The sequence below is a fragment of the Streptomyces sp. NPDC111507 genome, assembly GCF_055638955.1.
In genome coordinates, this window is the sequence record NZ_JBVKBU010000019.1 from 1 (window position 1) to 57,671 (window position 57,671).

The following is a 57,671-nucleotide window of genomic DNA, read 5'->3' on the forward strand; positions in this document are numbered from 1 at the left end:
TCATTCACCTCCGCATACGACAACGACAACCCACCCGCCACCACCGCCACCGACCCCGGCGCCTCCACCACCCACGCCTCGAACAACTCATGAGCGAGGGACGTGACCGGCTCGGTGGTGCGGTGGCCGTCCAGAGCGCCGGTGACGATGGCGCGCTCGGCCTCGCTGAGGATGTCGATGGCCGCGAGGGGGGTTTCCGGGGCGCCCAGGACCTGGTCGAGCAGGCGCACGAAGTTGCCGGCGAGGCGGCGGACCGTGCTCTGGTCGAAGAGGGCGGTGGCGTACTGGAAGCGGGCCCTGAAAGAGCCGTCGGGCAGTTCCTGCACCTGGAGGCCGAGGTCGCACTTGGCGATGCCGTCGCTGTCACCGAACGGCTCCACCGTGAGGCCGGGCAGCTCGAAGGAGTCCAGGCGCCACTCGTGCAGGGTGAAGGCGACCTGGTAGAGGGGGGTGCGGGACTGGTCGCGCTCCGGCTGGAGCTCGTCGACCAGCTGCGCGAACGGCACCTGCTGGTGGTCGAAGGCGTCCAGGATGTGCCGGCGACCGGATGCGACGAGGCCGCCGAACGTGGCCTGATCGTCCCACCCGGCGCGCAGGACGAGGGTGTTGATGCCGTAGCCGATGAGCTGCTGGAGCTCGGGGCGGCCGCGCCCGGAGACGACGGTTCCGACGGTCACGTCCCGCTTTCCGGTGTAGCGGGCGATCAGCGTCTGGTAGGCGGTGAGCAGCACGGTGAACGGCGTGGTGTCGTGGTTCAGCGCGGCTTCTCGAACCCGGTCGGCGAGCCCGTCGGGCAGCTCGAAGTCCAGGTCGGCGCCCGCGTGGTCGCGGACGGCCGGGCGCGGCCGGTCGGTCGGCAGGTCGGTCGCCTCGACGCCGGCCAGGCGCTCGCGCCAGTAGTCGAGGTGGGTCTCGGCGTCCGGGCCGGCGAGCTGCTGCCGCTGCCAGGCCGCGTAGTCGGCGTACTGGAGGGTGAGCGGCGGCAGCTGAGCCTCGCGGCCGGAGACGAACGCGGCGTACAGGGAGCTGAGTTCGCTGCCGAAGACGCGGGTGGACCAGGCGTCGCAGGCGATGTGGTGGAAGACGAAGGCCAGGATGTGGTCGTCGTCGGCGAGGCGCAGCAGCGTGCCGCGCACCGGCCACTCGGTGGCCAGGTCGAAGCCGGTGGCGAGCTGCTCGCGCAGCACCTCGGCGGCCTTCCGCTCGCGCTCGGCGGCCGGTTCCTCGGTGAGCGGGACGACCGGCAGCGGCAGCGCGCGGGCGCCGGGCGCGTCCACGACCTGGACCGGGCCGCCGTTCTCGAAGGCGTACCGGGTGCGCAGGATCTCGTGGCGGGCGGCGATCGCCTCGAAGGCGCGGCCGAGGGCGGCGGCGTCGAGGGTGCCGCGAAGCCGCAGCACCAGCGGCACCAGATACTCGGTGCTGTCCGGCTCCAGGCGGTTGAGGAACCACATCTGCTGCTGGCCGGCGCTGAGCGCCAGGGGGGCGCTGCGGTCGGCACGGGTGATCTCGTCGCGGCGGGCGCCGCGGCGGCCGGCCAGGCGGCGGCGCAGCAGTTCGTCGCGGAGCGAGGCGCCCGACGGGGCGGGCACGGCGGTGGTTGCTTCCTCGGTGCTCATGCGTTCTGCTCCTTCAGCAGCATCGAGTCCGCCATCACTTCGGAGTCGGACATCTCGGCGATCTCCGCGCGGATCCGGTCCTCGATCGTCTGCGCCAGTTCGGCGACGGTCGGGCCCTCGAACACGGCGCGTACGGGCAGGGTGATCTCGAAGTCGGTCTGGATCGCGGCGATCAGCCGGATCGCGAGGATCGAATTTCCACCGGCGTGGAAGAAGTTGTCGTCAAGGCCGGCCTCGATCCCGCATGCGTCGCGCCAGATGTCGAGGAGGCGCTCCTCGACGGGGTCGGCGGGGCGCACGCGCCGCGGCGGTTCGGCCGTCGCCGGGTCGGGCAGGGCGCGCCGGTCGACCTTGCCGTTCGGGTTGAGCGGGATGCGTTCCAGCTCGGTGAAGCTGCCGGGGACCATGTACGGGGGCAGCAGCAGGGCGCTGTGGGCGGCGAGGGACGCGGCGTCCGCGTCGCCGCCGGGGACGGCAGTGAAGTAGGCGGCGAGCCGGACCCGGGCGCCACTGCCGACCGGCACGACGACCGCGTCGGCGACGCCGGGGTGGTCGAGCAGCACCGCGCGGATCTCGCCGGTCTCCACCCGGTAGCCGCGGATCTTGACCTGGTCGTCGGTGCGGCCGAGGAACTCCACGGCGCCGCTGTCGAGCCAGCGCGCCAGGTCGCCGGTGCGGTAGAGGCGGGTTCCGGCGGGCCCGTACGGGTCGGGCAGGAACTTCTCGGCGGTCAGGCCGGGGCGGCCGACATAACCGCGGGCGACTCCGGTGCCGCCGACGTACAGTTCGCCGACCGCGCCGACGGGGACGGGCCGCATCCGCTCGTCCAGGACGCGCATGACCATGCCGGGCAGCGGGCCGCCGATGGGCACGACGCCGGGGCCGGTGCCGGTCGCCACCGGGTGGACGCTGGTGCCTACGGAGGCCTCGGTCGGGCCGTACTCGTTGATGAGCCGGCCGCTCTCACCGAGCAGCGAAGCCCAGGTGGCGGCGAGCGAGCCGTCCAGGGCCTCGCCCGCGACCACCACGATCGGGGCCAGCGAGGCTGCCTGGCGTTCGGTCAACTGCTGGGTCAGGACGTCGAGATGGCCCGGCGTCAGCTTGAGGAAGCTGTACGGGGCGTGCGCGGCCAGACGCTCGCCGAGTTCGGACAGGTCGAGGTCCTGCGGAAGGAGCAGTACCCGCCGGCCGGTGAGCAGCGGCGCCCACAGGTTGGGGACGACCAGGTCGAAGGCGACCGAGGAGAAGACCGCGCCGCCGCCGGTGCCCGCTCCCGCGAGCTCGGCCGCCGCCCAGTTCAGGTGGTTGGCGAGGCCGCGGTGGGTGACCGCGACGCCCTTGGGGCGGCCGGTCGAGCCGGAGGTGTAGATGATGTACGCCAGGTCGTCGAAGTGGGCCTCCAGCGGCGGCGTCCAGGCGTCCTGGGCGGCGATCGCGTCGGCGTCGGACCCGTCGATCCGTACGACCGTGCCGTTGAACTCCCCTGTCTCACAGGCGTTCTGGGTGACCAGGACGCGGGCGTCGGCGTCGGCGAGCATCCCGGTGACGCGCTCGACGGGGAAGGCCGGGTCGATCGGCACGTACGCCGCGCCGGCCTGCCAGACGGCGAGCAGTGTGGCGTGGAGCTCCGGGCTCCGGTCGAGCAGGACACCGACGGTGCTGCCCTGACGGACTCCGATCGAGCGCAGATGGCGGGCGATCCGCGCGGCGCGGGCCGCCAGCTCCCGGTAGGTCAGGGCGAACCCGTCGCCCTCGACGGCGGTGGCATGCGGGGTTCGCACGGCCTGCGCGGCGAACATCTGCGGCGTCGACATGACGGGCTGGGGCGTCTCGGCGGTGCCCCAGCGGGTCAGCTCGGCGTGCTCACCGGGGGTGAGCAGGTCGAGGGCGCCGAGCGCGCGGTCGGGATCGGCGGTCGCGGACGCGAGCAGGGTGGTCAGGCCGGCGGCGAGGCGGGCTGCGGTGGCCTCCTCGTACAGGCTGGTCGCGTACTCCAGGCCGCCCACCAGCGTGCCGTCGGCGGCCGGGCGCAGCAGCAGGGTGAGGTCGGTGTGGGTGATCCGCCACATCCTGCGGACCGTGTCGGTGTCGCCGTCGACGGTGCCGTTGAAGTCCTCGCCGTGCAGGTCGAAGGCGGCCTGGTAGAGCGGGGTGCGCGACAGGTCGCGGTCGGGCACCAGCTCGTCGACGAGGAGGTCGAACGGCAGGTCCTGGTGGCTGAAGGCGTCCCGGGTGATGGCGGCGACCCTGGCGACCGCGTCGTTGAAGCCGAGTTCGCCGTCGAGCACACAGCGCAGCACCACGTTGTTGAGGAAGAAGCCGACGACGCCGTCGAGTTCGGGCCGCTCGCGCCCGGCGACCGGGGTGCCGACCGGCAGGTCCCACTGGCCGCTGTGCCGGGCGAGGACGGTGGCGTACGCGGTGAGCAGGACGGTGAACCGGGTGGTGCCGTGCTCGCGGGCGATCGTGTCGACGGCCGCGAGGGTGCCGGCGTCGATGGTGACCGGGGTGATGCCGCCGCGGCCGTCGCGGACGGCGGGACGCGGGTGGTCGGTGGGCAGGGCGAGTGGCTGGTGTCCGTCGAGGACGGCGCGCCAGTGCGTGAGCTCGCGCCCGACGGCCTCGCCCGTGAGCCGCTCCCGCTGCCAGGCCGCGAAGTCGGCGTACTGGACGGCGAGTTGCGGCAGGGCCGGCTGCTCGCCGGCCGTCAGCGCGGCGAGGACCTGGTGGAACTCGCGCTCCAGGACGGCGGTGGACCAGCCGTCGGTGGTGATGTGGTGCATGGCGACGGCGAGTAGCTCGCTGTCGTCGTCGAGCGTGATGTGCGCGGCCCGCAGCAGCCCACCGCCGTCGAGGCGGAAGCCGGTGCCGAGCAGCTCGGCGAGGACGGCGGGCAGCTCCTCGCGGCCGGTGGTGATCGCGCGGACCGGGACGCCGGTCGGCGCCTCGATGAACTGGCGCGGCTCGCGGTCCACTTCGGCGTACCGGGTGCGCAGCGCCTCGTGCCGGGCGACCAGGGTGTCCAGGGCCCGCCCGACGAGTTCGGGAGCGGTGCCGGCGGGCACCTTGAGCAGCAGACCGGCGACCCACTCGGGACTGGCCGGGTGCATCTTGTCCATGAACCACAGGCGGCGCTGCCCGTACGAGAGCGGAAGGCCGCCCTCGCGCGAAACGGGCCGGACGGGCGCGGAATCCTCCCCGGCGACCGCCGTCAGCAGGGCCGCGTGGTCGGCGAGGGTGGGAGCGCCGAGCAGGGCGCGCAAGGAGATGTCGCGGCCGGTGCCGGCGCGCAGCCGGGCGGCGACCCGGGTGAGCTGGAGCGAGGTGCCACCGCCGCGGAAGAAGTCGCTGGAGGTGGTGAGCGGGCCGAAGTCGAGGACGCTCTGCCAGGCCTCGGCGACCAGGAGCTCGGCCTCGGTGGCGGGGGCGGTGCCCGCCGGTTCGGCGACCGCGTCGGGCGAGGGCAGCGCCCGCCGGTCGACCTTGCCGGTCGGGCCCAGCGGGAAGGACTCCAGTTCGATCAGGGCGGCCGGCACATGGGTGCTGGGCAGCCGCTCCAGCAGGTGGCCGCGCAGCTCGGTCTCGGCGACCGGCTCGCGGATCACGTAATAGGCGGCGAGCCGCTTGGCGCCGTCGGCCGCGGCGTAGGGGCGGACCACGGCACCGGCGATCGCCGGGTGCGCGGCCAGCTGGGCCTCGACCTCGGCGGGTTCGATGCGTACGCCGTTGACCTTGACCTGGTCGTCCATGCGGCCCAGGTATTCGAGTACGCCGTCGGCGCGCCAGCTGACCCGGTCGCCGGTGCGGTACAGGCGGCTGCCGTCCCTGGCGAACGGGTCGGGCACGAAGCGCTCGGCGGTCTGGCCGGGGCGGCCGAGATAGCCGCGCGCCACACCGGCACCGCCCGCGAGCAGCTCGCCGGGAACACCGACGCCGACCGGGCTGCCGGACGCGTCCACGACCAGGACGCGCGTCTTCTCGATGGGGCGGCCGATCGGCACCGGGCCGGTCAGCTGGGCGGGGTCGAACCGGTGCGCGGTGACGTCGATGGAGCACTCGGTCGGACCATAGGTGTTCCACAGCTCGGCGCCGCTCAACGCCCGCAGCTCTTGGGCGAGTTCGGCGTGCAGCGGCTCACCGGCACAGCACACCAGGCGCAGCGCGCCGCACTTCTGCCAGCCGTCCTCGGCGACGAGCAGGCGCAGCACGGACGGCACGACCTGCAGCACGGTGATCCGGTGCTCGCCGACCGCGCGGACGAGGGCGGCCGGATCGCGTTCGGCACCGGCCGGGGCGAGCACCACGGTGCCGCCGCTGACCAGCGGGGCGAAGACCTCCCAGACATGGGCGTCGAAAACCAGGGCGGTCTTCTGCAGCACCCGGTCGGCGGTCGAGAGTCCGTGCTGTCGCACCGCCCAGCCGATGCGGTTGGCGATGCCGGCGTGGCTGACCACGACGCCCTTGGGGGTGCCGGTGGAGCCGGAGGTGTGCAGGACGTAGGCGGCGTTGGTGCTGTGCACGCCGGTGACCGGGGCGCCGGCGGGCTGCTCCCGGAGTTCGGCGGCGAGGTCCTCGGGGACGACGGGCCGGGCCCCGGCGTCGGTGACGGCGGCGCTGCCCCGGGCGTCGGTGAGGACGAGTGCGGTGCCGGACGCGGCGATCAGCGCGGAGGTGCGGGACCGCGGCGCCTCGATGTCCAGCGGCAGGTAGGCGGCACCGGCCCGCCAGATGGCGAGCAGCCCGACGACCAGGTCGAGGCCGCGGGCGAGCCGGACGCCGACCGGCAGGTCGGGTCCGGCGCCCTGGGCCCTCAGCAGGTGGGCGAGCCGGTTGCTGCGGGCGTCGAGCTCCGCGTACGTCATCCGCTGCCGACCGTGCTCCACGGCGATCGCTTCCGGAGTCAGCGAAGCCTGACGGCCGACGAGCACGGGGGTGAGCTGGGCTGCATCGGCCGATGCGTCCGTCCGTGACTCGGGAAACATGGAGGGTGTGCTCCTCGTGTGGTGAGTGACTGATCGAGAGCGGGGTGCCGGGCGGGAGTCCGGTCGTACGCGTGGTGCGCCGTCGGCCGGAGCCGGGCCGGTTACGCGGCGTCCATCCGACGGCGGAGGCTGGCCGGGCGCAGGTCGGTCCAGATCCGCTCGATGTGGGCCAGGCACTCCTCGCGGGTGCCCTCGGTGCCCTCGGCGTGCCAGCCGGCCGGCAGGTCGCGGTCGGCCCACCAGATCGAGTACTGCTCCTCGTCGTTGAGCACGACGCGGTGGGTGATGGCGGATTCGTGCTGCTCGGACACGGTGATCTCCTGTGTTTTCGGTGGAGCGGTGGTGTGCCGGTCGTAATGCGTTGGCCAGTTTTCGATCCGGGCCCATATCCGGCCTATATGAGGCCTGAAACAGACCGGCGGGGCCCGGCCGACGGCGAGGGATCCACCGGCTGGGCCCCGCTGGGGGGTGCCTACGGAGGTTGGCCAACCGGGGTTGGCCTACGGAGGTTGGCCAACCGGGGGCGGCCAACGGAAGTTGACCTACGAAGGTCGGCCGGTCGGACCGGTCGTCAGTCGGACATCGCGACGAGGATCCGGCGCGGTCCGGTGAACGGGCGGCGGCCATGGCCGACCAGCAGGTTGTCGATGAGCAGCAGGTCGCCCTCGCACCAGTCGACGTTCACCGCGTTCTCCAGGCCACGGTCGCGCACCTGCAGGACGTACTCGTCCGGGATCGGGCTGCCGTCCGCGAAGGTCACGGACTGCGGCAGCTCGTCGGCCGGCATGATCTGGGCGAGCGCCTTCGCGGTGTCGTCGCCGAGCGAGGCCGGGTGCCACTGGTCGGACTGGTTGAACCAGACCTCGGCGCCGGTGACCGGGTGGCGCATCGTGGAGTGGCGCAGCTGGCTGACCTTCAGGCTGTTGCCCGGCCCCCAGCTCCACTCGGCCTCCGCCTCCTTGAGGAAGACGTCGACCTCGTCCCGGTCCCCGGTTTCGAAGGTGTCCTGCCAGCTCTTGCCGAGGCCCTTGCCGCCATGCAGGTTCTGCGTGTAGCGCACCCCGGCCTCGAAGGCCTCGCGGACCTCCGGGGCGAGGGCCTCCAGCCACAGCGCGGCGTCGACGACCGGGGTGGCACCGCCGGTCTCCGGCGCGACGGCGCAGTAGAAGGCGAGCCGAGTCGGCCAGGCGTGGGCGTACGACATCTCGTTGTGCATCGAGATGGTGTACTCCTGCGGGTACTCCGTCGAGGTGTACACGTTGGAGCCGACCTTGGTGCGCGGCGAGTTGCCGTGCACGTAGGCGAGGCGGCGGGGCAGCAGCCGGTCGAGGACCGGGTCCAGCCCCTCGCCGGGCACCTTGAACCCGCGGAAGACCAGGGCCTTCTCGCGGACAAGCAGCCCGGCCAGGTCGATGCTGTCGAGGTGCTCGACGAGCGCCTCCGGGGTCACCGCTGCGCCCACGTCGCCCGGAGTGATCTCCAGCGGCGACCAGCCGTTGCGGTCGGTCATGGCAGTTCCTCTCGTGTCGTCGTTCAGGTGATGCCGGTACGCCGCCGAGCGGCCCGGGGCTACGGCAGGAAGCCCTCCACCTCCACGCCCAGCCCCTTCTGCCGGGCCGTGGTCAGCACGTCGTCGGCCAGCGCGATGTCGAGGACACCGAGCCCGAAGGGCGCGTAGACGATCGTGCGGCCCGGCTGCGGAGTGAACGCGCCCTCGTCCAGGAGGAGTTCGCCGATCGTCGGGTCGATGAAGTCGTGGTGACCGGCGAGCTGCTCGGCCAGGTGCAGCGAGGTGCGCTCGCGCAGCGCGTGGTCGACGTCGTCGACGATGTTGTGCGCGTCGAGCAGCGACTCGGGCAGCAGGTCGCGCAGCGAGATGTGCAGGACGACCGTGCCGGGCACGGCGGCCCTCAGGTCCAGGTGCGGTTCGATGGCGGACGTCGCGATGGAGACCAGGCCGTGGGCGGCGAGCGCCTCCTCGGCGGTGGTGACGGTGACCACCCGCGCCTCCGGGGCGGCCTCGGCCGCCTGGGCGGCGAACGAAGCGGCCCGCTCGGCCGAACTGTCGTACAGCGTCACGGTCTTGAGGCCGGGGACGGCCGCCCGGGTGTGACGCAGGATCTCCAGGTTGATGACGCCGCAGCCGATCAGCGCGAGGCCGTCCGGGCGGCGGTCGCGGGTGAGTAGTTCGGCGGCGAGCGCCGCGCTGGCGGCGGTGCGCTTGGCGGAGATCAGCGAGCCCTCGACGAGCGCCTCGGGGCGGCCGGTCTCCAGGGAGTTGAGGATGATCGCCGCGTTGGCGCGCTGAATGCCCCGGTCGATGTTGGCCGGGAAGGACGAGATCCACTTCATACCCGCGGCCGGCTTCTCTCCGCCCCGGTAGGCGGGCAGGCCGATGATGCGATTGCGCGGCTGTCCGGGAAAGCGGAGGAATATGGAGTGCGGCACCGCGGTGTCGCCCTGTGCGTGAATGCGGTAAGCGTCCGCGACGGCCTCGATGTTCTCGAGTTCACGGCCGTTCAGAATCTGCCCGACCTCGGAGTGCCGGATGATGAGCATGACGGGTTTCAGTCCTTCCAGAGGTGCGCGACTTCACCGAAATTTCGACGCACCCACGTGTCGGAATAAATCGTGTCGAGATAACGGTCGCCGCCGTCGGGGAAGACGAGCGCGACGGTCGAGTCGGCCGGGATCTCGTCCCTCAGCCGGGCCAGCGCGGCGACGGTCGCCCCGGACGAACCGCCGGCCAGGATGGCCTCGCGGTGGATGAGCCTGCGGCAGGCCACCACGCAGTCCAGGTCGGAGACGTGGACGACCCGGTCGGCGGCGGTCGGGTCCATCAGGGCCGGCACGACCGACGCCCCGTGCCCGGGAATGAGACGGCGGGTGGACTCCAGGCCGAAGATGGCGCTGCCCTCCGCGTCCACCGCGACGATGGTGGTGTCCATCCCCTGCTCGCGGATGTGGTCGGCGCAGCCCCGCAACGTGCCGAAGGTGCTGACCGAGCAGAACAGGTAGTCCACCCGGCCGTCGAGGGCGCGCGCTATCTCCCTCATGGTCTTCTCGTGGGCCCGCGGGTTGAGCAGGTTGGCGTACTGGTTGGGCCAGAACGCGTACGGCGTCCGCGCGACGAGTTCCCGCACACGGCGCAGCCGCATCGGCAGGTACTCGCCGGTCAGCTCGTCCCGCTCGGTCACCACCTCGATCTCGGCGCCGTAGGCGCGCAGGATCGCCAGGTTCTGCTCCGTGGTCTTTCCGTCCACCACACAGATGAAGCGGAACCCGAAGTAGCGGCATATCTGGGCGAGTCCGACCGCCAGGTTCCCCGAGCTGGACTCGACCACCACGGAGCGGCCGGGTACCAGCTCGCCGCTCTCGATCGCGCTGCTCAGCATGCTGAGCCCGGACCGGTCCTTGATACTGCCGCCCGGATTGAATCTCTCTATCTTGGCGAATACCCGGGCCTCAAACCCCGGCAGCAGCCTCTCCAATTCCACGAGTGGGGTGTTCCCCACGGTCGAAAGAATTCCTGAGAATGGTGGCTCCGACACGACTGTCACCTCCCGAACATTGATCGCGTCGAATGCTCGACGTGCTCCTTGACATTCTTGAGGTTTCGCCTATCCGGCAGCTATATTCTCGTCATATCGCAAGCATTTTGGGCGCCATATTTCGCGGCAATCGAGCCAATGTCGGCGGAACTTTCAGGTGGGGGCTAAGCGGGTCGGGCGAAGTCCGCTGCGGTTCGGCAGCGCCCTGAAGGGGCGCGGGGAACTGCGCGACCGGCCACGATGGAGCCGCGGACGATCGACGGCATCTCCCCGCACTTCCAGCGGAGCGCTTAGCCCCGTTCGGTCCGTACACCGTGCAGCCTCATCTGGTCGTCGGCACGCCCGCGGAGCTCCAGGGTGCCGTCCGCCCGCCAGCTCGCCAGGTCGTCCGTGCGGTACATCCTCGCTCCCGGTCGCAGCCCGTACGGGTCGGCCAGGAACCGCTCGGCGGTGAGTCCGGGGCGGTTCCTGTAGCCGTCGGCCAGGTCGTCGCCCGCCAGATACAGTCCGCCGGTCGCACCGGGCGGCACCGGCCGCAGCCGCCGGTCGAGCACGTAGCAGCGGGCGTTGGCGATAGGCCGCCCGATCGGAAGCCGCGTCCCGTCCGCCCCGTCCTCGGGCCCGAGCGGGTGGACGGTGGCCGTCATGGTCGACTCGGCCGGCCCGTACTGGTGGACCAGCCGCCAGTCCGCGCCGACCGAGGCGGCCCGCCGCAGGTGCGCGGCGGTCAGCTCCTCACCGCTGACCAGGCCCATCCGCAGCCAGGGCGACGGCACGTCCTCCTCGCCCGCCGCATCCCGCGCCGCGTCCGCGAGCGCGGTCAGCATCGTCGGCGTCAGAGCGGGCAGCACGGTCACCCGGTGCCGCCTGAGCAGGGCGAACAGCGCGGCCGGGTCCTGGGCCTCGTCCTGCTCCGCCACGACGAGCCGGGAGCCCGCCGTCAGCGGCCCGAAGATGTCCCGCACCGACGGGTCGAAGGACACCGACGCCAGGTTCAGGACGGTGTCGTCGCCCCCGAGCCCCGTCAGATCGTGCAGAGAGGACAGATAGCCCGCCACGGCCTCGTGCCGGATCACCACGCCCTTGGGCCGGCCCGTCGATCCGGAGGTGTGGATGACGTACGCCGGATGCCTGGCCGCGCCTTCCTGCGCGGCGGGGTTGCTCTCGGACCACCCGCCGGTGTCCCGCACGTCCGCCGGCTCCGCGAGTACGGCGACGGACTTGACGTCGTCCAGCATGAACGCGATCCGCTCGGCCGGATACCCGGGGTCCACGGGCAGATACGCCGCCCCCGACTTCATGACCGCGAGGAGCGCCACCACCAGCTCCACCGAGCGCGGCAGCGACACCGCGACCACGGTGTGCGACCCTGCCCCCTGGTCGATCAGCCGGTGTGCCAGCCGGTTGGCCCGCGCGTTCAGCTCCGCGTAGGTGAGCCGCTCCTCGCCGTGGATCAGGGCGATCCGGGTCGGCGTGGTGGCGGCCTGCGCCTCGAACAGTCCGTGTACGGTCGCCGGCCTCAGCTCGACGGCGGTGTCGTTCCACTCCTCGAGCAGCCGCTCCCGCTCGCCCGGAAGCAGTATGGGCACATCACCCACCAGGGCATCGGGGTCGGCGGCGAAGGCGGCGAGGAACCGGGCGAACCGGCTCAGGTGGGCGGTGAGTTCGGACTCGGTGTAGCGCGAGGGATGGCCGGCCAGCCGGATCTGGAGACCGCCCTCACCGGGCACCGGACAGGCCGCGATCTCCAGGTCTTCGACGGGGCCGGAGGCGAGCCGGTGAGCGTTACCCAGGGTGCCGTCGAAGGAGATGCCGAGGGCGAAGCCCATGACATCGACCATCGGGCCGAACTGCCGATGTGCGCTCTCGGAGCCGCCGTCGCGCAGGTCACGGAGCAGTTCCTCGTAGCGGTACTGCTGGTGGCGCAGCGTCTGGCGGGTCTCGTCGAGCGCACTGCGGATGAGGGTGTGGACGGTCGTGTCCCGGTCCGCCCTGATGCGCAGCGGAAGGATGTTGGCCGTCATGCCGGGCGTGCGCCGCGCGACGTCCGTGACACGGCCGACGACTGGCAGGCTGAGCAGGATGTCGTCCCGGCCGGTCATGCGGTGCAGGTAGGCGGCGACGGCGGCGACGAGACCGGTGGACCAATGGGTGCGGGCCAGCCGGGCGGTCGCGCCGAGCCGGTCCAGGGTCTCCCGCGGAATGCACCCCGCGCTCCGTACGAGACCGTCCGCGCCCTGCGTGCGCTCCGTACGCCCTCGCGGCCGGGCCAGGCCGAGGGACAGGCCGACGGGCTCCGGCCGGTCGGCCATGCGCCCGGCCCAGTGGGCACGGTCCGCGGTGAACCGTTCCGACGCCCGGTACTCGGCCTGTGCCGCGTGGAGCTCGGCGAGGCCCGGCAGGGCGCCCTCCGAAGGATCCCGGCCCTCGCGCAGGGCGGTGTAGATCTCGGCGGTGCGGCGCAGCACGAGCACACCGCTGTGCCCGTCGAGGACCACATGGTGGGCACGCTGGTAGAAGAAGTGCCGTTCGGGGGCGACGGTGATCAGCGCGAAGGCGAACAGCGGATCCCGGCGGAGGTCGACGGGCCGGGCCAGGTCGGCGCGCATCCAGTCATGGGCGGCCGCATCGTCGACGGCCCGGACCAGCGGCAGCTCCCAGTCGAGGGGCGGCCCGACCTCCTGCCGGATCCCGCCGTCCGCGTACTGCCCCGGACGCCCCCCGGCCCAGCCCACCCCATGCCCGTCGGCTCCGGCTCCGGCTCCGGCTCCGGCTCCGGCTTCGACTTCGACGAATCGCACCCGCAGCGCCTCGGTCTCGGTCACGGCGAGGCGGGCGGCTTCCTGGAAGTCCGGGACATGCAGCGGTCCGCGCACATCGGTGTAGAGGCCGACGTTGTACTGCTGGCTGCCGGCGCCGGCCCGGAGGTCATGCCAGATGCCGGACTGGCCTGCCAGGAGCGGGAGTTGAAAAGACGGAACCGGGGCGGGGCGGGGCATCGGTCACTCCGTTTCGGAGGAAGGGTCTTGAGCGACGTCGTGAAGGGGATGGGGAGAGGATGCGGACTGGATCACGGGTGACGAGGGAGGCAATGCACAGGCGCCGGTTCCGGCACGACGGAGTGACCGTGCCGGAACCGGCTGGGGGTGCCAAAACCGCGGCTGGGGAGTCCCGGCCGAGCGGATCGTCAGCCGGCGGCCGGCGCCGCGAGCCTGGCGGCGAACGGCGACGAGCTGCCGAAGAAGGACATGGTCCGCCCGGCCACCCACAGGCTCCCGTCGGTAGCCGTGGTCAGCCGGACGCCGTCCGCCGAGTAGGAGACGGGACCGGTGACGGCCTCCCAGGCCTGTCCATTCCAACGGGCGAAGGCGCCGTCGGTGCCGGAGTGCAGACCGGCGTACAACTGTCCGCCGTAGAAAGCCAGATCGGCGAAGCTCGTGACTCCCTTCAGGGTGATGTCCGCGCGGGTCCAACCGGTGCCGTTCCAGTGCAGGGCGGTGGTGCCGCCGACGACCCACACATCACTGGAGCCGCGGGCGACGACCTTGGTGAGGGAGCCCGTGAGGCCGGTGGGCGTGGCGACCTCCTTCCAGCTGGCGCCGTCGTACTTCACGACGTACGGACGGCAGTTGGTGCCCGCGGTATCCGTGCACGTCTGTCCGGCCGCCCAGATGTCCGTGGCGGAGTTGACCTGGACAGAGTTCAGCTTGGTACTGCCGCCGGCGGCCTGCGGGAGCTTGGTGACCTTCCAGGAGGTGCCGTCCCAGTGCCCGACGGCGCCCGGGACACTCGTGGCGGTGTCCGTTCGCGACTCGCCCACGGCCCACACATCGGTGGCCGAAACCGCCTTGATGCCAAGGAAGTTGACGGACGCGTCGGCCGGGTTCCGCTTCTCCCAGGCCGTGCCGTTCCAGTGGCTGACGGAAAGGGACTGCTGGTACTTCTTGCCCAGGACCCAGAAGTCGTTGGCAGACGTGGCGGCCCAGATCCCGTCGTCCGCACGATCCTTCTCGTAGGTCAGCTCCTTCCACGCCGTCCCCTGACGCAGCCAGTAACGGACGACTTCGGCGTCCTCGCTGTTGCGGCCCCAGACGGTCTGGCCGAAGGCGGTGCTGCCGTCACCGACCGGCAGAACGTCATAGAGCGAGCCGTCGGTGTTGGGCTTGGCAAGGGTCTCCCAACCGGGCGACGCCGCCTGGGCCGGGCCCGCGGCGAGCGACAGGGCGGCGCCGCCCGCCAGCAGGACGACGGCGGCTTTGCGGAGCAGGGCGGATGTGGCGCTTGAAGGCGGACTTGAAGGCAGAGTGGACATGGAACCTCCGAGAATCAGCGATATCGGTGGGGAGCGGCCGGTGCGGATGTGCCCGGCCGCGTTGCGGCTCTCGTCGCGCCGCGAACGGCGTGCTCCGCCGGACACCGAACGGGCCTCAGGCCGCCGCGACGTCGACGGCTTGGTGACAAGTCCGGGCCGTGGCGTCGCAGGAGGTCTTCTTCACTCCGCCGCACACCGCGCGGACCCGCTTGAGGTCGCCATGGAGGGCGCCACCGAGGAGGTACTCGTCGGCGCTGGTGGTGCCGACCGCGGGCGCGGCGAGTCCGGGAACGGCCGAGAGCGCCGCGGCGGTGCCGACGACCAGCATGGCGGGACGGCGACGCACGAGTCCTCCACGGATTCGGTACCCCGCCGGCCAGTCCCGGCGAGCGCCTCCAAAACTCCGCGATCCGCCTATACGCCTTCTCTATCGGGCAACCCTCGGCCGGGAGCGGTGGCGGTCACCGGGATCGTGCTGCTCGTAACGCTGCTACAGGCGCCGGTGCGCAGCACGAGGGCCCGGATGGAGCGGTCGGTACGGGGTCGGCCACCGCGGTGAGGCCGGGATCGGGCGGCGTGCCGACGGGCGAGCAGGTCACGGTGCCGATGGTCATCCCCGCCAGAGTCCCGGAGCGCCCTCTGTACCCGGCTACCCGGTGATCGCGAAACGTCGGCTCTGACCAGGGCGGATGAGGCTATCGGCAAGGACAGCTCGCGCTCGCCGTTCACCTGGACGCGGGCCGGACGCAGGCGGGGCTCCTGGCGGCCGCGTGGCCACGCGGCCGCAAAGGTGAAGGGCGCCCCGGAGGTTCCCGGGGCGCCCTTCGTGGTGATCGTCAGAAAAGGCTGCTCAGCGCACGTCCACGTAGTCGTGGTAGCTCTCGGCGTCCACGTAGGAGCCGGACGCGAGGTAGACCCCGACCCAGGTGCCGTCCTGCTTCGCGGTGAAGCGGGCGGTGAAGTGGCCGTGCGAGTCCGCCTTGACGGAGCCCAGCTGCGTCCAGGACTTCTTGCCCTTGGCCTGGAAGAGGATGTAGATACGCTGCTTGCCGAACGCCACCCACTTCGTGCCGCTCAGCCGCTGCAAGGTGCCGGTGGTGGTCACGGTGTGGCCCTTGCGCACCGGCTCGGGACCGGCGTTGAAGCCGGTGATCCGGGTGGCGGTGCGGTTGAAGTGCACGGAGTTGGAGTAGCCGGACTGGTAGTCCGACGACCCCGCCGAGTACAGCCGCCAGTAGCCCTTCGGCACCGCCACGTACCCGTCGAGGTTGAAGGTGCCGTCGGACTTCGTGTTGAACCAGCCGAGCGACTTCCAGCCGGTCTTGCCGTCGGCCGACTGCTGGAGGTACAGCTTCCGGTTCGGCGGCACCTTGCCGTTGCTGGCGCCCATGCTGCCCTGGATGTGCAGGTCGGAGTACTCGTCGATCCAGCTCGAACAGAAGCAGATGTTCGTCCGGTTGATGACATCGACCTTGAACTGCGTGTGCGAGGCGGTCAGATACGGGTCGGCCAGGTAGCTGTCGAGGCTGGTCTCGACCGTGAACGTGCTGTCGTCGTACGGGATGTACGGGTCGGTGAGCGTGAAGCGCCCACCGGCACCGCTGGTCGCCTTGGCGTAGTAGCCCATGTCCAGCGCGACGCCCTTGGCCGGGCGCCAGGTGCCGTCGTACAGGTACTCCACGACACCGGACGAGGACGCCTTGGCACCGAACTTGATCTTCACGCTGGAGTGGTCCAGCCGAATCCGGCTCGGGCTGACCACGACCGGCAGGGTCTTGCTGTCGACGAGCACATAGGTGCTCGTGCCGTCGGGGTTGGCGATCCAGAAGGAGAGCGAGACCGGCACGGACGTGGCGTTGTCGCCGTTCAACTTCGGTGCCACGTCGACCGCGTAGCTGCCGTCGGCGGCGGTGACGGTGCTGTAGGCGTTCTCGGCGATCACGCTCAGTTGCTTGCCGGCCACTGGCGAGGTGTCGCCGGTGATCGGGTCGAAGAGCGAGACGCGGCCGCTGAGCTGGACGTGCGTGTGCTCCACGTCCAGTACGGCGGGGCTGATGCTGCGATCGGCGAAGACCGGCTTCGGCTCGACGTCCACGGTGGTGGCGTGCGCCGACGAGGTGCTGTCGCCGTCGCTGTCCTGGGCGCTGACCGTCACGTCGTAGCTGCCGTACGACGGCAGTTGCGACATGCGGGGCGAGCGCCAGACGCCGTCCTGCGGCGTGCCGGAGACGAGGGTGAAGCCGGTGACCGCGACGGTCGCCGGGTTCGCGCCGCGCAGCTCGGTCAGGTCGGCGGACACCTCGGTGATCGCCGAATCGGAGGAGACGGCGACCGTCAGGAAGCCGGCGTCGGACGAGTCGGAGCCGACGTTGCCGAACACCGGGGCGCCGGTGCCGTCGGCGGGCGCGCTGCTGCTCGGGGCGGGCGTCGGGTCGCCGGAGGGCGGGTCGGACGGGGTCGGATCGGCGGGGGTCGGGGTGTCCGACGGTTCGCCGATGGGCGGGGCGGACGGGGCCGGGGTGTCCGAAGGAGTGCCGGACGGGGCGGTGGTGGGCGTGTCCGTCGACGTCGGATCTGCCGTCGGGTTCGTGGTCGCGGTGGCCGCCGGGTCCTGCCCGGGCGTGTCGCCGTCGGTCGCGTACGCCAGCGACGGCGCGGCGAGGAGCGCGGCGCCCAGCGCGGCGGACACGGCCGCCGACACCAAAGAGCGTGTTCTCACTGCTGGATTCCCCCCACGGGAATGGCGCGGCCTCGCTGCCCCGGATATCCAGAGGCCGGCCGCGCTCTTTGTACGGTTGCTGTGAACATCACGCAACGCATCGGACTCTAGCGCCTACCCCCGACACGGGAGCAAGGGGGTTTATGGAACCGGCCGAGGACCTCAACTGCCCCTGCTTGCAGGGCCGTTAAGAATCCCACCCCGAACGGTCCGCCGGTGTCAGGGCGACCCGACAACGACCGCTCATGCCCAGTCGGGCGCTGCGTCCGGTACGTAGTCGGGATCGTCCTCGATCCGGGACCGGTGCCGGCCCCCAACGAGAACGTCGAGCCTGGTCTTCACTCGTCCCAAGACCAGGAAGAGCACGACAGACCAAGAAGAGCACGACCCAGTACCGATCCCGTCGCCGTTCATCCCGCACCCGCACGAGCACAAGGCACAGCAGGAGGAAATGCGGGCCGCCGTCGGCGACGAGTGGCAGGAGCATGTCGTGAGAGGCACTCGGCAAGAATTCGGCGCCGTCGTCTTCACCCGTGACGGAGACCAGAACTGAGACCACCGACACGCGAGCGGCCGGCTTCCACCCCCACCACCGGCTCCGAAAAAAGCAAAAGCCCCAGGTCACGGCGAGTGAGAATCCTGGGGCTTCGGCAGAGCCGCCTTCGGGATTCGAACCCGAGACCTACGCATTACGAGTGCGTTGCTCTGGCCATCTGAGCTAAGGCGGCGCGCTGTCCGCACTATGGTGCGATCAGCAACGTCGGTAAGTCTACACAGTTTCCGGGGGTGCTCCGTACACGCCCCGGAAGGACCGGTTCCGGGGCGTGCGGGAGGGCTATGCGCAGCGTTTTCCCTTCGCGGGAGGGGTGCCCTGGAGGAGGTAGCGGTCGATCGTGGAGTCGATGCAGACGCTGCCGCGGCCGTACGCGGTGTGGCCGTCGCCGACGTAGGTGAGGAGGACACCGGAGGAGAGCTGGGAGGCGAGGGCCTTGGCCCAGGCGTAGGGGGTGGCCGGGTCCCGGGTGGTGCCGACCACGAGGATCGGGCCCGCGCCCTTCGCCTCGATGCGGTGCGGCTCGCCGGTGGGCCGCACGGGCCAGTACGCGCAGTTCAGGGAGGACCAGGCCAGACCGTCACCGAAGACGGGGGACGCCTTCTCGAACGCGGGAAGGCTCTTCTCCACCTGTTCGGGCGTGGAGAAGGCGGGCGGGAGGTCGAGGCAGTTCACGGCCGCGTTGGCGAACATGAGGTTCGCGTACTTGCCGTCGGCGTCGCGCTCGTAATAGCTGTCGGAGAGAGCGAGCAGGCCCGCGCCGTCCTTGTCCTTCATCGCCGCGGTCAGCGCCTGGCGCAGCTGCGGCCACGCCGCCTGGTCGTACATGGCCGCGATCACACCCGTGGTCGCGAGGGCCTCGCCGAGCTTGCGGCCGCCCGCGTCGCCTGTCGGGATCGGCTTCGCGTCGAGCTGCTTGAAGAAGGCGCTGAGGTTCTTGCCGACCTGGTCCGGGCTCGTGCCCGGGCCGCCCAGCGGGCAGTCGCTCTGGCGCACGCAGTCCTTCGCGAAGGACTGGAACGCCGTCTCGAAGCCCGCCGTCTGGTCCTGGTTGAGCTTGCGTGCGGACAGGGACGGGTCCATCGCGCCGTCCAGGACCATGCGGCCCACCCGGTCCGGGAAGAGGCCCGCGTACGTCGCCCCGAGGAGCGTCCCGTACGACGCCCCCACGTAGTTCAGCTTCTGGTCGCCCAGAACCGCGCGCAAAATGTCCATGTCCCGGGCCGCCTCGACCGTGGACACGTGCCGCAGGAGGTTCGGCGAGTGCCGGCCACAGCCCTCGGCGAACTTCTTGTACGCGTCGACCAGTTCACCCGTCTCCTTCTTGTCGTCGGGGGTGACGTCCGTCTCCGTGTACGTGTCCATCTGGTGGCCGGTGAGGCACTCGACGGGCTCACTGCGGGCCACCCCGCGCGGGTCGACCGCGACCATGTCGTAGCGGGCGCGGACCTCCGCCGGGTAGCCGATCCCCGCGTACGACTGCAGATAGCCCACCGCCGAGCCGCCCGGCCCGCCCGGGTTGACCAGCAGCGAGCCGATGCGCTTGCCGGGGCCGGTCGCCTTCTTGCGGGCCACGGCCAGCTTGACGTCACCCGAGGCCGGTTTCGCGTAGTCGAGCGGCGCCTTCATCGTGGCGCACTCGAAGCCGGAGACGCCGCAGCTGCGCCAGGTCAGCTCCTGGTTGTAGTACGACGACAGCGTGGAGGGTGTGGCGCGGGGCAGTGCGGCCAGCACCGCGTCCGCCGACGTCGTGGCCGTCCTGGTCGAACTCCCCGTGGAGCAGGCGGAGACGAGCAGCGTGGCGGCGAGCAGCACGCCGCCCGCACGGACGGTACGCATCGTGCGGATCGCACCGCGGGGTCGGTTCGGCCGACGGGACCGGGGCGGCCGAGGGGTGCGCCTGAAGTACCTGGAGTACATCTCGCGAGCGTAACCCTGCGCGACGTCGTGATCACCAACAGTCGTGGATGTGCCTCGTACGAGTGATGGCGTCAACACGGCGACTCAACTCCTGCTCCCCACACCTCGCCTCAGCTCCTCACTCCGGCTCCTCGGCACGGCCCCGGATGTCGGCCGGTGGCGATCACTGTCGGCTGCTGACCGGTCGCGGTCACTATCGGCTGTTCGCCGGTCGCTGTCGGCCGTCGGCTGTTTCCTGGTCGCTGTCGGCCGTCGGCTGTTCCCCGGTCGCTGTCGGCTGTCGGCTGTTCGCCGGTCGCTGTCAGCTCCGGGTCCTCGGCCCGGCCACGTCTTCGAGCCTCTCGGCTCAGCCCGCCCGCAGCGCCATCGTCATCGCCTCCACCGCCAGCAGCGGGGCCACATTGCGGTCCAGCGCCTCGCGGCACGCGGCGATCGCGTCGATCCGGCGGAGGGTCGCCTCCGGCGAGCTGCCGCGGGCGAGGCGCTCGAGTACATCCTCGGCCTCCGTGTTGGCGAGGGCCACCCGGGAGCCGAGCTGGAGGGCGAGGACGTCGCGGTAGAAGCCGGTGAGGTCGATGAGGGCCAGGTCCAGGCTGTCGCGCTGCGTACGCGTTCTCCGGCGCTTCTGCCGGTCCTCCAGCTCCTTCATGACGCCCGCGGTACCACGCGGCATACGGCCGCCCTGCGACGCGCCGAGGGCCGCCTTCAGGTCTTCGGTCTCCTTGACGTCGACTTCCTCGGCGAGCTGCTTCGCGTCCTCCGAGGCCGTGTCGATCAGCTCTTGGGCCGCCTTGAGACAGCCGCCGATGTCGTCGACCCGCAGCGGGAGCTTGAGGACGGCGGCCCGGCGCTCACGGGCACGCTGGTCCGTGGCGAGACGGCGGGCGCGCCCGATGTGCCCCTGTGTCGCGCGGGCCGCGGCCGCCGCGACAGCGGGCTCGATGCCGTCACGGCGGACGAGGATGTCGGCGACCGCGTCCACCGGCGGGGTGCGCAGGGTGAGCAGGCGGCAGCGGGAGCGGATGGTGGGCAGGACGTCCTCGATGGAGGGCGCGCAGAGCAGCCAGACCGTACGGGGGGCCGGTTCCTCGACGGCCTTCAGAAGGACGTTGCCCGCGCCCTCCGTGAGGCGGTCCGCGTCCTCCAGGACGATGACCTGCCAGCGGCCGGTCGCCGGGGACATCTGGGCGCGGCGGACCAGGTCGCGGGTCTCCTTCACACCGATGGAGAGGAGGTCGGTGCGGACGATCTGCACATCGGCGTGCGTCCCGATCAGGCTGGTGTGGCAGCCGTCGCAGAAGCCGCATCCGGGGACTCCGCCCAGCGCGCGGTCGGGGCTCACGCACTGGAGCGCCGCCGCGAAGGCCCGCGCCGCGGTGGAACGCCCGGAGCCGGGCGGACCGGTGAACAGCCAGGCGTGCGTCATCTTGGACGCCTCGGGGAGCGGGGTGTCCGCGGCGACCGCCGAGACGAGGGCGTCGGCGTCACGAGCGGCGGCGGCGAGTTGCTCGCTCACCTTGTCCTGGCCCACCAGGTCGTCCCATACCGGCACGGGGCACCGCCCTTTCGTCGCACTTTGCCTTGCCGCGTCCATTGTGCGGGTCGCCACTGACAACGGGGCCCCGGGCCTCAGCGACGGCGGCGACCGCCCCGTCCCTCGCGCCCGTCGTCCTGCTCGTCGTCGTCACGCGGGCCCAGCAGTTCGTCCGCCAGGGTCGGGAGGTCGTCGAGCGGGGTCTCCTCCGCCCAGTCGGAACGGGGACGGCGACGCGGTGCGCCCTCGGCATTGACCTGGGGCAGCTCGCGCGTGCGGTCACCGGCCCTCTCGGGCCGGGGCTCGGGCCGCTCGTCCCGGAAGAAGCCCGGCGGCACCCGGTTCGCGGGATCACCCGCACCGGCATCCGGGGCGGCACCCGCGCCCCCGTCGCGTACCGGAGGAAGCACGGCCGTCTCGTCGGCCGCGCCCGGCGCCACCGGCGGCAGTACGGCGGTCTCGTCCGCGGCCCCCGGAACCACCGGCGGGAGCACGGCCGTCCTCTCGGCCGCCTCCTCGGGCACGGGCGGCTTCGGCAGCTTGGCCGTCTCCTCCGAGTCGGAGCGGGAACCCTCGCGGCTCTCTCCGGAGCGCACGGGCCGCAGCACCGTCGTCTCGTCCACCGAGCCGCCCGAGGTGCTCGGGGGCGTCACGACCGGCGTGGGCACCGTCGTCTCGTTGTCGGCCACGGGACCCGCGGCCGCCGGCTCACCAGAACCCACAGGCGCCGAAGCGGGAGCCGACGCAGGCGCTGAAGCAGAAGCCGCAGCCGAAGGAGCAGCGGCAGCAGACGTCGAAGCCGCCGTGGCGGCGGCCGCCGCCGCTGCCGCTGCCGCCGTCTCCGTCGCCGCCCGTCGCGCCTCCTCCGCCCGCAGCAACGCCTCCTCGGCCTTGCGCTGCTTCTCCAGGCGGCGCTCCTCGGCCTCGGCCCGCAGCCGTGCCTGCTCCTCGGCCAGCCTGCGCAGCCGGTCGTGCTCGGCGGCCTGGGCCTGCTCCTGGGCCAGCAGCCGCGCCCGCTCCTCCTCGGCCCGGCGGCGGGCCTCCTCGGCGCGCTGTCGCGCCTCCTCCGCCTGGCGCTCGGCCTCGCGCCGCTGCGCCTCCTCCAGTTCGCGCTGCTTGCGCTCTTCTTCCTCCGCACGCAGCCGGGCGAGCTGTTCCTGGCGCTCGCGCTCCAGTCGCTCCTCCTCGGCCTTGCGGGCGGCCTCTTCCTCGGCCTTGCGCCGGGCCTCCTCCTCGGCCGCCTTGCGTGCCTCCTCCTGGGCCTTCACCTCGGCCTCGGAGAGGGGCAGCATCACGTCGAGCCGGTGCCGGACGACAGTGGTGACCGCCTCGGGCTCCTGGGCGGCGTCGACGACCAGGTACCGGCCCGGGTCGGCGGCGGCCAGCGTCAGGAAACCGGACCGCACGCGCGTGTGGAACTCCACCGGCTCCGACTCCAGCCGGTCGGGCGCCTCCGTGAAGCGCTCGCGCGCCGCCTCCGGGGAGACGTCGAGGAGCACGGTCAGATGCGGCACCAGTCCGTTGGTCGCCCATCGGTTGATGCGGGCGATCTCGGTCGGGGACAGGTCCCGGCCGGCCCCCTGGTAGGCCACCGACGAGTCGATGTAGCGGTCGGAGATGACGACGGCACCCCGCTCCAGCGCGGGCCGCACCACCGTGTCCACGTGCTCGGCGCGGTCGGCGGCGTACAGCAGCGCCTCCGCGCGGTGCGACAGGCCCGCCGACGACACGTCCAGCAGGATCGACCGCAGCCGCTTGCCGACCGGCGTGGCGCCCGGTTCGCGGGTCACCACGACCTCGTGGCCCTTGGCGCGGATCCACTCCGCGAGCGCTTCCGCCTGCGTCGACTTCCCGGCCCCGTCGCCGCCCTCCAGGGCGATGAAGAACCCGTTCGCAGTGGAGTTCTGCACCGGGTCGTCGCCACCGCGCAGCGCGTCCAGCAGGTCGTGCCGCAGCGGCACTCCGGAGCGGTCGTCGACCTTGGCGAGCACCAGGGCGGCGACCGGCAGCAGCAGGGCGCCCACCAGCATCAGTGTGAAGGCGGCGCCTCCGTGCGCGAACACGAACTTGCCGTTCTCGAGCCGGTGCGGGCCGATCGCCGCGGCGACCACGGGCGCCAGCAGGGTGCCGAGCGCCACGCAGACCCGTACGACCGCGTGCAGGTGTTCCGTCGTGCGCGCCCGCCGGTACTCCTCGGTCTCCTGGTCGAGCAGTGCGTGCCCGGTGTTCGCGGCGACGCCCGCGCCGATGCCCGCGAGGCCGGCGATCAGCAGCTCCGTGGTGACGTCCGGGACCAGACCGGCGGCCAGCAGCGCGATCCCGGTGAAGGCGATCGCCAGCGAGAGCAGCCTGCGCCGCGACAGCGACGGCAGCACGGAGGGGGCCGTCCGGATGCCGATGACGACACCCCCGGTCAGCGCCAGCACCAGCAGGCCGTACGTGACCGGTCCGCCGCCCAGGTCCTTGGCCTGCAGCACCGAGACGGCGACAGCGGCGGCGATCGCCGCGGCGACGGCCGCGCAGGCGAGCACCAGGAGCGGGATCGCGCCGGTACGGCCGTTGTCGACGCCCGTGCCCGTCCTGGGGCGGCGCAGGCCCTCCAGGGGCGAGCGCGCACGCGGGGTGCGGGTGTCGGGCAGTTCGAGGGACGTGAGCACGGAGAGCGAGGCGGCGAACAGTCCGGCGGCGACGTACGAGGCGAGCGCCCCCTGGTGCTGGTCGAACCAGGCGATCCCGGCACCCAGCAGGTTGCTGACGAGTGACACCACGACGAGCGTGGCGGCCGCGATCGGCACCGCCACGAAGGCCGTACGCAGTGACAGGCGCCGCAGCGCGTCCAGGTGGTCCGGCAGCGGGCGCACGGTGGCGCCCTCCAGCGGCGGCGCGGGCAGCAGCGCGGGCGCCGCGCTCTCCCGGCACACCGTCCAGAAGCGCTCGGCGACGCCGGTCACGAAGGCGAGGACGAGGAGGGCGGCGAGTGCGTTGTCCGGGGTCCAGTCGATCCACAGGGGCGCGATGAGCATGAGCACGGCGCGCAGTCCGTCGGCTCCGACCATGGTCCAGCGCCGGTCGAGCGGCCCCTCCTGGGACGTCAGCGAGGTGAGCGGCCCGAGGAGTATCGCTCCGAAGAGCAGCGTGGCCAGAATGCGTGCCCCGAAGACGGCCGCCACGGCGAGGGCGACCCCGCGGTAGCCGCCGCCGAAGGAACCCTCAGCGATCGCCGCCTGGAGGACGAGGATGACCAGCACGAGCAGGGCCAGGGCGTCACCGACACCGCCCACCAGGTGGGCGCTCCACAACCGTTTCAGCTGGGGTCGCCGCAGCAGCGCGCGGACGGCGCGCTCGCGGGAGTCCGCGACCAGGGCGTCGTCGGGGGCCGGAGTGTGGGCCGTTGGCTGCTCGGCTCGCGTCATCCTGCAAGCCTATCCGGCCCCACTGACTGCCCGTAGGGGTGCCCGAACATGTGGACGCCCCCGCACCGAAAGGTGTAGGGGCGTCCACATCTGCATCTGTCCGACAGAGGCCGCGACCTGACAGGGACCGCGAGACCTGACGGAGGCCGCGAGCCCGGACCTCAGTTCTCCGAAGCCGCCGTCTTCTTGGCAACGGCCTTCTTGGCCGGAGCCTTCTTGGCAGCCGTTTTCGAAGTCGTCGTCTTCTTTGCGGCCGTCTTCTTGGCAGGGGCCTTCTTGGCCGGAGCCTTCTTGGCCGCCGCCTTCTTCGCGGTCTTCTTGGCGGGAGCCTTGGCCCGCTTCTCCGCCAGCAGCTCGTAGCCGCGCTCCGGAGTGATCTCTTCGACGCTGTCGGCGGAGCGCAGGGTCGCGTTGGTCTCGCCGTCGGTCACGTACGGCCCGAAACGGCCGTCCTTGACCACGACGGGCTTCCCGCTGACCGGGTCCTCGCCCAGCTCCTTGAGCGGCGGCTTGGCGGCCGCGCGCCCGCGCTGCTTGGGCTGGGAGTAGATCTCCAGCGCCTCTTCGAGGGTGATGGTGAAGAGCTGGTCCTCGGACTGCAGGGAGCGCGAGTCCGTGCCCTTCTTCAGGTACGGCCCGTAGCGCCCGTTCTGCGCGGTGATCTCCACGCCCTCGGCGTCCTTGCCGACGACGCGCGGCAGGGACATCAGTTTGAGGGCGTCACCGAGCGTCACCGTGTCGAGCGACATCGACTTGAAGAGTGAGGCGGTACGCGGCTTGACGGCGTTCTTGCCCGTCTTCGGGGTGCCCTCGGGGAGCACCTCGGTGACGTACGGGCCGTAGCGGCCGTCCCTGGCGATGATCTGGTGGCCCGACTCCGGGTCCGTACCGAGCTCGAAGTCGCCGCTCGGCTTGGCGAGCAGCTCCTCCGCGAGCTCGATGCTCAGCTCGTCCGGGGCCAGGTCCTCGGGCACGTCCGCACGCTGGTGGTTCTCGGAGTCCTTCTCGCCGCGCTCGATGTACGGGCCGTAGCGGCCCACACGCAGCACGATGCCCTCGCCGACCGGGAAGGACGACACCTCGCGGGCGTCGATGGCGCCCAGGTCGGTGACGAGCTCCTTGAGGCCGCCCAGGTGGTCCCCGTCGCCGTTGCCGGCCTCGGCGGCGCCCGTCGCGTCGCCCTCACCGAAGTAGAACCGCTTGAGCCACGGCACGGCCTGCGCCTCGCCCCGCGCGATGCGGTCGAGGTCGTCCTCCATCTTGGCCGTGAAGTCGTAGTCGACGAGCCGCCCGAAGTGCTTCTCCAGGAGGTTGACCACGGCGAAGGACAGGAAGGACGGCACGAGTGCCGTGCCCTTCTTGAACACGTATCCGCGGTCGAGGATCGTGCCGATGATCGACGCGTACGTCGACGGGCGGCCGATCTCGCGCTCTTCGAGCTCCTTGACCAGCGACGCCTCGGTGTAGCGGGCCGGGGGCTTGGTGGCGTGCCCGTCGACCGTGATCTCCTCGGCGGACAGCGGGTCGCCCTCGTTGACCTGCGGGAGACGGCGCTCACGGTCGTCGAGCTCGGCGTTCGGGTCGTCCGCGCCCTCGACGTACGCCTTCAGGAAGCCGTGGAAGGTGATCGTCTTGCCGGACGCGCTGAACTCGGCGTCGCGGCCGTCGGAGGCCGTGCCCGCGATCTTGACGGTGACGGAGTTGCCGACCGCGTCCTTCATCTGGGAGGCGACGGTCCGCTTCCAGATCAGCTCGTACAGCTTGAACTGGTCGCCGGTCAGGCCCGTCTCGGCCGGGGTGCGGAAACGATCACCCGAGGGACGGATCGCCTCGTGCGCCTCCTGCGCGTTCTTGACCTTCCCGGCGTACGTCCGCGGCTGGGCCGGCAGGTAGTCGGCGCCGTAGAGCTGCGTGACCTGGGCGCGGGCGGCGGAGATCGCCGTTTCCGAGAGGGTCGTGGAGTCCGTACGCATGTACGTGATGAAGCCGTTCTCGTACAGCTTCTGGGCCACCTGCATGGTGGCCTTCGCGCCGAAGCCGAGCTTGCGCGAGGCCTCCTGCTGGAGGGTCGTCGTACGGAACGGCGCATACGGCGAGCGGCGGTACGGCTTGGACTCGACCGAGCGGACCGCGAAGTTCGTGTCCTGGAGGGCGGCGGCGAGCGCACGGGCGTTCGTCTCGTCCAGGTGGAGCGTGTTCGCGCCCTTGATCTGGCCCAGCGAGTCGAAGTCGCGACCCTGGGCGATGCGCTTTCCGTCGACCGCGGTCAGACGGGCGACCAGTCTGGACGGGTCGCTGGCGTCACCGGCGCGGCCGGTGCCGAAGGTGCCGGTCAGGTCCCAGTACTCGGCGGAGCGGAAGGCGATGCGCTCGCGCTCCCGCTCGACGACGAGCCGGGTCGCCACGGACTGCACGCGGCCCGCCGACAGCCGCGGCATGACCTTCTTCCACAGAACCGGCGAGACCTCGTAGCCGTAGAGACGGTCGAGGATGCGGCGGGTCTCCTGGGCGTCGACGAGCTTCTGGTTGAGCTCGCGCGGGTTGGCGACGGCGGCCTGGATCGCGGCCTTGGTGATCTCGTGGAAGACCATCCGCTTGACCGGGACCTTGGGCTTGAGCACTTCCTGGAGGTGCCACGCGATGGCCTCGCCCTCGCGGTCCTCATCGGTGGCGAGGTAGAGCTCGTCGGAGTCGCGCAGCAGGTCCTTGAGCTTCTTGACCTGGGCCTTCTTGTCGGCGTTGACCACATAGATGGGCTGGAAGTCGTGCTCGACGTCCACGCCGAGGCGGCGCACCTCGCCGGTGTACTCCTCCGGCACCTCCGCGGCGCCGTTGGGGAGGTCGCGGATGTGCCCGACGCTCGCTTCGACGACATAGCCGGGGCCGAGATAGCCCTTGATCGTCTTCGCCTTGGCAGGCGACTCGACGATGACGAGTCGGCGGCCGCCGTGTGCGGTGTCGCTGGTCGGGGACAACTTCGCTCTTCTCTCCGGTCGACGCAGGGGGTCTCCCCCAGGCCTTGGTCCCGGGGGTCGGGTCATGCTGACGCTGCGGAGTGTGACGGTACATCCCGCCCCCGTGTCAAACGGGAAAAGCCCGCAACGGCCACTCGAACGGTAACCCGACTACCGCCATTCCTGCCGCCCGGAGTGTCCAGCAGCCCTTTCGGGCCTATCCGGAGCGTGACCTCTCAGTTACCGAAGAGCCGCCTCTCACGCGCGCGTAAGACACCACATCCCGAGCGCCAGCGCACCAGCTCCGGCGACACCTGCGAGCGTCGCCGATGCGACGCGGTTCACACCGACGGCGACGGGCTCGCCCTGCCGCACCCGCACCGCGGTCCAGACCAGCAGTCCGCCTCCGAACAGGACGAACACCGTCCCCACGAAGATCGCCGGTCCGCTTTCCATTGATATGTCCTTCCACCCCGAAGCCCCAGGGTGGGGAGGTTGCCACTCCCCGGAAGCCGACGTGCGAACCTGCGGTGAACGCGGGGAAGACGACGCCCCATGGACCGCTCAGACCGTGGCGGGATCGGGTATCCGCTCGCTCGTCCGCGTTCCGTCGGCCCGCCTCACGGTGCACAGGACTTTGTTGAATCCTTGATTCCACTCCTCCTCACTGGCCAGCCACCCGGAGACGGTGTGCTCCGTGTCGGACGCCCAACTCGACGCGAACTTGTTGGTACAGAGCTTGCCGCCCTGGGCGAGGGCCTTCTTGTAGTCCATGCCCGCCGCGGCCTGCGCGGTGCCGATCACCTGGTCGGTGTGCGGCTCACCACAGTCCGCCAGGTGGGCATCGAAGCTCTTGCCCTTCTCCGCGTAGCTCCAGCAGTCCCCGGTGGCCATCTGAGTGGGCCACAGATTCACCCCCGCGTCCCGGAACCGCCCCACTTCGCCGCCTATCGCGACACGGCGTCCGAGCACGAGACATGCCGTACCGCCCTTGGCCGCGCCGAACCCGTCCTTCGTCGGTGCCACGGCGTAGACACCCGCGTCGGGCAGGGCGTCGGCCGTCGCCGTGCTCTGGCTGGTGCAGCGCTGCGCGCCATGGGCGAGGGCGTCGGCGTAGTCGTCGGCCGTGTCGACGGCCACGACCTGGCCGTCCGGCCAGTCCTTGGCGCAGTTCACGACGCCCAGGTTGACCGCCGACTTGAAGGCGGGTCCCGACCAGACCGCCTTCACGCAGTCGCCGGCCTGCAACGGCTTGGTGAGACCCACCTGTTCGCCGTACGGAAACACCGATCCCGTCGGTCCCGGCGACGGGCTCGCTGTGGGGCGCTTCTTCGCGGTCGCGTCCTTCGTGCCGCCGTCGTCGCCGGTGAGTGAGACGGCGGCCCAGGTGCCGCCGACGATCACCAGAAGGACGCCCACGACGAGGGCGCCGACGGGGACCAGGGGCCTCCTGCGGCGTGCCGGCGACAGGGGCGGACCGGCCGTGGACCGGGTGGGCGCACCGGCCCCTGCGTACGGATTCCACTCGTACGCGCCGCTGGGAGTGGACGGACGCCAGGGGCCGTACGCAGGCGGGGTCCCGGAGGGCGGTCCGAACGGGCCACCGGGGGCGGCCGGGCCGCCTGGTGGAGTGTGCGGGGTGTTGGGGTTGTGCGGGGTGTTGGGGTTGTGCGGGGTGTTGGGGTTGTGCGGAGCGTTCGGGTTGTACGGGGTCGGGGTGTACGGGGTGTTCGGGGTCGAGGGCGCGCCTGAGGTCTGCGGAACGCCGGGGGCTTGCGGGACGCCTGAGGTCTGCGGAACGCCCGGGATTTGCCGAACGCCTGGAGTCCGCGGAGTACTGGGAACCTGCGGAACCCCGGGGGCCTGCGGAACGCCGGGGAGCTGAGGGGTTCCCGGAGGCGAGCCCGTGACATGCCCGGGCGGTGCCCCGGCAAGGAACCCGGGCGGCGCCCCGGCGGCATACCCGGGCGACGGTCCCGCGACGTACCCCGGCGGTAGCCCCGCGGGATACCCCGGCAGGGGCCCGAACGCTCCGCCCGCCGCCGCCTGCACCACCCGCTCAAGCCCCCGTGCGACCGCTTCCGGCGACGACCGCCGCATGGGGTCCTTGACGAGCAGTCCGTGCAGCACGGAGGTCAGTTCACCCGCTCGGACGGGCGGGGTCGGTTCCTCGCCGAGCAGGGCCGTCAGTGTCGCGTACTGACCAGGCCGCTCGAAGGGGCCACGGCCCTCGACGGCGGCGTACAACGTGGCGCCGAGGGAGAAGAGGTCCGCGGCCGGGGTGGGCGGCTCGCCGCGGGCGCGCTCGGGGGCGAGATAGCCGGGCGTGCCGAGGATGCCGGCGGTGGCGGTGAGCCGGGGCTCGCGGGACTCGGGCTGGAGCGCGATCCCGTAGTCGGTGAGCAGTACGCGCGCGTAGGGATCACCCGAAGAGTCGGGCGCCAGAAGGATATTGGCCGGTTTCACATCCCTGTGGAGGATCCCGATCCGGTGTCCGGCGGAGAGCGCGTCGAGGACGGCCAGCCCGATCCGGGCGGCCCGAGCGGGCGACAGCGGCCCCGACTGCCGTACGACCGCCTGCAGATCGACCGCGTCCGGCACGTACTCCATAACGATCCACGGCAGTCCCTCGTGCACCACCACGTCGTGCACGGTGACCACATGGGGATGCCCGCGCAGCCGCGCCGCATGTCGGGCCTCACTGCGCGCCCGGGCCACGCGCTGCCCATGCTCCGCCGCGTCCATCGGCAGGTTCGGCAGCGCGATCTCCTTCATGGAGACCTCGCAGGCCAACTCCGCGTCGTACGCGAGCCACACCCTCCCCATGCCGCCCGCGCCGAGCGTCCGCAGCAGCCGGTACCGGCCGCCGATGATCCTGCCCTCGCCCTGATCCGGCGTCTCCCCTGCCATGGCGCCTCCCCCGAGACAGCGCGCCTCCCCCGAGGACGCATGGAGCTTGTCTCTTGAAGGTAGCTTCGCACGCACCACTGACAGGAGCCCTTTTACCGACCAATCCTGATCAATATCGTGCAATCCCGTCAGAACAGGCACATGCGACTCAGCCCGTCACTCCGCGGGCTCGAGGAACCCCTGCTCCACCAGCAGCCGGATCTGCGCGGGCGTCCGGTCACGCAGCAACACCGGGTCCTCGCCGACCAATTGAGCGATGGCGTCAAGGATCCGCCCGGCGCTCAGCGTGCCGTCGCACACGCCCGCGAAGCCCGCGCCGACCGTGTCCACCTTGGTGGCCCGGCGCATCCCGCGGTGCTGACGCAGCACCACGTGCTCCGGGTCCTCGGCGCCGGGCAGCCCGACCTGCTCCTGGACGACCTCGGCCACGAGCCTGAAGTGCCCTGCGAGCAGGGCAGCGTCGTCGCTCGCCCGCAGGTAGTCGACGCGGTCGAAGTGCGCGCGCACGGTCTCGCCGAGCGGCTGCTCGATGGAGTGCGGCCACTCCTCGACCGTGATCGAGGGCTCGGCGGCCGCCGTTCTGCGCAGCGTGATCCATCCGAAGCCGACGGCCTTGACCTTGCGGGCCTCGAACTCGTCCAGCCAGGCGTCATACCGCGCCTGGTACTCGGCGGGGTCGTCGCGGTGGTCGCCCGCGTCGCGCAGCCACAACTCCGCGTACTGCGTGACGTCCTGCACCTCGCGCTGCACGATCCAGGCGTCACAGCCGCGCGGCACCCAGGAGCGCAGCCGGTCCTGCCAGTCCTCGCCCTCCACGTGCTGCCAGTTGGCCAGGAACTGCGCATACCCCCCGTCGTTGAGCCGGTCCCCCGACTGCTGAACGAGCGTGCGGCACAGATCGTCCCCGCCCATCCCGCCGTCGCGATAGGTGAGCCGGGCGCCGGGCGAGATCACGAAGGGCGGGTTCGAGACGATCAGGTCGTACGTCTCGTCGTCCGCGACCGGTTCGAAGAGGGAGCCCTGGCGCAGATCGGCCGCCGGGGCACCGGAGAGCGCCAGGGTGAGCGCGGTGATGTGCAGGGCGCGCGGATTGAGGTCGGTCGCGGTCACGCGCGTGGCGTGCTGCGCGGCGTGCAGGGCCTGGATCCCGGAGCCGGTGCCGAGGTCGAGCGCGGTGGAGACGGGCGTACGGACGGTGATGCCGGCCAGGGTCGTGGACGCTCCGCCCACACCCAGGACGACGCCCTCCTCCCGGCTGCCGATGCCGCCCGCGCCGCCGACGGCGCACCCCAGGTCGGACACGATGAACCAGTCCTCGCCGCCGGGCCCGCCGTACGGCCGGATGTCCACGGTCGCGGCGACCTCGTCCGCCCCCGCCCGGGTGAGCCAGCCGCTCTCCAGGCAGTCCTCCACCGGCAGCACGTCCGCCACGCGCGCGTGCGGCACGGGCTGCTGGAGCAGGAACAGCCGTACGAGCGTCTCCAGCGGTGTGTCCCCGCGGGTCGCCCGGAGCGCGGGCACGGTCTCGCTGCGCGCCAGCGCCGCGTACGCGGGGGCGCCGAGCAGATCGAGCAGGCCGTCGGCGGTGAACGAGGCGCCGAGCAGGGCGTCCCGCAGCCGAGCGGCGACGTCGACGCGGTCGGACGAGGGCAACGGTGACAGGCTGGTGTGACTCACGTCCCCCATTGTGTCCGTTCCCACCGAAAGGGACGTACACCTGTGGGCAGAGCCCGTGCGAATGTGGACAAGCCCGCACGAGGAGTCCTTAGGGCTTTGTACGAGGCACCGTGGGGGCGGTCGTGCAGGGAGCCGTGAGGCGCTTGCGCAGGGAACCATGGGCCGTGCGTCACCGAGAACCGTGGGTTTGTGCCGGGAGCCGTAGGGCACGCGCCACGGGCCCGGTACGCGCGCGTACCGGGCTCTTTCCGGGTGCCGGACCGAATCCCGCTCTGCGGTCGCCCTCCGGGCGCTCCTCGGCGGGTCAGCCCTGGGTGGTCGCCGGCGAGGCGGACGCGGAGGCGGACTTGCAGCTCACCTGCTTGGCCATCGCCTTGCCGACGTCGCCCGCTTCGAGCTCCTTCAGGGCATCGGTCCCGGTCTTGCTGAGCTTCTCCAGCTGCTTGGCGACGCCGTCGAGACCATCCGCGAACTTCGCCTGGTCCTTCGTGTTCAGCGCGTCGGACTGCTTCCCCAGCTCGGCGTAGGAGGCGGAAAGGGCATTGAGCTCCTTGACCGCGTTCTCCTGCTTGGTCTTGCCGCTGTCCACGTCCGGCGGGCCGGCCTTCTCGATGGCAGCCGCCATCGCCTTGTAGGCGTCGGAAATGTCCTGGAAGCCCTTGGAGTCGGCCTTCTGCACGTCCGCCGGTGCGCTCTGGTCCGTGGTCTCCTTCTGGATCGCGGTGTTGGCGGCCGCGATCTTCTGGACCTGCGGCTGCACCGCGTCACAGACCTGCTTGGCCCAGGGGTCCAGCTTGTCGTCCTTGCTGCTGCTGCCGCTGCTGCATGCCGACAGCGCCAGCACCAGTACCGCACCGCCGGACAGTGCGGCCGTGAGCTTCTTGTTCACCGGATTGGTCCCTTCCGTGGCTCTCGGCCCCGGAACTTACACGCCGCATGGGCGCCGCCCCTATGGCGAATTTCCGATTTAGTCCCTATTGCAGCCATTTGCTCCATACGAGAGAAGGCTCACGACACAGGTCTGGACCCACACGAACGACGGGCGGGCGGCACGCCACTGCGTGCCGCCCGCCCACGGGGACCTGCCCAAAGACCCGAACGCTACGAAACCACCGCGGCGTCGTGAGACTTGGGCACTCGTTCCGCGTTGCCTTCGTCACCCACGGCGATCCCGCGCCGCTTGGAGATGTACACCGCGCCCACGATCACGAGGATCGAGAGCACCGCGATCAGGATGCGCATACCGAGGTTCTTGTCGTCGCCGTACGAGAACTTCACGACCGCAGGTGCGATCAGCAGCGCCACCAGGTTCATCACCTTGAGGAGCGGGTTGATCGCGGGGCCCGCGGTGTCCTTGAAGGGGTCGCCGACGGTGTCGCCGATCACCGTGGCGGCGTGGGCCTCGCTGCCCTTGCCGCCGTGGTGGCCGTCCTCGACGAGTTTCTTCGCGTTGTCCCACGCACCGCCGGAGTTGGCGAGGAAGACCGCCATCAGCGTGCCGGTGCCGATCGCGCCCGCCAGATACGAACCGAGCGCGCCGACGCCGAGCGTGAAGCCGATGGCGATGGGCGCCAGGACGGCGAGCAGACCCGGAGTGGCCAGCTCCCGCAGGGCGTCCTTGGTGCAGATGTCGACGACCCGCCCGTACTCCGGCTTCTCCGTGTAGTCCATGATCCCGGGGTGCTCGCGGAACTGCCGCCGCACCTCGTAGACCACGGCCCCCGCGGACCGGGACACCGCGTTGATCGCGAGGCCCGAGAACAGGAAGACGACTGCCGCGCCCGCGATCAGGCCCACCAGATTGTTGGGCTGCGAGATGTCCATCATCAGGTTCAGCGGCGCGCCCGGACCGGAGACCTTCTCGCCCACGTCGTTCGCGGCCGTGAGGATCGCGTCCCGGTAGGAGCCGAAGAGCGCCGAGGCCGCGAGGACGGCCGTGGCGATGGCGATGCCCTTGGTGATGGCCTTGGTGGTGTTGCCCACCGCGTCCAGGTCGGTGAGCACCTGGGCACCCGCGCCCGTGACGTCGCCGGACATCTCGGCGATGCCCTGCGCGTTGTCGGAGACCGGACCGAAGGTGTCCATGGCGACGATGACGCCGACCGTGGTGAGCAGGCCGGTTCCGGCCAGCGCCACCGCGAACAGCGCGAGGATGATCGACGTACCGCCGAGCAGGAAGGCCCCGTAGACGCCGAGGCCGATCAGCAGGGCGGTGTAGACGGCCGATTCCAGACCGATGGAGATACCGGCCAGGACGACGGTGGCCGCGCCGGTGAGCGAGCTCTTGCCGATGTCCCGTACAGGACGACGGGTCGTCTCGGTGAAGTAGCCGGTCAGCTGCTGGATGAGCGCGGCCAGCACGATGCCGATGGCCACCGCGATGAGCGCCAGGATCCGCGGATCGCCGTCCTTCGCCTTGATCGCCGCGTCCGTGACGCCGTCGAGGTCGGCGTACTTCGACGGCAGGTAGACGAAGACGGCCACCGCCACCAGCACCAACGAGATCACCGCGGAGATGAAGAAGCCGCGGTTGATCGCGGACATGCCGCTGCGGTCGGAGCGTCGGGGTGCCACCGCGAAGATGCCGACCATCGCGGTGAGAACGCCGATCGCGGGCACGATCAGCGGGAAGGCGAGCCCGGAGTCGCCGAACGCCGCCTTGCCGAGGATCAGCGCGGCGACGAGCGTGACGGCGTACGACTCGAAGAGGTCCGCGGCCATGCCGGCGCAGTCGCCGACGTTGTCGCCCACGTTGTCGGCGATGGTCGCGGCATTGCGCGGATCGTCCTCCGGAATGCCCTGCTCGACCTTGCCGACCAGGTCGGCGCCGACGTCGGCGGCCTTGGTGAAGATGCCGCCGCCGACACGCATGAACATGGCGATCAGCGCCGCGCCGAGACCGAAGCCCTCCAGGACCTTCGGCGCGTCGGCCGCGTACACCAGCACCACGCAGGAGGCGCCCAGCAGACCGAGCCCCACCGTGAACATGCCGACGACGCCGCCGGTACGGAAAGCGATCTTCATGGCTTTGTGCGAGACGGCGGTGAGATCCTTTTCGGGTTCGCCCTTGGCGGGAGTCGCTTCCCTTGCTGCGGCGGCCACGCGGACGTTGCTTCGTACGGCGAGCCACATACCGGTATAACCGGTGGTCGCCGAGAACACCGCGCCGATCAAGAAGAAGATCGATCGTCCGGCGCGCTGATTCCAGTCGTCCGCGGGCAGCAGCATGAGCAGGAAGAACACCACGACGGCGAATACACCGAGCGTGCGCATCTGCCGCCCCAGGTAGGCGTTCGCGCCTTCCTGGACCGCCGCCGCGATCTTCTTCATGCTGTCGGTGCCCTCGCCGGCCGCGAGCACTTGCCGTACCAGCACCCCGGCGACCGCCAGGGCCGCCAGGGCCACGGCGCCGATGACCATCACGATCAAGCGATTGTCATGGGTCAGTACTGCGGCTGCGAAGGTTGTGGGATGGTCAAACTGATGAGGGGTAGAAAGCCCCGCCATTCGTCCTCCTTGACGCTTGGGCTGAGCTCAAGATGTGGACGGATTGTAGGTACCGGAACCTGATCAAAACAGTGCCCGGTAAACGGAATTCGCCTTCACATGCCCATCAGCAAATGATCGACGGGCCTCCATGGAACCCAAAAGAAGTAATGCCCCAAAAGCGTTGACGCTTGATCCAATAATCGCGTGATTGATCGTGAATGAATTCACGAAAGGCGGGGGCGGGCCCCGGCCGGGAGCGGGCATACAAAAAGGGCCCTGCTGAGCAGGGCCCTTCGAGTGTGTTGCGGGGGTGCGATCAGGGAACGAGCGCGGCCGGCGGCGTGGTCGGCCAGCTCATCTTGATCACTCCACCATGCTCACCGGCGGTGACTTCGACATCGTCGACGAGGCCACTGATGACCGCGAGGCCCATCTCGTCCTCCTCGGCATCCATGTCCGGATCACCCGTGGCACCGGGTGCCGTCTCACCGGGCGCCGAACGCGGCGCCTCGTCGCCGACCTCGATGGAGAACTGCTTCTCCTCCTCGATCAACGTCACCCGCACCGGCGCCGAGATGCCGCTGCTCTGGTGCAGTCCGACGGCACGAGTACAGGCCTCGCCGACGGCGAGTCTGACCTCGTCGAGGACGGCCTCGTCCACTCCGGCCCTGCGCGCCACCGCTGCCGCCACCAGTCGGGCGGTCCTGACGTGCTCGGGCAGCGCGCTGAAGCGGAGTTCAACGGTGGCCATGCATCCCCCTCAACTACGGGCGTGCTGTCAGGGGGCCGGGCCGCCGAGGCCCAGCCCCCCGTCCATTGCTTCTACCGTCTCGGACACCACATCACTCGTGACGCCCAGGGGACGGGGTCAGTCGGTGGCCGCTACCGCTTCCTCGACCGAGGTGTGGATGGGGAACACCTTGGTGAGACCGGTGATGCGGAAGATCTTCAGAATGCGCTCCTGGTTGCAGACCAGTCGCAGCGAACCCTCATGGGCACGCACACGCTTCAGGCCGCCCACCAGCACGCCGAGCCCGGTGGAGTCGAGGAAGTCCACGCCCTCCATGTCGACGACAAGGTGAAAATTGCCGTCGTTCACCAGCTCGACCAGCTGCTCGCGCAGCTTGGGCGCGGTATATACATCGATTTCGCCACCGACCTCGACGACCGTACGATCGCCGACGGTACGGGTCGACAGGGACAGGTCCACGGATCCTCCAGCACCTTGCTATCGAGCGGTCATCCCAAGGGACACCTCGGCAGAGCCCCCGGGACGGTTCGCCAGCCGCGATGGCATTCAATCACTTACCGGCAGGCGTGCACGACGCCTTGGCCCCATTGTCCGTCACGCCAGTGACACACTCGGTGCCGATGGCCAAGAATCATCGATCCGATCGACCCTCGACGGACACCGCTTCCCGCCCCGATCCGGGCACTGTCCTGGACCGGCTCGCCTCGGGGCCGAGCCGGGCTTCGCGCATCACTCATACGGAGCACTTGCCCCCGCGGGCGGGTCGCCATGCCGTGTGGCCCGACCGGATCCGTCCGGAGGTCATCGCCGCGGTGCAGGCCGCGGGCGTCGAACACCCCTGGGCCCACCAGGCGCTGGCCGCCGAGCACGCCCTGGACGGCGACTCCGTGGTCGTCGCCACCGGCACCGCCTCGGGAAAGTCCCTGGCATACCTCACACCGGTCCTGACGGCCCTCCTGGACGGCTCCGAGGCTCCGAACGGCCGGGGGGCCACCGCGCTCTATCTGGCCCCCACAAAGGCCCTTGCAGCCGATCAACGCCGTTCGGTGAAGGAACTTTCACAACCCTTGGGCCATGCGGTTCGCCCAGCCGTGTACGACGGCGATACTCCGTTCGAGGAACGCGAGTGGGTACGGCAGTACGCCAACTACGTCCTGACCAACCCCGACATGCTGCACCGCGGGATATTGCCCTCCCACCCCCGCTGGTCCTCCTTCCTGCGCGCCCTGAAGTACGTCGTCATCGACGAGGTCCACACCTACCGCGGCGTCTTCGGCTCCCACGTGGCCCAGGTACTGCGCAGGCTGCGCCGCCTGTGCGCCCGCTACGGCTCCTCCCCCGTCTTCCTGCTGGCCTCCGCGACCGCCGCGGAGCCCTCGGTCGCCGCCCGTCGGCTGACCGGCCTCCCGGTCGTCGAGATCGCCGACGACGCCTCCCCTCGCGGCGAACTCGTGTTCGCCCTCTGGGAGCCCCCGCTCACCGAGCTGCACGGCGAGAAGGGAGCACCCGTTCGGCGTACCGCCACCGCCGAGACGGCCGACCTCCTCACCGACCTGACCCTCCAGGGCGTGCGCTCCGTCGCCTTCGTACGATCCCGCCGCGGCGCCGAGCTGATCGCGGTGATCGCCCAGGACCGCCTCGCCGAGATCGACCGCTCACTGGCCCGGCGCGTGGCCGCCTACCGCGGCGGCTACCTCCCCGAGGAACGCCGCGCCCTGGAGCGCGCCCTGCACTCCGGCGAACTCCTCGGCCTCGCCGCCACCACCGCCCTCGAACTCGGCATCGACGTCTCGGGCCTGGACGCCGTCGTCATCGCGGGCTACCCGGGCACCCGGGCCTCCCTGTGGCAACAGGCGGGCCGCGCCGGCCGCTCGGGGCAGGGCGCACTCGCCGTCCTCGTCGCCCGCGACGACCCGCTGGACACCTTCCTCGTGCACCACCCCGAGGCCCTGTTCGACCAGCCGGTGGAATCCACCGTCCTCGACCCCGACAACCCGTACGTCCTCGCCCCGCACCTGTGCGCCGCCGCCTCCGAGATCCCCCTCACCGAAGAGGATCTGGAGCTCTTCGGCCCGGCCGCCGCGGATCTGCTGCCACAGCTGGAGGCCGCGAAGCTGCTGCGCCGGCGAACGACGGCGTGGCACTGGACCCGTCGGGAGCGGGCCGCCGACCTGACCGACATCCGCGGCGAGGGCGGCAGTCCGGTACAGATCGTCGAGGCCGGGACCGGGCGGCTGCTCGGCACGGTCGACGCGGGCTCCGCGCACACCACGGTCCACGAGGGCGCGGTCCACCTCCACCAGGGCCGTACGTACCTGGTGAAGCACCTGGACCTCGACGACTCCGTCGCCCTGGTCGAGGAGGCCAACCCGCCGTATTCGACGGTCGCCCGCGACACGACGTCCATCTCCGTCCTGGAGACGGACATCGAAGTCCCCTGGGGCGAGGGCAGGTTGTGCTACGGCTCCGTCGAAGTCACCAACCAGGTCGTCTCCTTCCTGCGTCGTCGTGTCATCACCGGTGAAGTGCTGGGCGAGTCGAAACTCGACCTCCCTCCTCGTACGCTCCGCACGCGCGCCGTGTGGTGGACGGTCACCGAGGACCAGCTGGACGCGGCCCGGATCAGCCCGGAGATCCTCGGCGGCGCCCTGCACGCCGCCGAGCACGCGTCGATCGGCATGCTCCCGCTGTTCGCCACCTGCGACCGCTGGGACATCGGCGGAGTGTCCATCCCGCTGCACCCCGACACGCTCCTGCCCACGGTCTTCGTCTACGACGGCCACCCGGGCGGCGCGGGGTTCGCGGAGCGCGCCTTCCACACCGCCCGCGCCTGGCTCACCGCCACCCGGCAGGCCATCGCGTCCTGCGAGTGCGAGGCCGGCTGCCCGTCCTGCATCCAGTCCCCCAAGTGCGGCAACGGGAACGAGCCGCTGCACAAACGGGGCGCTGTGCGGCTGCTCACGGAGCTGCTGCGGGGGGCGCCGGAGGTCTAGGCGCCGGCTCCTGTGGTCTAGCGGGACCGGCTCTGGACCTGACCTCCGCATCGAAGGGGCCGGCGCCCGACGCGGCTGTGACGTCCGAGATCTCGCCCTCCACGGCGCACCGCACCAGCCGGGCGCGCTGGGCCCGCACCACCCGGTCCGCCTGGGCGCAGGCCGCCGTGCCGCCGTCCGCCCAGTGGTCCGCCGCGGCGAGCGCGGCCAGGTCGGCCGCCCCCGCCGCACGGTGCCGGACCACGACCGCCTGTCCCATGGCCAGGACGGCCCCGAACACCACACACAGCACGGCGATCGCCCCGACGGTCCAGACGGTGGCCGATCCTCTGTCCGAGCAACGGATCCGGTAGGTGTGCCATCTGTTCCAAGCGGCCGTCCACGCGACGTGTCCGCGGCTCCGGACCCTCATCCCCTCACCACCCCCACCGTCTCCTCCGCCAGGGCCACGGCCTCGTCGCTGAGCTCCAGTGACAGTCCGTCCGGTCCCGGCGCGCTCGCCTTGACCGTGACCCGGACGAGGTCGCCCTCCCTGGTCACCGTGACCCTGGCGCCGCGCGGTGCCGCGCGGCGGGTCGTCGCCAGCACCGTGTCCGGCGGGTCCTGGCGGGCCGCCGCGCGGGCGCCCGCCCTTGCCGCGTCCACGCACTGGATCTGCGCCGACGCGGCGAGCAGGGCCCAGACCAGCGCCATTCCGACGAGCACCAGCGAGGGCAGCACCACGGCGGCCTCGGCGGTCACGAATCCCCGGTCCCAACTCCGACTCCGGTCCCAACTCCGACTCCCGCCGCGGCTCCGGTCCCGGTCCCGGCCCGCCGTCCCGCGATCACATCGGCGCATTGAGCGCCCGCCCCACGATGCCCTGCAACTCCGCGCCTACCTGGCCGCTCGTCACCACCTTGTAGAGCACCGCCGCGAAGGCCACCGCCGCGAGGACCCCCACCGCGTACTCGGAGGTGACCATCCCCGCGTCCCTGCGCGCCGCCAGACCCAGCAACCACGCCCGCATCCGTACGCCCACCGTCTTGCCCATCTCAACCCCCGTAAGGTTCGAACCTGTTGGTCGTCATTCGGTCGTCAGTCGTTCACCGCACGTCGCCGCCCGTCATCCGCCACCCCCTCCCAACACCCCGTCCGCCAGCCCGATCACCACGGGCAGAACGCCCATCGCGAGGAACGCGGGAAGAAAGCACAGCCCGACGGGCGCGGTGACCATGACGGCCGCCCGGCGCGCCCGCGCCGTCGCGGCGCGGCCCCGCTCGGCGCGGGCCTCCATGGCGAGCCGCCCGACCGGCACGGCCGCCGGTACGCCCGACTCCCCCGCCCGTTCCAGCAGCCGTGCCAGCGCCCCCGCGCCCGGGAGCGACGCCAACCTCCGCCATGCCTCGACCGGTTCGCCCCCGAGCCGCACCTCCGCCGCGCCCCGCGCGAGCCGCTCCCCCACCGGTCCGCCCAGGGCCTCGCCGACCGCCCGCGCCGCGACCACGGGGTCCGCCCCCGCCGCGATACAGGCCGCGACCAGGTCGGCCGCCAGGGGGAGTTGCCGGGCGGCCAGCGCCACGTCGTACTCCTCCACCGGCCCCGGTCTGCGTCGCTCCCGCCACCGCCAGGCCCCGAACCCGGCCAGCAGCCCCACCACAACCCCGGCAAGCCCCCCGACCAGCACCCAGCCGGCGCACACCGCGCCCGCCACCGGCAGCCACCGCCGCACGACGTCCCGGACCGCGAAGTGCCGCCTCTCGGGCGTCCTCTCCAGAGCCAGCAGCTCGGTCAGCCTTCTGCGCGCCCTTCGCTCACGCCGCGCCGCGCCGAGCGCTCGCGGCAGCCACCCCAGCGCCAGCGCCCCGCACACGAGCGCCCCCAGCCTGTGGACAACTTCCGTGCTCATGCCGCCTCCGCTCCCCTCACGATGCGCAGCGCCCACCAGAGCCCCACGCCCTCCAGCACCCCACCGACCACCAGACAGCCCAGGCCCGGCCCGCTGTGCAGCAGCACGCGCAGCGGGTCGGCGCCCAGTGCGGTACCGAGCAGAAGGCCCAGAACGGGCAGCCCCGCGAGCATCACCGCCGTGGATCGAGATCCCGCCAATTGAGCCCGCAGGTCAGCCCGTTGGTCCCGCTCCGCGCACAGGGCCCCTTCCAGGCGGTCGAGTCCCGCCGCCAGGCCCGCACCCCGGTCCACCGCCACCCGCCAACACGCGGCGAGCCCCACCAGGCCGTCGGCCCCCGGCTGCCGTGCGGCGTCGGTGAGCGCGCCCGGCACATCACCGCCGAACCGCGCCGCCGCCAGCACCACCGCCTGCGCCTCGCCGAGCCCGCCCGAGTGGCGCGCGGCTCTCCGCAGTGCCTCGCCCGGCTGATGCCCGGCCCGCACCTCGCCGGCCAGCGCCCCGCACAGGGCGATCACCGCCTCACCCCGACGCTCCCCCGCGCGCCGCGCCTCCCCGGCCCGCCGTACTCGGCGGAGCAGCGGCATCCCGGCCGCCCCGAGGAACAGCGGCAGCACGGACGCGCCCAGTACCGCGATCACCAGCCCGGCGACCAGTGACCACCCTTCGGGACGCAGCCGCCCGCGCAGCCGCCGCCACTCGGCCCGTGCCCGCTCCCACGTCGGCGGTCCGGTGGCGACCACCCCGCCACCCGTGCACAGCAGCCGCGCCCTGCGTGCCCCCGCGTCCCAGCCGCCCATCAGCCAGGCCGCCGCCCCGGCACACGCCATGGCCGCCCCCACCGAGATGTCACCGGCCCCCGTCATCACAGCCCACTCCCCTCGGTCCCGTCCCGGAGCAGCCCCCGCAGCCGCTCCCACCCCCGCTCGTACGCGAACGCCTCCGTGCCCCACCGCAGCGCGGGCACCGTCACCACCAACCCCGTCTCATCGCGCTCCAGGACATGCACCTCGGCGATCCGCCGCCGCCCGGCCCGGTCGCGTACGAGATGCAGGACCACGGACAGCGCCGCCGCCAACTGGCTGTGCAGCGCGGCCCTGTCGAGCCCTGCCGCGGTGCCCAGGGCCTCCAGCCGAGCCGGTACCTGCGCCGCCGCATTCGCGTGCACCGTTCCACAGCCGCCCTCGTGGCCCGTGTTGAGCGCCGCCAGGAGCGACACAACCTCCGGTCCGCGCACCTCGCCGACCACCAGCCGGTCCGGTCGCATGCGCAGGGCCTGACGGAGCAGGTCCTGCAGCGCCACGAGTCCGACGCCCTCCTGGTTGGCGGGCCGCCCCTCCAGGCGCACCACATGGGGATGGTCGGGCCGCAGCTCCGCCGAGTCCTCGGCCAGCACGATCCGCTCCCCGGCACCGACCAGCCCCAGCAGCGCGCTCAGCAGGGTCGTCTTGCCGCTTCCGGTTCCACCGCTGATCAGGAACGACAGCCGGGCGTCCAGCAGGGCTCTGAGTACCCGGTCCCCGCCGGGCGGGACTGTCCCCGCCGCCACCAACTCATCGAGGGTGAACGCGCGCGGCCGTACGACCCGCAGTGACAGGCAGGTGGAGCCGACGGCCACCGGGGGCAGCACCGCGTGCAAGCGGGTGCCGTCCGGAAGCCGGGCGTCGACCCAGGGGCGGGCGTCGTCGAGCCTTCGCCCGGCCACGGCCGCGAGGCGCTGCGCGAGGCGTCGTACGGCCGCCGCGTCCGGAAAGGAGACGGTCGTCAGTTCCAGGCCACCGCCCCGGTCCACCCACACCCGGTCCGGCGCGGACACCAGGACGTCGGTCACCGACGGGTCGGCGAGCAGCGGCTCCAGCGGCCCACTGCCGACCAGCTCGGAGCGCAACCGCTCGGCGGCGCCGAGGACTTCGGCGTCTCCGAGGACTCGCCCCTGCTCGCGCAGGGCCTGTGCCACGCGCGCGGGAGTCGGTTCCGACCCGCTCTCGGCGAGCCACTGCCGTACGCCGTCCAGCAGTCCCGCGCCGGTCCCCGTGCCCGCCTCCCGGCTCATACGCCCCCGCCTTCCACCGGAACCCGCTGCCAGAAGGCCACGCAGAACCGGGCGAGCGGCCCGCGCGCCGCTCCCCCGGGTGGCACACCGGCGTCCAGCGGCGCGGACTCCGCGGGCACTTCGCCGACCAGTGGCAGTCCGAGCAGGCGAGCCACCTCACGGTCGTCGAGACCCGGCGCGTAGGGGCCGCGGACCGCGACGCGCAGATCACGCAGGACCATGCCGACCACGGACGCCACCCGTTTGGCCGCCGCGACGGAGCGCAGATCGGCGGGGACGACCAGCAGTCCGAGGTCGAGCTGGGCGAGGGCTTCCGCGACTCCTTCGTCGACGCGGCGGGGCAGGTCGACGACCACGGTGCCGCCGCGCCGTCTGGCGGCGGCCAGGACCGCGCGGACGGCCTGCGCCGGGATGGTGACGGAGTCGCCGCGGTCCCAGCTGAGGACGCGCAGCGCGTGCAGTTCGGGAAGGGACTCCTCCAGGGCGCCGCCGCCGACCCTGCCGCGGGAGGCGGCGAACGCCGGCCAGCGCAGGCCTTCGGCGGCCTCTCCGCCCAGGAGTACGTCGAGTCCGCCACCCAGGGGATCCGCGTCCACGAGGAGGGTGCGGCGTCCCTCGCGCGCGGAGGTGACGGCGAGCGCGCAGGCCAGCGTGGAGGCTCCGGCCCCGCCGCGACCGCCGATCACGCCGACGGTGAGCGCGGGTCGGCCGACTCCCTCGGCCACGTCGGCGATGCGGTCGACGAGCCACTGCTCGCCGTCCGGAAGCATCAGGACGTGGTCGGCTCCGATCTCGACAGCCCGTTTCCAGACGCCGGAGTCGTCCTGGTCCCGGCCGACCAGCACGACTCCGCGTCGGCGCGCTGCTCCGCGTACGCGCCGCGCCGCGTCGTCGCCGACCAGGACGAGCGGTGCCGCCTCCCAGCTGCCGCGGCCCTCAGGCACCCCGTGGTGGACTTCCGGCCTCGCGCCTGCCGCGGCGCACAGGCGCAGCAGGTCGTCGAGGAGTTCGGCGTCCTCTGTGACGATCAATGGTCCGCCCTGCCGCCCGTCGGCGGCGGGCGGCAGGTCGTGTGTGATGGCTCCCGCCACGATCTCCAGCCCCCTTCGCTGCTCCTTGCGCGGTGCTCGCAAGGTCCTCTGCGGACCCGCGATTCCCGCTCGTGTGAAGAACCGGCAAGCGGCCTCCATATGACCGGCCGATACGAACCGGCCAAACGCGTCCGACAAACGGAACCCGCCATGAACTTGCCGCGAGGAACTCGCCGCGAGCGGGACGCGCTGGAATCACGGTGCAGCGATCCAGAAAATCGTGTGGATCTTGGTCAATAACTGTGGACAACTCAGTGGTTGTGAATATCGCCTTCACCCATACCGGTGAGTCGCCTGTGACTTCCGCAGAGCAGCCTCACGGACACGTAGAGTGACGAATCATGGGTGCGCGAAAGGGGCGGCCACAGCGGTGACAACGGGGGGCCCGGGGCCGCGCGAAAGAGGGGAAAAACCCATCCGGACATGCGACGACCCCCGCCGGGGGGGAGAGCGGGGGTCGTCCCCACGGCCGACTCGGGGGGGGAGGAGTCGGACCGGGTTAGCACGGTCGCGAACGATCCGTGACTTCCATGGTGTACCCGAGAGCCCTCTCAGGCAAACCCACGCGCCCCACACTAGCCCGAATGGTGGGCGCATATGCTCGGGCCCGTGGAAAACCACTCCTTGCCTCGCACGGCAGCATTCTTTGACCTGGACAAGACGGTCATTGCGAAGTCGAGCACGCTCACGTTCAGCAAGTCGTTCTACCAAGGCGGGCTGATCAACCGAAGGGCCGTGTTGCGCACCGCATACGCCCAGTTCGTCTTCATGGCGGGCGGCGCGGACCACGATCAGATGGAGCGGATGCGCGCGTACCTGTCCGCGCTGTGCCGGGGCTGGAACGTCCAGCAGGTCAAGGAGATCGTCGCCGAGACGCTGCACGACCTGATCGACCCGATCATTTACGACGAGGCCGCCTCCCTCATCGAGGAGCACCACACCGCCGGGCGCGACGTCGTGATCGTCTCCACGTCCGGGGCGGAGGTGGTCGAGCCGATCGGAGAGCTGCTCGGCGCGGACCGGGTGGTGGCCACGCGCATGGTCGTCGGCGAGGACGGCTGCTTCACCGGAGAAGTGGAGTACTACGCGTACGGGCCGACGAAGGCCGAGGCGGTCAAGGAGCTGGCCGCGTCCGAGGGGTACGACCTCGCGCGCTGCTACGCCTACAGCGACTCCGCGACCGACGTTCCGATGCTGGAGGCCGTCGGCCATCCCCACGCGGTGAATCCGGACCGTGCGCTGCGACGCGAGGCGCTTGCCCGCTCGTGGCCGATTCTGGACTTCCACCGGCCGGTCCGGCTCAAGCAGCGGCTGCCCGCGCTGTCGGTGCCGCCGCGTCCGGCGCTCGTCGCGGCGGCCGCGATAGGAGCGGCGGCGGCCACCGCGGGACTCGTCTGGTACGCGAGCAAACGGCGCGCGACAGTGATGTGAGCGCGTCACGCGAGCGCGTGCGGCATATCTACGTCCCGATTCACTCCCATTTGAACCTAAAAGTAAAGAAGTACAGTCAGGGGTTCCGCTTCCTCTGGACCAGGAGTAGAAAGGGTTTAACGGCCCGCGAGACCAAGGACATCCGAAAGGATCACCTTCAAACGCAACCAAGGCCCCACGGACCGCGCATGGACATCGAGCACCCACGCGACGTCGACCCGTCGATTACGGGCCAGCCGCACCAGGTGACGGGCAGGAGTTCCCGACCTGATGGGCAACATATCGAGGACGCTTGGTAACCCGGTGAGCATGCCAGCGGCGGTACGAAAACTCGTACCGCCGCAACCCTGTCCGGGGACTTACGCCGCGCCCCGCTGAAGCGCCTCGCAGACAGCTGTCGACTCCCTGGCTCCCAGTTCAATCGCCCTGCCGCAGTGGGCGATCCAGGTCGCCATGCCCTCCGGGGTGCCGGAGGCATAGCCTTCCAGTGCCGCCAGATAAGCCGCGCGGCCCGGCTCGGCGTGACCGACCTCCGCCGGGCAGACCGATTTGGGGTCGAGACCGCTGCCGACCAGGACGATGCGCTCGGCCGCGCGTGCCACCAGGCCGTTGTGGGTGCCGAAGGGGCGCAGGGCGAGCAGTTCGCCGTGCACGACGGCAGCCGTCACCAGGGCGGGCGCCGAACCACCCGCGATGATCAGCTGCGAGAGCCCTTCGAGCCGGCCGGCCACCTCGGCCGCGTCCGGCAGGGGCAGCTCGACGAGCGGCTCGTCGACCGGTTCGCCGTCCTGGCGGGGCCTGCCGACGGTGTCCTCCTGGCCCGCGGCCGCGACGAGGTGCAGCCGGGCCAGCACCCGGAGGGGCGACTGTCGCCAGATGGACAGGAGTTGGCCCGCCTCGGCGGTCAGCCGCAGGGCCGCGCCGACCGTCTGGGCCTCGTCGTCACCGCTGAAGTCGGTGCGGCGGCGTACCTCTTCGAGGGCCCAGTCGGCGCCGGACAGCGCCGCGGAACCACGGGCGCCCCGCAGTGCGGCCTCGGAAGTGATCTCGTTGCTGCGGCGCCGCATGATCCTGTGTCCGTAGACCCGGTCCACCGCCTTGCGGACGGATTCGACGGATTCGGCCACGCCGGGCAGCGAGCCCAGGGCCGCGAGCGGATCGGCGGTCGCGCCTGTCGTACTCATGAGTACGACCCTACGCACCCCGGCGGCCCACCCCACGAAGGAGTGGTCTTCTTCACGTCACCAGGGCACCGTACGCAATCGTCCCACTACCCTTGGTGAACATGAAAATTGCTTTCGTAGGGAAGGGCGGCAGCGGCAAGACGACCCTGTCCTCCCTCTTCATCCGCCACCTCGCGGCCTCGGGATCGCCGGTCGTCGCGGTGGACGCCGACATCAACCAACACCTGGGGACCGCCCTCGGCCTCGACGAGGCGGTGGCCGCCGGGCTGCCCGCCATGGGCCCGCGGCTAAAGCTGATCAAGGACTACCTGCGCGGCTCCAATCCGCGCATCACGTCCGCCGAGACAATGATCAAGACGACCCCGCCCGGTGAGGGGTCCCGACTGCTGCGGGTACGCGAGAACAATCCGGTGTACGACGCCTGTGCGCGGCCGGTGGAACTCGACGACGGCGCCGTCCGTTTGATGGTGACCGGCCCCTTCAGCGAGGCCGATTTGGGAGTGGCTTGCTACCACTCCAAGACCGGTGCAGTGGAGCTCTGCCTGAACCATCTCGTCGACGGCCAGAGCGAGTACGTCGTCGTCGACATGACGGCGGGCTCCGACTCCTTCGCGTCCGGCATGTTCACCCGCTTCGACATCACGTTCCTGGTCGCCGAGCCGACCCGGAAGGGGGTCTCCGTCTATCGGCAGTACAAGGAGTACGCCCGCGACTTCGGAGTCATCCTGAAGGTCGTCGGCAACAAGGTGCAGGGCCAGGACGACATCGACTTCCTCCGCGCCGAGGTCGGTGACGACCTCCTGGTCACCGTCGGGCACTCGGACTGGGTGCGCGCCATGGAGAAGGGCCGCCCACCCCGGTTCGAGCTCCTGGAGGACTCCAACCGCCGCTCCCTGCGCACCCTGCAGACCGCCGCCGACGCCACGTACGAGCTGCGGGACTGGGAGCGCTACACGCGCCAGATGGTGCACTTCCACCTGAAGAACGCGGGCAGCTGGGGCAACGAGAGGACCGGGGCCGACCTGGCGGCGCAGGTCGACCCCGGTTTCGTGCTGGGAGAGGGACTGGTGGCTACGGCTTGAGGGCCGGCGCCCCCGGGATGCCCTTCGGAGCCGGGGCGGGGCGGCCCGACAGGAACGACGCCCAGCCCTGCTTCGGGACCTCTCCGACGTTGAGGCCGCGCAGCCTGTCCAGCGTGGACGGGTCCTGGGCGTCGAGCCAGTCGGCGAGTTGCCGGAAGGAGACGCAGCGGACGTCGGGCTTGTTGCAGACGTTCTCCACGACCTGGTCGATGGCACGCATGTAGGTGCCGCCGTTCCAGGACTCGAAGTGGTTGCCGATGATCAGCGGCGCGCGGTTGCCGTCATAGGCGCGGTCGAAGCCCTTGAGCAGGCCGTCACGCATCTGGTTGCCCCAGTACTCCTGCTTGTCGGGGTCGCCCTGGGTCTGTGTGCCCGACTGGTTGACCATGAAGTTGTAGTCCATGGTGAGCTGCTCGAAGGTGTGCCCGGGGAAGGGGACCAACTGCATCGACAGATCCCACAGGCCGTTCTTCTTCTTGGGCCAGACCTGGTTGTTGACGCCGCTGGTGTCATAGCGGAAGCCCAGCTGCCGGGCCGCCTTCATGAAGTTCTTCTGGCCCTCCAGGCAGGGCGTGCGGGCGCCGATGAGCTCCTTGTCGTAGTCGAAGGGCAGCGGAGCCGCGTTCTTCATGGCCGCGTTGGTCTTCCAGGACTTCACGAACGCCTTCGCCTGGGCGATCTCGCTCTTCCACTCCGCGACCGACCACTCGCCGACACCGCCGTCCGCACCACAGAAGTGGCCATTGAAGTGCGTGCCGATCTCGTTGCCCTCCAGCCACGCACCGCGTAGCTGCTCGACGGTGTCCTTGATGCCCTTCTCGTCATTGAAGCCGATCTCCGAGCTTCCCGGCGAGTGCTCCGGCGGCTTGTACAGCTCGCGCTTGTCCTCCGGCAGCAGGTACACGCCGCTCAGGAAGTAGGTCATCGTCGCCCCGTTGTCCTTGGCGACCTTGCGGAAGTGCGAAAAGAGCTTCTGGCTGTCCTCGCCGGCGCCGTCCCACGAGAAGACCACGAACTGCGGGGGCTTCTGACCGGGCTTCAACCGCTCGGGCTTGGGCAGATGCGGCTGCGCTCCGGTGTACGCGGTGGAGCCGTCACCGATCAGGCGGACCGCGCTCTGGGGTGCCGGGGCCCCCGCCGCCTCGTTCGCGCCGTGCGTGCCTTCCTTGGAGCCGGTGGCGCAACCGGCGAGCGCCGTGGCGCAGGCCGCGGCGACTGCTACGCCCGCGGCGATCCTCTGGGTGGCGGCCATCTCCGCCCACCTTCTTCCTTCTGTCAGAGCAACGCCGCTTTGGGCGTTCTAGGGTGTTGTGCGGCGAAATGCCGACAGCGCCGTCAAGGTCGCACGAGGCCGAGAGCGAATAAATACGACAAGCCGATAAAAAGCCTGCTTCACCCACGAGAGTGACTTGCTGCCCCATTTGCCACTAAAGTCCGCATGAGAGCTTTACTCTGGATTACGATCCGTTTACCGAGCTTTGAAAGTCCCGCCACTGCACGCCGTGACCCACGGCCGCGATCCGCCCCCGTCCTCTCTGGACGGGGACCACCTGTTCCGCGACCGCGCTGCCCCGGAGGAGACGGGAATGTCTGCCTGCGTCCCCACCCGCGCCGCCGACTCGACTCGGCCCAGGCGCATCCATCAACCCCACAGCCCCCCGCCGACCCCGCCCCGCCGATTCCGTATCGCGGGCGCCGATCTGTCGGCCTCGATCGCGGTCTTCCTGATCGCCCTGCCCCTGTCCCTCGGCATCGCGCTCGCCACCGGCGCGCCGCTCCAGTCGGGCCTCGTCGCCGCCGCCGTGGGCGGAATCGTCGCGGCCCGGATCGGCGGCTCACCGCTCCAGGTGAGCGGGCCCGCCGCCGGGCTCACGGTCGTCACCGCCGACCTCATCCACCGCTACGGATGGCGTGCGACCTGCGCCATCACCGTCCTCGCCGGAGTCGCCCAGCTGGGCCTGGGATGCCTGCGCGTGGCCCGCACGGCGCTCGCCGTCAGCCCCGCGATCGTGCACGGCATGCTCGCCGGCATCGGTGTGACCATCGCCGTCGCCCAGTTGCACATCGTGCTGGGCGGCACCCCGCAGAGCTCCGTGCTCGACAACCTGCGCGCGCTGCCCAACCAGTTGGCGCACGTTCACCCCGCGGCGGTCTCGATGAGCGTGCTGACACTGACGCTCCTCTTCGCCTGGCCACGGATTCCCGGACGGGTCGGACACGTCCTGCGCACCGTGCCGGCCGCGCTCGTCGCCGTCGCAGGGGCCACCCTGACCGCCTCACTCACCGGGCTGGTCCTGCCCAAGGTCGACCTGCCGTCCTGGAGCAGTCACGCGCTGGCCGGGCTGCCCGAGGGGCCGGTGCTCGGGATCGCCGCCGCCGTCCTCACTGTCACACTGGTGTGCAGTGTGCAGTCGCTGCTCGGCGCCGTGGCCGTGGACAAGCTGGTGGCGAGGCGGCCCGCGCAGCAAGCCCGGGTGGGCCGCTCCGACCTGAACCGGGAGCTGCTCGGTCAGGGCGCCGCCAATGTCGTCTCCGGCGCGCTCGGCGGGCTGCCCGTCGCCGGGGTCGCCGTGCGCAGTTCGGCGAATGTGCAAGCCGGTGCCGTGAGCCGGAACTCCACGATGCTGCACGGCGTTTTCGTAGTAGTTGCCGCGCTGCTGATGGTCCCGATCCTGGAGCTGATCCCCCTCGCATCGCTCGCCGCCCTGGTGATGGCCGTCGGCATCCAGATGGTGTCCCTGCACCACATCCGCACGGTCACCCGCCACCGCGAAGTGCTGGTGTACGTCGTCACCACGCTCGGCGTCGTGTGCCTCGGTGTTCTCGAGGGCGTGGTGCTGGGGGTCTCCGTGGCCGTCGCCGTCGCCCTGCACCGCCTCGCCCGCACGCGCATCACGCATGAAGAGAGAGGAGAAGTCCATCACGTACGAGTACGAGGGCAGTTGACGTTCCTCGCGGTGCCTCGGCTCAGCCGCGCCCTGCACCTGGTACCCCAAGGGGCGCATGTGGTCCTGGAGTTGGACGGATCGTTCATGGACCACGCGGCATACGAGTCCCTTCAGGACTGGCAGAACGCGCATGTCGCGCGAGGTGGCACCGTCGAGTTGACCGGGCGGACCGGCACCCGGATCGCCGAGCCCGCGGGCCCCTCCCACTGCCGCTGCCGCCCCTGGACGCCATGGCGCAACCACCACTGCGAACCCTCCGCCGGTCCGCAGCCCGCATCCGCCGACGACCGGTCGGGGGGAGCGGGCCCGGCAGACGGGGCGGAGGGGCCGGACGGCGCGTCCGATGCCGCCGGGCGCGATGGCCGCAGCGGACAGAGCGGGCATCAACTGGCGCGTGGAATCAGCGCGTTCCAGCGCAACACCGCGCCCCTGGTGCGGGGTGAGTTGGCACGGCTGGCGCGGGAAGGGCAGCGGCCGTCGCAGCTGTTCCTGACCTGTGCCGACTCGCGGCTCGTCACGTCGATGATCACCTCCAGCGGACCGGGCGACCTGTTCGTCGTACGCAACGTGGGCAACCTCGTGCCGAGGCCCGGGGAGGAGAGCGGGGACGACTCGGTGGCCGCGGCGATCGAGTACGCGGTGGACGTGCTGCATGTGCGATCCATCACGGTGTGCGGGCACTCCGGGTGCGGGGCCATGCAGGCGCTGTTGACCGCGGAGCCCGGCGGAGCGCAGACCCCGCTCAAGCGGTGGCTGCGGCACGGGGTGCCCAGTCTGGAGCGGATGGCCGCCAAGAACCGTCCCTGGGCCCGGCTCGCCGGGCGGGCGCCGGCCGACGCGGTGGAGCAGCTGTGTCTGACCAACGTGGTGCAGCAGTTGGAGCATCTGCGGGCGCACGAGTCCGTGGCGCGGGCCCTGCGGGAGGGTGCGCTCGAGCTGCACGGGATGTACTTCCACGTCGGGGAGGCGCAGGCGTATCTGCTGGTCGAACGCGACGACGGCGAGCTGTTCGATCACGTGGGGGCGACGGAGGATCTGCGGCACCCCGCCTGACCTCGCCGCCCGTGTGACCTAGGCGTGGTGCGCGGCCCCGCTCGGCGGGGGTGCGCACCACGCCGTGTGTAGGGATGAGGCGGGTGTATGGGCGCGGGGCACCCTTGCGGAGCCCCGCCGGGGCCCCTTGCCGGGGCCGGGTGCGGGGATCCGGTGCGGGGGTCGGGTGCGGGGGTCGGGTGCGGGGGTCGAGCGTGCAGGCCAGGTGTGAGGGGCCGGGCGTCGAGGGGCGGACGTAGAGGGGGCGGACATAGAGGGGGCGCGACACGCCCGGGCGTCGCATGTGTCATGGCATCCACATGGGGGGTGGTGGCGGGAATGGTTGCCGGATGAACCCGCGTGTCTGTCCGTACGTGGCTCGGAGTGCGTACCCCATGCATGCCCGGTGCGTAGTTCTGAAGGGGCTTCAGCTCCTCGATAGGTCTAAACCAATTTGAGGTCGGCCCTTGTCATCGAGGCCCCCGGTCTGATGAGCTGTGGCCTGGGACACAACGGACACCCTGGGAAAGGGAGATGTCGTGAGCAACGAAAGCCTGGCCAACCTGCTGAAGGAAGAGCGCAGGTTCGCGCCGCCCGCCGACCTGGCGGCGAACGCCAATGTCACCGCGGAGGCGTATGAGCAGGCCAAGGCTGACAGGCTCGGCTTCTGGGCCGAGCAGGCCCGCCGGCTGACCTGGGCCACCGAGCCGACCGAAACGCTGGACTGGTCGAACCCGCCGTTCGCGAAGTGGTTCGCCGACGGGAAGCTGAACGTCGCGTACAACTGCGTCGACCGGCATGTGGAGGCGGGGCACGGAGACCGTGTCGCCATCCACTTCGAGGGCGAGCCCGGTGACAGCCGGGCGATCACCTACGCCGAGCTCAAGGACGAGGTGAGCAAGGCCGCCAACGCACTGATCGAGCTGGGCGTCGGGAAGGGCGACCGGGTCGCCGTCTATCTGCCGATGATCCCCGAGGCCGTCGTCGCGATGCTGGCGTGTGCACGGATCGGCGCGGCGCATTCGGTCGTCTTCGGCGGATTCTCCGCGGACGCGATCGCCACGCGCATCCAGGACGCGGACGCCAAGCTGGTCATCACCTCTGACGGCGGTTACCGGCGCGGCAAGCCGTCCGCGCTCAAGCCGGCCGTCGACGACGCGGTGAACCGGGTCGACGGGGTCGACAAGGTGCTGGTGGTCCGCCGTACCGGCCAGGAGGTCGACTGGACCGAGGGCCGCGACGTGTGGTGGCACGACATCGTCGAGCGGCAGTCCGCCGAGCACACGCCGGAGGCTTTCGACGCCGAGCAGCCGCTGTTCATCCTCTACACCTCCGGGACCACGGGGAAGCCGAAGGGCATCCTGCACACCTCGGGCGGGTACCTCACGCAGGCCTCGTACACCCACCACGCCGTCTTCGACCTCAAGCCGGAGACCGACGTGTACTGGTGCACGGCCGACATCGGCTGGGTCACCGGGCACTCGTACATCACGTACGGGCCTCTCTCGAACGGCGCGACACAGGTGATGTACGAGGGGACGCCGGACACGCCGCACCAGGGGCGGTTCTGGGAGATCGTGCAGAAGTACGGGGTGACGATTCTCTACACGGCGCCCACCGCGATCCGTACGTTCATGAAGTGGGGGGACGACATCCCCGCGAAGTTCGATCTCAGCAGTCTGCGGGTGCTGGGGTCCGTGGGTGAGCCGATCAACCCCGAGGCGTGGATCTGGTACCGCAAGCACATCGGCGGTGACCGGACGCCCATCGTGGACACGTGGTGGCAGACCGAGACCGGCGCGATGATGATCTCGCCGCTGCCGGGGGTCACCGAGACCAAGCCGGGGTCGGCGCAGCGGCCGTTGCCGGGAATCTCGGCGACCGTGGTCGACGACGAGGCGCGGGAGGTTCCCAACGGGGGTGGCGGGTACCTGGTGCTCACCGAGCCGTGGCCGTCGATGCTGCGCACGATCTGGCGCGACGACCAGCGGTTCCTCGACACGTACTGGTCGCGCTTCGAGGGCAAGTACTTCGCCGGGGACGGCGCGAAGAAGGACGACGACGGGGACATCTGGCTCCTCGGGCGGGTCGACGACGTGATGCTCGTGTCCGGGCACAACATCTCGACGACCGAGGTCGAGTCGGCGCTCGTCTCCCACCCGGCGGTCGCCGAGGCGGCGGTCGTGGGCGCGGCGGACGAGACCACCGGCCAGGCCATCGTCGCCTTCGTCATCCTGCGCGGGACGGCTTCGGCCGAGGACGCCGGTCTGGTGGCGGAGCTGCGCAACCACGTGGGCACCACGCTCGGTCCGATCGCCAAGCCGAAGCGGGTCCTGCCGGTGGCCGAGCTGCCGAAGACCCGGTCCGGGAAGATCATGCGGCGGTTGTTGCGTGACGTGGCAGAGAACCGGGAGCTCGGGGATGTCACGACGTTGACGGACTCCACGGTGATGGATCTCATCCAGGCGAAGCTGCCGGCGGCGCCTAGCGAGGACTGAGGGTTCCCCCACCCACCCGCCCCTTTTGGGGGTGGGGGCCCTACACACCCCCACCCCCCACCTTGCGGGGCTCCGCCCCTGCACCCCACCCGGGGCTCTGCCCCGCACCCCCCAACGGCGCGGTGCCGCCACCGCCGGGCCCCGCGCCCGCACCCCACGCGGGGCTCTGCCCTTGCACCCACAAGGCCGCCGCGCCTCATCGTTGGAACCCTGCGCCCCCGACATCACTGGGCCCCGCCCTGCGCCCGCACCCCACACGAGGATCCACCGCCGCACCCACAACTCCGCCGCACCCCTAGCGCCGGCCCCCGTCGACGCCTCATCGTTAGGACCCCGCGCCCCCGACATCACTGGGCCCCGCCCTGCGCTCCCACCCCACCCGAGGGCTCCGCCCCGGCACCCCGGCGGGGATCGCACCCCCTGACCGCCCCGCGCTTGCGTGGCCCCGCTGAGGCCTGGCGCCCGGCCCCGGCCGTGTTCCCCGCGGCGGCGCGGCACTGGGAGGTCTCCTCCTGGGGCGTGCTGGGTCTGGAGGCTCGTGAGGTCTTTGCCGAGTCGGTTACCACCGCTTCGGCCTCCGTGCCTGGTGAGGCCCCGCCCGCATGGCCTCGCGTCGCGGCCGCCACCCGGCCATGGGCTCGCTCCCCCACGCCGCGTCCCGGTCAGGCTCTCGCAGCTCCGTGCGGCGCGGCCGTGCGCCATCACGTCCAGCCCTCGTCGGTGCCGGGGCGCGCCCCGGCATGTCTGCGCGGCCACTCACCCTCTTGCGCACCATACGTCCGTAACGCGAAATATCTGGCCGTAATGGCAAGGTAAAGTAGTGGCCTCAGGGTGTGCCGGGAAGTCTGGTCGGCGGTGCCGTCAGCGATCCCGTGTGGCGGCGGTCAGTGAACAGCCGTAACTACCCGGAGGTCCCGCCGTGGCGACGACGCCCAGCGCCAACAACCGCAAGCTCCTCGGGCGCCTGTCCCTGCCCGAGCGGAACTTCGTCGCGGATGCGTTGCGGACCGAGACCGTCGGTGGGGTGCTGTTGCTCGTCGCGGCGGTTGCCGCGCTGGTGTGGGCCAACACGCCGCTGCGGGACAGTTACGCGAGCGTCAGTCAGTTCCATCTCGGGCCCTCCGCGCTCGGGCTGAACCTGTCCGTTCAGCACTGGGCGGCGGACGGACTGCTGGCCGTGTTCTTCTTCGTCGCCGGTATCGAACTCAAGCGAGAGCTGGTGGCGGGGGATCTGCGCGACCCGAAGGCCGCGATACTGCCCGTCGTCGCGGCCGTGTGCGGAATGGCCGTACCCGCGCTGGTCTACACCCTCACCAATGCGATCGGGGGCGGATCCCTCGGCGGGTGGGCCGTACCCACCGCCACCGACATCGCCTTCGCCCTCGCCGTACTCGCCGTGATCGGCACCTCCCTGCCCTCCGCCCTGCGCGCCTTCCTGCTCACCCTCGCCGTCGTCGACGACCTGTTCGCGATTCTCATCATCGCGATCTTCTTCACCGACCACATCGACTTCGGCGCGCTGGGCGGGGCCGTCGTCGGGCTCGGCGTGTTCTGGGTACTGCTACGCAAGGGCGTACGCGGGTGGTACGTGTATGTGCCGCTCGCGCTCGTCATCTGGGGGCTGATGTACAACAGCGGCGTCCATGCCACCATCTCCGGCGTCGCGATGGGGCTGATGCTGCGCTGTCACCCGCGCGAGGGCGAGGAGCACTCACCCGGGGAGCACATCGAGCATCTTGTACGGCCCCTTTCCGCCGGGCTCGCCGTGCCGCTGTTCGCGCTCTTCAGCGCCGGGGTCGTCGTCTCCGGCGGGGCGATCGGTGACGTGTTCACGCGGCCCGAGACACTCGGTGTCGTGCTGGGACTCGTCGTCGGGAAAGCCGTGGGCATTTTCGGGGGGACCTGGCTGGCCGCCCGGTTCACCAGGGCCTCGCTCAGTGAGGACCTCGTCTGGCCCGACGTCTTCGCCGTCGCCTCCCTCGCCGGAATCGGCTTCACCGTCTCCCTCCTCATCGGCGAACTCGCCTTCAAGAACGACCCGGTACTCACCGACGAGGTCAAGGCCGCCGTACTGATCGGCTCCCTCATAGCCGCCGTACTCGCCACGACGCTGCTGAAGGTACGCAACGCCAAGTACCGTGCGCTGTACGAGGCCGAGGAGCTCGACGAGGACAGCGACGGCATCCCCGACATCTACGAGCAGAACAACCCGGCGTACCACCTGCGGATGGCCGAGATCCACGAACGGAAGGCCGCCGAGCACCGAAGGCTTGCCGAAGTGGCGGGCGGGGCAAGCGAGGAGAACGACGGTCCGGCATGATCTGAGCAGAACGGGATGGTCAGGGCCGGATGGTCGGGACCGTGCCGGCACCGTTGGCAGCCGGACCGTACAGAGCAGCCCGTACAGAGCAGGCACATACAGAAGAGGGAGTCCGCGATGAGCGCACCCGACGGCAGCCCGGTCGGCGCCGAACGCAGCATCGGCCAGTTGTTCGCCTCGGCGACGACCGAGATGTCCGCACTGGTGCACGACGAGATCGCACTGGCGAAGGCGCAGCTCAAGCGGGACGTCAAGCGCGGCGCGGCCAGCGGCGGCGCGTTCTCCGCGGCCGGAGCGGTGCTGATCTTCTCCCTCCCGATGCTGAACTTCGCCCTGGCATACGGCATCCGGACCTGGAGCCACTGGAATCTCGCGATCTGCTTCGTCCTGTCGTTCGCCGCGAACGTGCTGGTCGCCGGCGTCCTCGCGCTGATCGGCCTGGTCTTCGCGAAGAAGGCGAAAAAGGGCAAGGGCCCGCAGAAGGTCGCCGCCTCGGTCAAGGAGACCGCGAGTGTGCTTCAGAACGCCAAACCTCACCCCCGGACCGCCCCTGTGAGTGACGCGGTCGAGGTTGTGGCACGCTCGACGTCATGACGGACCCCGCCACACCTTCGGCGCAAGCCACCTCAGTCGTGCGGCTCGACATCCCCGGCGGGAGAGAAGTGACCCACCGGGACGTCGCCGCCAACGGCGCGCGCTTCCACATCGCCGAGATGGGCGACGGGCCGCTCGTCCTGCTGCTGCACGGCTTCCCGCAGTTCTGGTGG

At 71.1% G+C, this 57,671-nt stretch carries 38 protein-coding genes and 1 tRNA gene (1 of these 39 running past the window's edge); 8 read left to right on the forward strand and 31 right to left on the reverse strand.

Going from position 1 to position 57,671, the window contains the following annotated elements:
- From ACZ7M2_RS44000 to bldG, 22 genes are all read right to left on the reverse strand, one after another.
- On the reverse strand, positions 1 to 1,619 hold a 1,619-nt coding region (locus ACZ7M2_RS44000; protein ID WP_471600083.1), incomplete at its 3' end, for a condensation domain-containing protein.
- Positions 1,616 to 6,601 carry an amino acid adenylation domain-containing protein gene (locus tag ACZ7M2_RS44005; RefSeq protein WP_471600084.1) on the reverse strand — a complete coding sequence of 1,662 codons (4,986 nt, stop codon included), beginning with the start codon at positions 6,599 to 6,601 and terminating at the stop codon, positions 1,616 to 1,618. The genes ACZ7M2_RS44005 and ACZ7M2_RS44000, both read right to left, overlap by 4 nt.
- Before the next feature lie 101 nt (positions 6,602 to 6,702).
- Positions 6,703 to 6,912 (reverse strand): MbtH family protein, encoded by a 210-nt coding sequence (locus ACZ7M2_RS44010; RefSeq protein WP_266584470.1) that lies wholly within the window; start codon positions 6,910 to 6,912, stop codon positions 6,703 to 6,705.
- Positions 6,913 to 7,172: 260 nt separating this feature from the next.
- Entirely contained in the window at positions 7,173 to 8,111 is a 939-nt protein-coding gene (locus tag ACZ7M2_RS44015) for a TauD/TfdA family dioxygenase (RefSeq protein WP_471600085.1), read from the reverse strand.
- Between the two features lie 59 nt (positions 8,112 to 8,170).
- On the reverse strand, positions 8,171 to 9,160 hold the full coding sequence (sbnB, locus tag ACZ7M2_RS44020; protein ID WP_471600086.1) for a 2,3-diaminopropionate biosynthesis protein SbnB: 990 nt from the start codon (positions 9,158 to 9,160) through the stop codon (positions 8,171 to 8,173).
- A gap of 8 nt (positions 9,161 to 9,168) precedes the next feature.
- Positions 9,169 to 10,116, reverse strand: coding sequence for a 2,3-diaminopropionate biosynthesis protein SbnA (sbnA, locus tag ACZ7M2_RS44025; protein ID WP_266627127.1), 948 nt, complete (start codon positions 10,114 to 10,116; stop codon positions 9,169 to 9,171).
- Between the two features lie 326 nt (positions 10,117 to 10,442).
- Complete coding sequence (locus ACZ7M2_RS44030; protein WP_471600087.1) at positions 10,443 to 13,151, reverse strand: amino acid adenylation domain-containing protein; 2,709 nt, start codon at positions 13,149 to 13,151, stop codon at positions 10,443 to 10,445.
- Positions 13,152 to 13,339: 188 nt separating this feature from the next.
- Positions 13,340 to 14,464: a hypothetical protein gene (locus tag ACZ7M2_RS44035; RefSeq protein WP_471600088.1), complete on the reverse strand. Its 1,125-nt coding sequence runs from the start codon at positions 14,462 to 14,464 to the stop codon at positions 13,340 to 13,342.
- Between the two features lie 115 nt (positions 14,465 to 14,579).
- Positions 14,580 to 14,810: a hypothetical protein gene (locus ACZ7M2_RS44040; protein WP_471600089.1), complete on the reverse strand. Its 231-nt coding sequence runs from the start codon at positions 14,808 to 14,810 to the stop codon at positions 14,580 to 14,582.
- A 504-nt stretch (positions 14,811 to 15,314) separates the two neighbouring features.
- Positions 15,315 to 17,183 (reverse strand): hypothetical protein, encoded by a 1,869-nt coding sequence (locus ACZ7M2_RS44045; protein WP_471600090.1) that lies wholly within the window; start codon positions 17,181 to 17,183, stop codon positions 15,315 to 15,317.
- A 654-nt stretch (positions 17,184 to 17,837) separates the two neighbouring features.
- A tRNA-Thr gene (locus ACZ7M2_RS44050) sits at positions 17,838 to 17,911 on the reverse strand.
- Between the two features lie 107 nt (positions 17,912 to 18,018).
- Positions 18,019 to 19,575 carry an alpha/beta hydrolase gene (locus ACZ7M2_RS44055; protein WP_471600091.1) on the reverse strand — a complete coding sequence of 519 codons (1,557 nt, stop codon included), beginning with the start codon at positions 19,573 to 19,575 and terminating at the stop codon, positions 18,019 to 18,021.
- A 427-nt stretch (positions 19,576 to 20,002) separates the two neighbouring features.
- Positions 20,003 to 21,208, reverse strand: coding sequence for a DNA polymerase III subunit delta' (locus tag ACZ7M2_RS44060; protein WP_352052541.1), 1,206 nt, complete (start codon positions 21,206 to 21,208; stop codon positions 20,003 to 20,005).
- A 77-nt stretch (positions 21,209 to 21,285) separates the two neighbouring features.
- On the reverse strand, positions 21,286 to 24,603 hold the full coding sequence (gene tmk / locus ACZ7M2_RS44065; protein ID WP_471600092.1) for a dTMP kinase: 3,318 nt from the start codon (positions 24,601 to 24,603) through the stop codon (positions 21,286 to 21,288).
- Positions 24,604 to 24,764: 161 nt separating this feature from the next.
- On the reverse strand, positions 24,765 to 27,578 hold the full coding sequence (gene topA / locus ACZ7M2_RS44070) for a type I DNA topoisomerase (protein WP_471600093.1): 2,814 nt from the start codon (positions 27,576 to 27,578) through the stop codon (positions 24,765 to 24,767).
- 237 nt (positions 27,579 to 27,815) lie between these two features.
- Positions 27,816 to 28,013 (reverse strand): hypothetical protein, encoded by a 198-nt coding sequence (locus tag ACZ7M2_RS44075; protein ID WP_352052544.1) that lies wholly within the window; start codon positions 28,011 to 28,013, stop codon positions 27,816 to 27,818.
- Positions 28,014 to 28,121: 108 nt separating this feature from the next.
- Positions 28,122 to 30,467, reverse strand: coding sequence for a serine/threonine-protein kinase (locus ACZ7M2_RS44080; RefSeq protein WP_471600094.1), 2,346 nt, complete (start codon positions 30,465 to 30,467; stop codon positions 28,122 to 28,124).
- 156 nt (positions 30,468 to 30,623) lie between these two features.
- Complete coding sequence (locus ACZ7M2_RS44085) at positions 30,624 to 32,153, reverse strand: DUF7059 domain-containing protein (protein ID WP_471600095.1); 1,530 nt, start codon at positions 32,151 to 32,153, stop codon at positions 30,624 to 30,626.
- Between the two features lie 295 nt (positions 32,154 to 32,448).
- A complete protein-coding gene (locus ACZ7M2_RS44090; protein WP_471600096.1) occupies positions 32,449 to 33,033 on the reverse strand; it encodes a small secreted protein in 585 nt (194 codons plus the stop codon).
- Positions 33,034 to 33,245: 212 nt separating this feature from the next.
- Positions 33,246 to 35,651, reverse strand: a complete 2,406-nt coding sequence (locus ACZ7M2_RS44095; protein WP_471600097.1) for a sodium-translocating pyrophosphatase — start codon at positions 35,649 to 35,651, stop codon at positions 33,246 to 33,248.
- A 298-nt stretch (positions 35,652 to 35,949) separates the two neighbouring features.
- Positions 35,950 to 36,384, reverse strand: coding sequence for an ATP-binding protein (locus ACZ7M2_RS44100; protein ID WP_352052549.1), 435 nt, complete (start codon positions 36,382 to 36,384; stop codon positions 35,950 to 35,952).
- A gap of 117 nt (positions 36,385 to 36,501) precedes the next feature.
- Positions 36,502 to 36,843 (reverse strand): anti-sigma factor antagonist BldG, encoded by a 342-nt coding sequence (gene bldG, locus ACZ7M2_RS44105; protein WP_010986038.1) that lies wholly within the window; start codon positions 36,841 to 36,843, stop codon positions 36,502 to 36,504.
- An 80-nt stretch (positions 36,844 to 36,923) separates the two neighbouring features.
- On the opposite strand from bldG, the gene ACZ7M2_RS44110 reads away from it, so the two are divergent.
- The gene (locus ACZ7M2_RS44110; RefSeq protein ID WP_471600098.1) at positions 36,924 to 39,377 is read left to right on the forward strand and encodes a DEAD/DEAH box helicase; all 2,454 of its coding nucleotides are present in this window, start codon (positions 36,924 to 36,926) and stop codon (positions 39,375 to 39,377) included.
- Here the strand turns inward: ACZ7M2_RS44110 and ACZ7M2_RS44115 are convergent.
- The 7 genes from ACZ7M2_RS44115 to ssd form a co-directional block, all read right to left on the reverse strand.
- A complete protein-coding gene (locus tag ACZ7M2_RS44115; RefSeq protein WP_471600099.1) occupies positions 39,343 to 39,789 on the reverse strand; it encodes an Rv3654c family TadE-like protein in 447 nt (148 codons plus the stop codon). The two genes, ACZ7M2_RS44110 and ACZ7M2_RS44115, sit on opposite strands and share 35 nt — an antisense overlap.
- Positions 39,786 to 40,217 carry a TadE family type IV pilus minor pilin gene (locus ACZ7M2_RS44120; RefSeq protein WP_471600100.1) on the reverse strand — a complete coding sequence of 144 codons (432 nt, stop codon included), beginning with the start codon at positions 40,215 to 40,217 and terminating at the stop codon, positions 39,786 to 39,788. The genes ACZ7M2_RS44115 and ACZ7M2_RS44120 overlap by 4 nt, the downstream gene beginning before the upstream one ends.
- Positions 40,204 to 40,410, reverse strand: a complete 207-nt coding sequence (locus tag ACZ7M2_RS44125) for a DUF4244 domain-containing protein (protein WP_403691763.1) — start codon at positions 40,408 to 40,410, stop codon at positions 40,204 to 40,206. The genes ACZ7M2_RS44120 and ACZ7M2_RS44125 overlap by 14 nt, the downstream gene beginning before the upstream one ends.
- 72 nt (positions 40,411 to 40,482) lie before the next feature.
- Positions 40,483 to 41,265, reverse strand: coding sequence for a type II secretion system F family protein (locus ACZ7M2_RS44130; RefSeq protein WP_471600101.1), 783 nt, complete (start codon positions 41,263 to 41,265; stop codon positions 40,483 to 40,485).
- Positions 41,262 to 42,131 (reverse strand): type II secretion system F family protein, encoded by an 870-nt coding sequence (locus tag ACZ7M2_RS44135; protein WP_471600102.1) that lies wholly within the window; start codon positions 42,129 to 42,131, stop codon positions 41,262 to 41,264. The genes ACZ7M2_RS44130 and ACZ7M2_RS44135 overlap by 4 nt, the downstream gene beginning before the upstream one ends.
- On the reverse strand, positions 42,131 to 43,318 hold the full coding sequence (locus ACZ7M2_RS44140; RefSeq protein ID WP_471600103.1) for a TadA family conjugal transfer-associated ATPase: 1,188 nt from the start codon (positions 43,316 to 43,318) through the stop codon (positions 42,131 to 42,133). The genes ACZ7M2_RS44135 and ACZ7M2_RS44140 overlap by 1 nt, the downstream gene beginning before the upstream one ends.
- Positions 43,315 to 44,409, reverse strand: a complete 1,095-nt coding sequence (gene ssd / locus ACZ7M2_RS44145) for a septum site-determining protein Ssd (protein WP_471600104.1) — start codon at positions 44,407 to 44,409, stop codon at positions 43,315 to 43,317. The genes ACZ7M2_RS44140 and ssd overlap by 4 nt, the downstream gene beginning before the upstream one ends.
- Before the next feature lie 597 nt (positions 44,410 to 45,006).
- On the opposite strand from ssd, the gene ACZ7M2_RS44150 reads away from it, so the two are divergent.
- Positions 45,007 to 45,840, forward strand: coding sequence for an HAD family hydrolase (locus ACZ7M2_RS44150; protein ID WP_471600105.1), 834 nt, complete (start codon positions 45,007 to 45,009; stop codon positions 45,838 to 45,840).
- 359 nt (positions 45,841 to 46,199) lie between these two features.
- Here the strand turns inward: ACZ7M2_RS44150 and ACZ7M2_RS44155 are convergent, their stop codons facing one another.
- Positions 46,200 to 47,024, reverse strand: coding sequence for a Fic family protein (locus tag ACZ7M2_RS44155; RefSeq protein WP_471600106.1), 825 nt, complete (start codon positions 47,022 to 47,024; stop codon positions 46,200 to 46,202).
- Positions 47,025 to 47,125: 101 nt separating this feature from the next.
- On the opposite strand from ACZ7M2_RS44155, the gene ACZ7M2_RS44160 reads away from it, so the two are divergent.
- Positions 47,126 to 48,106, forward strand: coding sequence for an ATP-binding protein (locus ACZ7M2_RS44160; protein ID WP_471600107.1), 981 nt, complete (start codon positions 47,126 to 47,128; stop codon positions 48,104 to 48,106).
- On the opposite strand, the gene ACZ7M2_RS44165 is transcribed toward ACZ7M2_RS44160, so the two are convergent.
- The gene (locus ACZ7M2_RS44165; RefSeq protein ID WP_471600108.1) at positions 48,096 to 49,358 is read right to left on the reverse strand and encodes a polysaccharide deacetylase family protein; all 1,263 of its coding nucleotides are present in this window, start codon (positions 49,356 to 49,358) and stop codon (positions 48,096 to 48,098) included. The genes ACZ7M2_RS44160 and ACZ7M2_RS44165 overlap by 11 nt on opposite strands.
- Before the next feature lie 334 nt (positions 49,359 to 49,692).
- Between ACZ7M2_RS44165 and ACZ7M2_RS44170 the strand changes: the two genes are divergently transcribed.
- From ACZ7M2_RS44170 to ACZ7M2_RS44190, 5 genes are all read left to right on the forward strand, one after another.
- Positions 49,693 to 52,107, forward strand: a complete 2,415-nt coding sequence (locus tag ACZ7M2_RS44170; RefSeq protein ID WP_471600109.1) for a bifunctional SulP family inorganic anion transporter/carbonic anhydrase — start codon at positions 49,693 to 49,695, stop codon at positions 52,105 to 52,107.
- A gap of 476 nt (positions 52,108 to 52,583) precedes the next feature.
- Positions 52,584 to 54,584: an acetate--CoA ligase gene (gene acs, locus ACZ7M2_RS44175; protein ID WP_471600110.1), complete on the forward strand. Its 2,001-nt coding sequence runs from the start codon at positions 52,584 to 52,586 to the stop codon at positions 54,582 to 54,584.
- Positions 54,585 to 55,503: 919 nt separating this feature from the next.
- Positions 55,504 to 56,904 (forward strand): Na+/H+ antiporter NhaA, encoded by a 1,401-nt coding sequence (nhaA, locus tag ACZ7M2_RS44180; protein ID WP_471600111.1) that lies wholly within the window; start codon positions 55,504 to 55,506, stop codon positions 56,902 to 56,904.
- 117 nt (positions 56,905 to 57,021) lie between these two features.
- The gene (locus ACZ7M2_RS44185) at positions 57,022 to 57,498 is read left to right on the forward strand and encodes a phage holin family protein (protein WP_471600112.1); all 477 of its coding nucleotides are present in this window, start codon (positions 57,022 to 57,024) and stop codon (positions 57,496 to 57,498) included.
- Positions 57,495 to 57,671: the 5' portion of an alpha/beta fold hydrolase gene (locus ACZ7M2_RS44190; RefSeq protein WP_471600113.1), read on the forward strand. Its footprint extends 774 nt past the window's final position; 177 of the gene's 951 nt are visible here — the first part of the coding sequence; the start codon lies at positions 57,495 to 57,497; the stop codon falls past the right edge of the window. The genes ACZ7M2_RS44185 and ACZ7M2_RS44190 overlap by 4 nt, the downstream gene beginning before the upstream one ends.

Bases quoted from the DNA above. Each gene is read 5' to 3' on its own strand.
- ACZ7M2_RS44005 (WP_471600084.1), bottom strand. From the start codon at position 6,601: ATGTTTCCCGAGTCACGGACGGACGCATCGGCCGATGCAGCCCAGCTC.
- ACZ7M2_RS44015 (WP_471600085.1), bottom strand. From the start codon at position 8,111: ATGACCGACCGCAACGGCTGGTCGCCGCTGGAGATCACTCCGGGCGAC.
- sbnB (WP_471600086.1), bottom strand. From the start codon at position 9,160: ATGCTCATCATCCGGCACTCCGAGGTCGGGCAGATTCTGAACGGCCGT.
- ACZ7M2_RS44030 (WP_471600087.1), bottom strand. From the start codon at position 13,151: ATGCCCCGCCCCGCCCCGGTTCCGTCTTTTCAACTCCCGCTCCTGGCA.
- ACZ7M2_RS44035 (WP_471600088.1), bottom strand. From the start codon at position 14,464: ATGTCCACTCTGCCTTCAAGTCCGCCTTCAAGCGCCACATCCGCCCTG.
- ACZ7M2_RS44055 (WP_471600091.1), bottom strand. From the start codon at position 19,575: ATGCGTACCGTCCGTGCGGGCGGCGTGCTGCTCGCCGCCACGCTGCTC.
- tmk (WP_471600092.1), bottom strand. From the start codon at position 24,603: ATGACGCGAGCCGAGCAGCCAACGGCCCACACTCCGGCCCCCGACGAC.
- ACZ7M2_RS44075 (WP_352052544.1), bottom strand. From the start codon at position 28,013: ATGGAAAGCGGACCGGCGATCTTCGTGGGGACGGTGTTCGTCCTGTTC.
- ACZ7M2_RS44080 (WP_471600094.1), bottom strand. From the start codon at position 30,467: ATGGCAGGGGAGACGCCGGATCAGGGCGAGGGCAGGATCATCGGCGGC.
- ACZ7M2_RS44085 (WP_471600095.1), bottom strand. From the start codon at position 32,153: ATGGGGGACGTGAGTCACACCAGCCTGTCACCGTTGCCCTCGTCCGAC.
- ACZ7M2_RS44095 (WP_471600097.1), bottom strand. From the start codon at position 35,651: ATGGCGGGGCTTTCTACCCCTCATCAGTTTGACCATCCCACAACCTTC.
- ACZ7M2_RS44100 (WP_352052549.1), bottom strand. From the start codon at position 36,384: ATGGCCACCGTTGAACTCCGCTTCAGCGCGCTGCCCGAGCACGTCAGG.
- ACZ7M2_RS44110 (WP_471600098.1), top strand. From the start codon at position 36,924: ATGGCATTCAATCACTTACCGGCAGGCGTGCACGACGCCTTGGCCCCA.
- ACZ7M2_RS44115 (WP_471600099.1), bottom strand. From the start codon at position 39,789: ATGAGGGTCCGGAGCCGCGGACACGTCGCGTGGACGGCCGCTTGGAAC.
- ACZ7M2_RS44120 (WP_471600100.1), bottom strand. From the start codon at position 40,217: ATGCGCCGATGTGATCGCGGGACGGCGGGCCGGGACCGGGACCGGAGC.
- ACZ7M2_RS44125 (WP_403691763.1), bottom strand. From the start codon at position 40,410: ATGGGCAAGACGGTGGGCGTACGGATGCGGGCGTGGTTGCTGGGTCTG.
- ACZ7M2_RS44130 (WP_471600101.1), bottom strand. From the start codon at position 41,265: ATGAGCACGGAAGTTGTCCACAGGCTGGGGGCGCTCGTGTGCGGGGCG.
- ACZ7M2_RS44135 (WP_471600102.1), bottom strand. From the start codon at position 42,131: ATGACGGGGGCCGGTGACATCTCGGTGGGGGCGGCCATGGCGTGTGCC.
- ACZ7M2_RS44140 (WP_471600103.1), bottom strand. From the start codon at position 43,318: ATGAGCCGGGAGGCGGGCACGGGGACCGGCGCGGGACTGCTGGACGGC.
- ACZ7M2_RS44150 (WP_471600105.1), top strand. From the start codon at position 45,007: ATGCTCGGGCCCGTGGAAAACCACTCCTTGCCTCGCACGGCAGCATTC.
- ACZ7M2_RS44155 (WP_471600106.1), bottom strand. From the start codon at position 47,024: ATGAGTACGACAGGCGCGACCGCCGATCCGCTCGCGGCCCTGGGCTCG.
- ACZ7M2_RS44160 (WP_471600107.1), top strand. From the start codon at position 47,126: ATGAAAATTGCTTTCGTAGGGAAGGGCGGCAGCGGCAAGACGACCCTG.
- ACZ7M2_RS44165 (WP_471600108.1), bottom strand. From the start codon at position 49,358: ATGGCCGCCACCCAGAGGATCGCCGCGGGCGTAGCAGTCGCCGCGGCC.
- ACZ7M2_RS44170 (WP_471600109.1), top strand. From the start codon at position 49,693: ATGTCTGCCTGCGTCCCCACCCGCGCCGCCGACTCGACTCGGCCCAGG.
- ACZ7M2_RS44185 (WP_471600112.1), top strand. From the start codon at position 57,022: ATGAGCGCACCCGACGGCAGCCCGGTCGGCGCCGAACGCAGCATCGGC.